At 59.8% G+C, this 57,671-nt stretch carries 42 protein-coding genes (2 of these 42 only partly in view); 18 read left to right on the top strand and 24 right to left on the bottom strand.

All coding sequences use genetic code 11. From position 1 onward, the window contains the following. On the top strand, window positions 1-107 hold the 3' portion of the coding sequence (gene phaP / locus FQ187_RS00700) for a TIGR01841 family phasin (RefSeq protein ID WP_149628018.1). 463 nt of this gene lie to the left of the window's left edge; 107 of the gene's 570 nt are visible here — the last part of the coding sequence; the start codon falls outside the window, past its left edge; it ends in the stop codon at window positions 105-107. A gap of 94 nt (window positions 108-201) precedes the next feature. On the opposite strand, the gene FQ187_RS30695 is transcribed toward phaP, so the two are convergent. The 11 genes from FQ187_RS30695 to FQ187_RS00650 form a co-directional block, all read right to left on the bottom strand. After that, entirely contained in the window at window positions 202-771 is a 570-nt protein-coding gene (locus tag FQ187_RS30695; protein ID WP_306108650.1) for a nitric oxide reductase activation protein NorD, read from the bottom strand. 271 nt (window positions 772-1,042) lie between these two features. After that, window positions 1,043-2,233 carry a hypothetical protein gene (locus FQ187_RS30690; protein ID WP_306108649.1) on the bottom strand — a complete coding sequence of 397 codons (1,191 nt, stop codon included), beginning with the start codon at window positions 2,231-2,233 and terminating at the stop codon, window positions 1,043-1,045. Beyond that, entirely contained in the window at window positions 2,234-3,049 is an 816-nt protein-coding gene (locus tag FQ187_RS00690; RefSeq protein WP_149628017.1) for a CbbQ/NirQ/NorQ/GpvN family protein, read from the bottom strand. Further along, window positions 3,049-4,419, bottom strand: a complete 1,371-nt coding sequence (locus FQ187_RS00685) for a cbb3-type cytochrome c oxidase subunit I (protein WP_149628016.1) — start codon at window positions 4,417-4,419, stop codon at window positions 3,049-3,051. The genes FQ187_RS00690 and FQ187_RS00685 overlap by 1 nt, the downstream gene beginning before the upstream one ends. A gap of 15 nt (window positions 4,420-4,434) precedes the next feature. Continuing rightward, window positions 4,435-5,295, bottom strand: coding sequence for a c-type cytochrome (locus FQ187_RS00680; RefSeq protein WP_149628015.1), 861 nt, complete (start codon window positions 5,293-5,295; stop codon window positions 4,435-4,437). 332 nt (window positions 5,296-5,627) lie between these two features. After that, complete coding sequence (gene phaR, locus FQ187_RS00675; RefSeq protein WP_149628014.1) at window positions 5,628-6,134, bottom strand: polyhydroxyalkanoate synthesis repressor PhaR; 507 nt, start codon at window positions 6,132-6,134, stop codon at window positions 5,628-5,630. 169 nt (window positions 6,135-6,303) lie between these two features. Then, a complete protein-coding gene (locus tag FQ187_RS00670) occupies window positions 6,304-7,572 on the bottom strand; it encodes an OprD family porin (RefSeq protein WP_149628013.1) in 1,269 nt (422 codons plus the stop codon). Between the two features lie 129 nt (window positions 7,573-7,701). Next, window positions 7,702-9,474 (bottom strand): acyl-CoA dehydrogenase C-terminal domain-containing protein, encoded by a 1,773-nt coding sequence (locus tag FQ187_RS00665; RefSeq protein WP_149628012.1) that lies wholly within the window; start codon window positions 9,472-9,474, stop codon window positions 7,702-7,704. Window positions 9,475-9,538: 64 nt separating this feature from the next. Next, window positions 9,539-11,209, bottom strand: coding sequence for a cation acetate symporter (locus FQ187_RS00660; RefSeq protein ID WP_149628011.1), 1,671 nt, complete (start codon window positions 11,207-11,209; stop codon window positions 9,539-9,541). Next, entirely contained in the window at window positions 11,209-11,535 is a 327-nt protein-coding gene (locus tag FQ187_RS00655; RefSeq protein WP_048393398.1) for a DUF485 domain-containing protein, read from the bottom strand. Before FQ187_RS00655 ends, FQ187_RS00660 begins: the two co-directional genes overlap by 1 nt. A 113-nt stretch (window positions 11,536-11,648) precedes the next feature. Beyond that, on the bottom strand, window positions 11,649-13,271 hold the full coding sequence (locus tag FQ187_RS00650) for an acyl-CoA synthetase (protein ID WP_149628010.1): 1,623 nt from the start codon (window positions 13,269-13,271) through the stop codon (window positions 11,649-11,651). Between the two features lie 230 nt (window positions 13,272-13,501). Between FQ187_RS00650 and FQ187_RS00645 the strand changes: the two genes are divergently transcribed. From FQ187_RS00645 to FQ187_RS00630, 4 genes are all read left to right on the top strand, one after another. After that, window positions 13,502-15,778 (top strand): PAS domain S-box protein, encoded by a 2,277-nt coding sequence (locus FQ187_RS00645; RefSeq protein WP_149628009.1) that lies wholly within the window; start codon window positions 13,502-13,504, stop codon window positions 15,776-15,778. 4 nt (window positions 15,779-15,782) lie between these two features. Continuing rightward, window positions 15,783-16,418, top strand: coding sequence for a response regulator transcription factor (locus FQ187_RS00640; RefSeq protein ID WP_046055223.1), 636 nt, complete (start codon window positions 15,783-15,785; stop codon window positions 16,416-16,418). Window positions 16,419-16,496: 78 nt separating this feature from the next. Continuing rightward, window positions 16,497-17,597, top strand: coding sequence for an AI-2E family transporter (locus FQ187_RS00635; protein WP_149628008.1), 1,101 nt, complete (start codon window positions 16,497-16,499; stop codon window positions 17,595-17,597). Between the two features lie 88 nt (window positions 17,598-17,685). After that, window positions 17,686-18,870 carry a patatin-like phospholipase family protein gene (locus FQ187_RS00630; RefSeq protein WP_149628007.1) on the top strand — a complete coding sequence of 395 codons (1,185 nt, stop codon included), beginning with the start codon at window positions 17,686-17,688 and terminating at the stop codon, window positions 18,868-18,870. A 261-nt stretch (window positions 18,871-19,131) separates the two neighbouring features. Here the strand turns inward: FQ187_RS00630 and FQ187_RS00625 are convergent, their stop codons facing one another. Next, window positions 19,132-19,779, bottom strand: a complete 648-nt coding sequence (locus tag FQ187_RS00625; protein WP_149628006.1) for an MliC family protein — start codon at window positions 19,777-19,779, stop codon at window positions 19,132-19,134. Window positions 19,780-20,020: 241 nt separating this feature from the next. Between FQ187_RS00625 and FQ187_RS29885 the strand changes: the two genes are divergently transcribed. From FQ187_RS29885 to otnI, 6 genes are all read left to right on the top strand, one after another. Then, entirely contained in the window at window positions 20,021-20,188 is a 168-nt protein-coding gene (locus tag FQ187_RS29885; RefSeq protein ID WP_178122655.1) for a hypothetical protein, read from the top strand. Continuing rightward, entirely contained in the window at window positions 20,181-21,086 is a 906-nt protein-coding gene (gene ltnD, locus FQ187_RS00620) for an L-threonate dehydrogenase (RefSeq protein ID WP_256667253.1), read from the top strand. The genes FQ187_RS29885 and ltnD overlap by 8 nt, the downstream gene beginning before the upstream one ends. Before the next feature lie 27 nt (window positions 21,087-21,113). Further along, on the top strand, window positions 21,114-22,406 hold the full coding sequence (otnK, locus tag FQ187_RS00615) for a 3-oxo-tetronate kinase (RefSeq protein ID WP_149628004.1): 1,293 nt from the start codon (window positions 21,114-21,116) through the stop codon (window positions 22,404-22,406). Continuing rightward, window positions 22,403-23,041 carry an aldolase gene (locus tag FQ187_RS00610; RefSeq protein WP_149628003.1) on the top strand — a complete coding sequence of 213 codons (639 nt, stop codon included), beginning with the start codon at window positions 22,403-22,405 and terminating at the stop codon, window positions 23,039-23,041. The genes otnK and FQ187_RS00610 overlap by 4 nt, the downstream gene beginning before the upstream one ends. Before the next feature lie 189 nt (window positions 23,042-23,230). Beyond that, on the top strand, window positions 23,231-24,691 hold the full coding sequence (locus FQ187_RS00605; protein ID WP_149628002.1) for an SLC13 family permease: 1,461 nt from the start codon (window positions 23,231-23,233) through the stop codon (window positions 24,689-24,691). Between the two features lie 21 nt (window positions 24,692-24,712). Beyond that, window positions 24,713-25,495, top strand: coding sequence for a 2-oxo-tetronate isomerase (gene otnI / locus FQ187_RS00600; RefSeq protein ID WP_149628001.1), 783 nt, complete (start codon window positions 24,713-24,715; stop codon window positions 25,493-25,495). Between the two features lie 46 nt (window positions 25,496-25,541). Here otnI and FQ187_RS00595 read toward each other — a convergent pair whose 3' ends face one another. Then, window positions 25,542-26,351 carry a DeoR/GlpR family DNA-binding transcription regulator gene (locus tag FQ187_RS00595; RefSeq protein ID WP_149628000.1) on the bottom strand — a complete coding sequence of 270 codons (810 nt, stop codon included), beginning with the start codon at window positions 26,349-26,351 and terminating at the stop codon, window positions 25,542-25,544. A gap of 214 nt (window positions 26,352-26,565) precedes the next feature. On the opposite strand from FQ187_RS00595, the gene nspC reads away from it, so the two are divergent. The 4 genes from nspC (at window position 26,566) to FQ187_RS00575 (ending at window position 32,333) form a co-directional block, all read left to right on the top strand. Continuing rightward, the gene (nspC, locus tag FQ187_RS00590) at window positions 26,566-27,663 is read left to right on the top strand and encodes a carboxynorspermidine decarboxylase (protein ID WP_149627999.1); all 1,098 of its coding nucleotides are present in this window, start codon (window positions 26,566-26,568) and stop codon (window positions 27,661-27,663) included. A 27-nt stretch (window positions 27,664-27,690) separates the two neighbouring features. Continuing rightward, complete coding sequence (locus tag FQ187_RS00585; RefSeq protein ID WP_129444117.1) at window positions 27,691-28,926, top strand: saccharopine dehydrogenase family protein; 1,236 nt, start codon at window positions 27,691-27,693, stop codon at window positions 28,924-28,926. Window positions 28,927-29,248: 322 nt separating this feature from the next. Then, complete coding sequence (locus tag FQ187_RS00580; protein ID WP_149627998.1) at window positions 29,249-30,970, top strand: type I secretion system permease/ATPase; 1,722 nt, start codon at window positions 29,249-29,251, stop codon at window positions 30,968-30,970. After that, a complete protein-coding gene (locus FQ187_RS00575) occupies window positions 30,963-32,333 on the top strand; it encodes an HlyD family type I secretion periplasmic adaptor subunit (protein WP_149627997.1) in 1,371 nt (456 codons plus the stop codon). The genes FQ187_RS00580 and FQ187_RS00575 overlap by 8 nt, the downstream gene beginning before the upstream one ends. A 359-nt stretch (window positions 32,334-32,692) precedes the next feature. On the opposite strand, the gene FQ187_RS00570 is transcribed toward FQ187_RS00575, so the two are convergent. Beyond that, window positions 32,693-38,308, bottom strand: coding sequence for a putative Ig domain-containing protein (locus FQ187_RS00570; RefSeq protein WP_149627996.1), 5,616 nt, complete (start codon window positions 38,306-38,308; stop codon window positions 32,693-32,695). Between the two features lie 359 nt (window positions 38,309-38,667). Here FQ187_RS00570 and FQ187_RS00565 point away from each other — a divergent pair, with 359 nt between their 5' ends. Further along, window positions 38,668-41,277 (top strand): EAL domain-containing protein, encoded by a 2,610-nt coding sequence (locus tag FQ187_RS00565; RefSeq protein ID WP_149627995.1) that lies wholly within the window; start codon window positions 38,668-38,670, stop codon window positions 41,275-41,277. Window positions 41,278-41,296: 19 nt separating this feature from the next. On the opposite strand, the gene FQ187_RS00560 is transcribed toward FQ187_RS00565, so the two are convergent. The 9 genes from FQ187_RS00560 to FQ187_RS30200 all read right to left on the bottom strand — a co-directional run bounded on the left by FQ187_RS00560 (window position 41,297) and on the right by FQ187_RS30200 (window position 55,321). Then, window positions 41,297-42,190 (bottom strand): hypothetical protein, encoded by an 894-nt coding sequence (locus tag FQ187_RS00560; RefSeq protein WP_149627994.1) that lies wholly within the window; start codon window positions 42,188-42,190, stop codon window positions 41,297-41,299. Then, the gene (locus FQ187_RS00555; RefSeq protein ID WP_149627993.1) at window positions 42,157-43,146 is read right to left on the bottom strand and encodes a twin-arginine translocation pathway signal; all 990 of its coding nucleotides are present in this window, start codon (window positions 43,144-43,146) and stop codon (window positions 42,157-42,159) included. The genes FQ187_RS00560 and FQ187_RS00555 overlap by 34 nt, the downstream gene beginning before the upstream one ends. After that, window positions 43,143-43,796: an alginate O-acetyltransferase AlgF gene (locus FQ187_RS00550; protein WP_149627992.1), complete on the bottom strand. Its 654-nt coding sequence runs from the start codon at window positions 43,794-43,796 to the stop codon at window positions 43,143-43,145. The genes FQ187_RS00555 and FQ187_RS00550 overlap by 4 nt, the downstream gene beginning before the upstream one ends. 8 nt (window positions 43,797-43,804) lie before the next feature. Beyond that, entirely contained in the window at window positions 43,805-46,348 is a 2,544-nt protein-coding gene (locus tag FQ187_RS00545) for a bacteriophage N4 adsorption protein A (protein ID WP_149627991.1), read from the bottom strand. Further along, complete coding sequence (locus tag FQ187_RS00540) at window positions 46,345-48,459, bottom strand: glycosyl transferase family protein (protein WP_149627990.1); 2,115 nt, start codon at window positions 48,457-48,459, stop codon at window positions 46,345-46,347. Before FQ187_RS00540 ends, FQ187_RS00545 begins: the two co-directional genes overlap by 4 nt. Before the next feature lie 12 nt (window positions 48,460-48,471). Continuing rightward, window positions 48,472-50,685 carry a hypothetical protein gene (locus FQ187_RS00535; protein WP_149627989.1) on the bottom strand — a complete coding sequence of 738 codons (2,214 nt, stop codon included), beginning with the start codon at window positions 50,683-50,685 and terminating at the stop codon, window positions 48,472-48,474. Between the two features lie 41 nt (window positions 50,686-50,726). Next, entirely contained in the window at window positions 50,727-51,938 is a 1,212-nt protein-coding gene (gene wecB, locus FQ187_RS00530; RefSeq protein WP_371925493.1) for a non-hydrolyzing UDP-N-acetylglucosamine 2-epimerase, read from the bottom strand. Between the two features lie 769 nt (window positions 51,939-52,707). Further along, a complete protein-coding gene (locus FQ187_RS00525; protein WP_149627988.1) occupies window positions 52,708-53,844 on the bottom strand; it encodes a sensor histidine kinase in 1,137 nt (378 codons plus the stop codon). Window positions 53,845-54,919: 1,075 nt separating this feature from the next. Then, on the bottom strand, window positions 54,920-55,321 hold the full coding sequence (locus tag FQ187_RS30200) for a hypothetical protein (protein WP_256667252.1): 402 nt from the start codon (window positions 55,319-55,321) through the stop codon (window positions 54,920-54,922). A 475-nt stretch (window positions 55,322-55,796) separates the two neighbouring features. Between FQ187_RS30200 and FQ187_RS00510 the strand changes: the two genes are divergently transcribed. Both FQ187_RS00510 and FQ187_RS00505 read left to right on the top strand, forming a co-directional pair. After that, window positions 55,797-56,426 carry a dTMP kinase gene (locus FQ187_RS00510; protein ID WP_149627987.1) on the top strand — a complete coding sequence of 210 codons (630 nt, stop codon included), beginning with the start codon at window positions 55,797-55,799 and terminating at the stop codon, window positions 56,424-56,426. A 33-nt stretch (window positions 56,427-56,459) separates the two neighbouring features. After that, on the top strand, window positions 56,460-56,864 hold the full coding sequence (locus FQ187_RS00505; protein WP_149627986.1) for an SDR family NAD(P)-dependent oxidoreductase: 405 nt from the start codon (window positions 56,460-56,462) through the stop codon (window positions 56,862-56,864). 72 nt (window positions 56,865-56,936) lie between these two features. On the opposite strand, the gene FQ187_RS00500 is transcribed toward FQ187_RS00505, so the two are convergent. Beyond that, on the bottom strand, window positions 56,937-57,671 hold the 3' portion of the coding sequence (locus FQ187_RS00500; protein ID WP_178122653.1) for an MFS transporter. It continues 474 nt past the right edge of the window; only the last 735 of its 1,209 coding nucleotides appear in the window; the start codon falls outside the window, past its right edge; its stop codon occupies window positions 56,937-56,939.

The raw sequence follows: 57,671 nt of genomic DNA, 5'->3' as shown, positions 1-57,671 counted from the left end.
TAAAACAGGCTTCCGATGTGGCTCAGAGCAGTTTCGACGCAGCGACTGCCGCGGCCACCAAAGCGGCTCCAGAAGCAAGCGCCAAGGCTACCAGCGGTAACAAGTAAGTCGTATTAGATCAGCGGCACCAATGGCGATGGGTTCATTCCCCCATCGCCATTTTTTTTGTGCCGCGAAAAACCTTGGCGGGGCGGCTCTGGCTCACGCTGATACCAGTCGTCTGATCCAGTCCAGCAGAACGCTGGGCAACAGTTCTGGTCTGTGCAGCAAGGCGTATTGCCTCGCTCCGAATACCGCTGGCAGGTAATTCGCCGCCTGGCGGTCGATGGTCAAACAGAAGGGATAGATGCCTTGGAGCTTGGCTTCAGTCACGGCCTGATGCAGGTCTTCCACACCATAGCGGCCTTCGTACTGGTCAACATCGTTCGGCTTGCCGTCGGAGAGCAGTAACAAGAGACGGTGCGTGGCGGCTTCGCGCATCAGCAATGTGCTGGCGTGGCGCAGGGCGGCACCGGCCCGGGTATAGCGTTCCGGTTCGAGGGCGGCAATGCGCCGACCGACTTCATCGCTGTAGCGCTCATCGAATGCTTTCAGGGTGCGGATCGTGACCCGCTGCGGCCCTTCGCCGGAAAACGCCAGCACGCTATAAGGCTCGCCCAGGCTCTCCAGCGCCAGACAGACCAGCAGCAACGCCTCGCGCTCGACATCAATGACCCGGCGATGGCAGGACAGCCAGCTGTCAGTGGAACCGCTGACGTCGATCAGCAACATGATCGCCATGTCGCGCCGGCCACGGCGCTGGGTCTGATACAGCGCCTGCGGCATGCTCAGGCCGGCGCGGGCCTCGGCGCAACCGTCGATATACGCCTCCAGATCGATATCGTCGCCCTCCCATTGTTTGCGCAGCCTGACGCGTTGGGCCCGCAGACATTCGAATTGCCGGCGGATGGCATCGAGCACCGGATGGTGAGTGTCGAGGGTTCGCTCGACCCACTGCTGCGGGCCTTCCAGGGCGGGACACAGTTGCAGCGTCGCACCCGGATCACGGTAGACCTGGCGGCGGTAATCCCATTCGGGGTAGCTGATTGCGTTGTTGGCGAGATCCTGTGCACCGTGCCGAGCGCGGGTCTGTGGCGGGTCGTCGGACAGCAGCACTTCTTTCGGGCGACTTGCCGCGATCACCAGTCGAGCTTCGTTGAGTTCGGACAATGACTCGGCAAAAATCAGCTGCCGGTGTGTCGGTATCCCGGTCGGCAGGGCGCTGCATCCCCATGGGGTCTTCGGCCTTTTCCAGCGGTTCGGCGGGTTGCACCATCCACAGGCCTTGTTCCTGATCGTCGTCCTCGTCGTCCTCGTCGGCACAGGCTTCGCGCACAGTGGGCTGACGTGTGAGGCAGGCGCTGCGGGGCAGGGTATCGGCGGTGTCGATTTCGCCGGGCAAGGGCTGCACCTTCAGACCCACCGACGGCTCGCGCAGGTCGCCGGTCCAGGCATCGAGCAGCAACAGATGAGCGCCGATACCGTGAGATTCGTCGACGGACAGGAGGCGTCTTGCGAGGGTTTCTGACTGTTGCACCGAGTCGGCCGTTTTGGCGGGTATTTCCAGCCCTTCCAGAGGCTTGCCGCATTCGCTGCGTAGCAGTAAACGAAGAAAATTTTCCAGGGGGTGTCGCGGGTTTGGAAAGGCGTGAAGCGGCGGTCGGGTGGCCAGGGCATGTTGGCGCAAGCCATGGATCGATGGCCCCAACCCCGGCAACAGTCGCACCAAATCCGTATCGGCGGCCCAGGCTTCCAGAAGCAGATAGACGCTGCGCTGCATCGGGTTGTCGAGGGCTGACAGGGCGCCGGCACTGCCTCGTCGGGCACGCATGGCCTGTTGCAAGGCCAGGGTTTTATAGCGTTGCAGCGTGAGCGGACCCTCATTGCTGCCCAAGTCCTCCGGCAGCCATATCGTCACGCCATCGGTCGCCGGGACGGCGCTTTGCCGACACGGCTTTTCATGACGCAGCAAAAGCTTTTTCAGGAACGTTGGGGGCGAGGGTGGTTGCGCGACGCGCAGCGAATAGTGGGTGTCGAACACTGCCTTGATCAATAAATCGAGGTGTTGTGCGACATCCCCGAGGGTGATGATTTTTGCAGCGTCCGAGGGTGCCCGGTGACGACGCCACAACGCCTGCGCATACACCGTAGCGTGGCGTGCGACGTCGGTGATGAGGTCCTCGGCTTCGGCCATTTAGATGAATGTCAGGTCGACGAGGTCGCGCATGGCAGCGACCAGCACCGCGTCATCGGACAGCGGCGAGATCAACGCGACCCGGCACGCGATGGGCGCAGCAATGCCGCGGGCAATCAACCGTGCCGTGGCGATCAGCAGACGGGTGCTAGGGACTTCCGCCAGGCCCCGGTCCTGCAACGCGCGTAGCCGCTGGGCGAGGGTGACCAGGGCGTGGGCGGTGGCGTAGTCGGTTCCACCCTCATGGATGACGATGGCGATTTCGCGCTCGGCGGGCGGGAAGTCGAAATCCAGCGCCACAAAACGCTGTCGGGTACTCGGTTTCAAATCCTTGAGTATTCGTTGGTAGCCGGGGTTGTACGACACCACCAGTTGAAAGTGTGGTGAGGCTTCGAGGATCTCGCCGATTTTGTCCAGCGGCAGAATCCGTCGGTGGTCGGTGAGCGGGTGCAGGACGACAATCGTGTCTTGCCGCGCTTCGACCACTTCGTCCAGGTAACAGATAGCGCCTTCGCGCACGGCTCGGGTCAGCGGGCCTTCCGTCCAATGGGTGCCCTGATGACCGATCAGGAAACGCCCGACCAGGTCGCTGGCGCTCAGATCGTCATGGCAGGAAATAGTGATCAACGGGCGTTTGAGTCGCCACGCCATGTGTTCGACAAAACGGGTCTTGCCACAACCGGTAGGTCCTTTGAGCATGACGGCCAGTTGCTGCGCATGGCATTGCTCGAAAATCGCCACCTCGTCGCCGCTGGGCTGGTAATAGGGTTCAGCTTGCAGCGACGCGGGTTCGGCGTGCATCAGCGAACGTTCCATCACAACGCCGCGCCTGAGGCTTGAGGTGTGGCCAGGACCGGATCGGCTTCATCGACATTGAAGTCCGGCGCATGGCGGAAAAACTCGAAGATGAACAGTCCGGCACCCAGGCTGAACATCGACGCCGTCGCCACCAGCATCAAGAAGTGCACCTGAATCTTCAGCTGCACGTCCAGGTAGCCGAGGCCAAGAATGCGCTCCAGGTACACCTGACCAATGCCCGCCGTGGCAAATGACAGGGTAATGCCGAACATTCCCCCCAACTGCAACCAGAACGCCCAGTAACCGATACTGCTTTCCTCCACCGGACGACGGGTCATGCCGGGCAGCGCATAGGTGATCATCGCCAAGACAATCATGGCATAGGCGCCATAGAAGGCCGCATGGCCATGCATGGCGGTAATCAGGGTGCCGTGGGTCCACTTGTTGACGTCGGGGAAGGTGTGAGCCAACCCCAGCAGACCGGCGCCGAACATGGTGAACACGGCGCTGCCCAAGGTCCAGTGCAAAGCCAGTTTGTTGGGGTGAGAGAGGCCGGAGCGGCGCATCGCGTTGTAGGCATAGATCGCCATGCCAATCAGCGCCATCGGCTCAAGTGCACTGAAAAAACCGCCCAGTGGCAGCCAGTAATGAGGAACGCCGATCCAGTAATAATGATGTGCGGTGCCCAGAATGCCGGCAATGAACACCAGGCCGACAATGACGTACAGCCACTTCTCCATCACCTCGCGGTCAGCGCCGGACAGCCGGATCAGCAGATAGGCAAGAAAGCCGCCCTGGATCATCTCCCAAACACCTTCGACCCACAGGTGAATCGTCCACCAGCGGTAATAGATCGACACCACGTAATTTTCATAATGCAGCAACGCTGGCAGAAAGAGCACGGCGGCGCTGGCCAGGCCTAGCAGCAGGACGCCCTCGGTGGCGGTGAAACGCCCGGCTTTCTTGATTGTCATGCCGATGTTGTAGAGAAACATCAGCATGCAAATCACGATCACGATCTTGTGGGGCAGCGGCTGTTCGAGCAGCTTGTTCCCGGTGCCATAACCGAACAGGTAGCCAAGAACGGCGGTGACTCCCATGGCCGTCCACAACCCGAGCTGGATGTAGGCCAGCTTGGTGCTGTGCAGCTCGCCACGGGATTCGTCCGGCACCATCCAGTACGTCGCCCCCATGAACCCGGTCAGCACCCAGACGATCAACAGATTGGTGTGAATGGACTTGGTGACATCGAATGGCAAGAGGTTCAGCAGCGGATCCGGCCCGAGGTATTTCGCCGCCGAGAGCAGGCCGAAGACCAGTTGCAGGCCAAACAACACCATGGCAACGGCGAAATACCAGTAGGCGACGGATTGAGATCTGTAGCGCATGGTCATCCCCTGCGGTTACTGGAACGACGCCAGATAGGCGACCAGTTGATCGATCTGTTCGGGCGTTAGCGATTTGGCGAAGGTGTCCGGCATGAAGGACATACCGTTGGCGGAAAACATGTCGCCCGGATGCAGGTAAACACTCGGCGTGACGATGGATTCACGGATGAAGCCTTCGGCGTCCTTGGCCTTGCCCTTGTAGTCAGGCGAGGCGATGACCTGCTTGGCCCGACTGGCCAACCCGGCCAGTGATGGCCCGGCGAGGTTGACGCCCGGCGCAATCGAGTGGCAAGCGCTGCACACCGGCGTTGCGTTCGTTCGAAACAACGCCTCGCCCAAGGCGATCGGATCTTCCTTGCCGGACACCGGGCGGGCGGCGGGAGGTGGTTGGCCGTCGCCGGTGGCATTCTGCTGTGCCACGGTGAGGTCCATGCCGGGGATCGATGCACCGGTCACCAGAATCGGGCGCGGCGGCCAGCCTTGATTGTCGACCTTGCTCACCCAATCGAGGAAGGTGATCAAATCGGCGATTTCCTCGTCGCCGAGTTTCAGGTTCGGCATCAGGCGACGATGGCGTTGCTCGTCATAGAACTTTGAAGGGTCTTTGAGGAATGCAGTGAGATAAGGGGCGCCGCGCTGCTGGGCGATTTTCGTCAGGTCCGGGGCGTAATAAGCCCCCTCGCCGAACAGGGTGTGGCAATTGATGCAATTGTATTGATGCCAGACATCCTTGCCGCGAGTGACCTGGGGCGTGATCTGTTGAGCGTTGGTCAGTGTGGGGAACTGCCGGTGACTATCAACAGTCATGCCCAGAAACACCACAGCAGCGATCGCCGTCGATATCAGTGCGAATGAGCGTGTCTGGCGTTTGTTCATTGCGAACTCCCTATACGCCGATACCGGTCCAATAGGTGATGCCGATCACTCCGGCATAGACGACCGCGCTGGCCATCAGCACGAGCACTGCATAGCTGACGAGCTTCAAGACTTTGTGCACGACTGCCTCCCAATCTGGAAGTGCAGGTGGAAAGTGCGTTAGCCCGTTGCACTGACGATTGCTTGAGGTCTGCATTCGAACAGCTGCGAACAGGCGCTGAAGATTGACGACTTCACCAGGCCTTGCGTTTAAGTGCCGTGGTTCAGTGGGGGAGGCAGGATGACTGTGAGCCTAGTAGACGTCGCGCGACTGTCAATGACTCGGGTGGACTTCATTCACCGTCTTTTTTCTTTCCACCATCAGCGTCTGGCTTGCCGCCGAACATGCCAAAAAGGTTCTGGGTGTTGAGATAAAGCGCCTTCGACTGGTCGACATATTGGCGCATCAGGTCCTGCATCACAGGGGCCTGTTGATGCATGAAGTCGCTCCAGGCCTCGGACGACTGCGCGCCGGTCTGGGACTGGATGTCGATGACTGTCTGGATGCTTTTATCCAGGTAGCTGCCGAGAACGCCCTGATAAGGGCCGTAGAACTGGATAATCCCCATCAGCATTTCGGTGGTGAAGATCGGCTCACCGCCACTTTCGGCTTCCAGAATCACTTGCAGCAGGATGCTGCGGGTCAGATCCTCGCCGCTCTTGGCATCGACCACCAGAAAGGCAATTTTGTCGACCACCAACTGGCGTATGTCCGCCAGCGTCAAATGACTGCTGGTGTGGGTGTCATACAGTCGGCGATTGGGGTACTTCTTGATCAGGCGGGGGGTGGTATCAGTCATGCGGGGCGTCTCGCGGCGGCCTGGTTTGCAGGCATCTTAACCTACAATCATCATTGGTGTTCTTGAGGCCGACTTGCTCGCGAAGAGGCCCGCTATCACAGCACAAATCCAGCAGCAAAAAGGAGACTGCGCCGTCAAGCGAGTCCCCCTTTGTGCAACCAGAACTGGCTTACCAGATCGGCAAGGTGTAGCTGACGATCAGGCGGTTCTCATCCAGGTCGCTGCCGAAGTTGGTCGAGCGAACCGTCGCGTTACGCCATTTCACCCCGACATTCTTCAACGGCCCGCACTGCACGACATAGCCGATGTCGGTATCACGTTCCCATTCCTTGCCTTCCGGGCGGTTGCCGCCCAGATCGATATTGTCGCCGGTGAGGTAGCGGGTCATGAAGGTCAGGCCCGGAACGCCGATAGCCGCAAAGTTGTAGTCGTAGCGAGCCTGCCAGGATTTTTCGTCCTTGCTGGCGAAGTCGCCGATCTGCACGAAGTTCACCAGGAAGGCATCGGTGCCGTTGACGTAGGCGTAGCCGGTGTCGCCGCTCATGCCTTGATAACCCAAGCCCAAGGCATGCCCGCCGAGGTTGTAGGTGAACATCGCGCCAATGGCATTGTTATCGACATTGCTGCCGCCATCATCCGTTGAACGGGCAAAGCGCAGATCCGTCTTCAGCGACTGCCCCGTCGTCACCGGCAACACGTAGGTCAGGTTGACCAGGTGCTGGCTGTAGAAGTTGTCGAAGTGACCGTAGCTGTAGCCGGTGGCGAGGTTGCTCGTCCATTTGTAGTTCAGGCTGGCAAAATCGAAGCTGTCGCTATCGACATGACGCGTCGTGATGCCCTTGGCGCCGGTGCGGGTGATGCCCATGTCCTCGTAATCCGAGGAGTCGCGCTGATTGACCTGTGTCAGTCGCCCGGCATCCACCGTCAGGCCTTCGATTTCCAGCGACGTCAACTGACCGCCCTTGAAGGTTTGTGGCAACAGCCGAGAATCGTTGGCCAATACCGTGGGCAGTTTCGGCAGCAGCGTGCCAAGTTTTAGTGTGCTTTTTGAAGCACGCACTTTGGCGGTCAGGCCCAGTTCGCCGTATTCGTCCTGCGCACCTTTGCTCGTGTCGCGGTGGCGTTTGAGCAGGCCGGAGCCTGCGCGATCAGGGCTGGAATCGAGCTTGACGCCGACCAGGCCAATCGCATCGAAACCCACGCCGATCAATCCTTCGGTGAATCCCGATTCATAGCGCAGCAGGAAACCCTGGGCCCATTCCTCTTGTTTGGATTGGGCGGCGTTGTCCTGGCGATAGTCACGGTTGAAATAAAAGTTGCGCAGCTCAAGGCTGGCCTTGCTGTCTTTGACGAAGTCGGCAGCGGCGGGGGCCGAGAGGCTGATGACGCCGCCGGCCAGCAACAGTCGGGTAGCGAGGGTGCGGGTATTGCGGTCCATGGTGAAGCCCCTTTTGTTTTTATTATGGAAAGACAGGTCCCACGGCCCTCGCCAGGTGGGCGAGGGCTTATCGATAAAAAACGCGAACGCCGAAAAGACAGGAGCGTGGCGCCGCGTGCGGTTCAATCGTTAGAACTGTTCGGCGCTCAGGCCAAACAAGGAGGCACTGCCTGCGCGGATGGATTGCTCCAGACTCAATATGCGCGGCAGCAAGCGGTGGATATAGAAGTCGGCGGTGGCGATTTTCGCGCCATAAAACCCTTCGTCTTCGTGCAGCTTTTGCTTGGCAACCTGTGCCATGCGTGCCCAAAGCCAGGCGTAGGCGACGTAACCGAACAGGTGCAAATACTCGACCGATGCAGCGCCGATTTCGTTGCGATTGGTCGTGGCCTGATCCTGCAGCCAGTCGCTCAAGTCCTCCAAACGCCGCACGGCATCGAACAGTTGAGCGGAGTAGGGCGCGTCAGGCTGATGGGCGAAATGACGGATCTCACCGGTGAACTGGCGCAGCGCGAAGCCCTTGTCGGCGAGCACTTTGCGTCCGAGCAGGTCCAGCGCCTGAATGCCGTTGGTGCCTTCGTAGATCTGCGCGATACGCACGTCACGGACCAATTGTTCCTGGCCCCATTCGCGGATGTAGCCATGGCCGCCGAACACTTGCTGGCCGTTGATGCAGCTTTCGAGGCCGGTGTCGGTAAAAAACGCCTTGGCCACCGGAGTGAGCAGCGCGACCAGGGTTTGCGCGCTGTCGCGCTCCTTGGCGTCATCGGAAAACTTCGCCAGGTCCAGTTGCTGCCCGACATAGCTGGCGAACGCACGGCCGCCCTCGGTCATGGCTTTCATGCTGAGCAGCATGCGGCGCACATCGGGGTGAACGATGATCGGGTCGGCCACTTTGTCCGGAGCAATAGCACCGGTCGGCGCGCGGCTCTGCACACGTTCACGGGCGTAAGCCACGGCGCTCTGATAGGACGCTTCGGCACAGCCAATGCCCTGAATGCCGATGGAAAGGCGCTCGTAGTTCATCATGGTGAACATCGCCGCCAGGCCTTTATTGGCTTCGCCGACCAACCAACCGCTGGCGCCGTCGAAGTTCATCACGCAGGTGGCCGAGGCCTTGATGCCCATCTTGTGTTCGATCGAACCGCAACTCACGGCGTTGGCATCGCCGAGGGAACCGTCGGCATTGACCAACACTTTGGGGACGACAAACAGCGAGATGCCTTTCGGCCCCGCCGGTGCATCCGGCAGTTTGGCAAGCACCAGATGGACAATGTTTTCGGTCAGGTCCTGATCGCCACCGGTGATGAAGATCTTGCTGCCGGTGATGCTGAAACTGCCGTCGGCCTGAGGTTCGGCGCGGGTGCGGATCATCCCCAGATCGGTGCCGGCGTGGGCTTCGGTCAGGCACATGGAACCGGCCCAACGGCCTTCGTACATCGGCGGCAGGTAAAGGTTTTTCAGGGTGTCGCTGGCGTGGGCATCCAGTGCCAGGCAGGCACCGGAACTCAACGCTGAATACAGGGCGAAACTGGAGTTGGCGCCGTAGAGCATTTCTTCGAACTGCACGGCGAGCATCTTCGGCATGCCCATTCCACCGAAATCAGCGTTACCGGAAAGACCCACCCAGCCGCCTTCGATGTAGGTGGCGTAAGCCTGTTTGAAACCGATCGGCGTGCTGACCTGGCCATCAACCCACTGGGCGCCTTCCTCGTCGCCGCTGCGATTCAATGGCGCAATCAGGTGCGAGGTGACTTTGGCCGCCTCCTCAAGAATGGCGTCAGCGGTGGCGGCGTCGACACTGTCGGCCAGGGCTGGCAGGCGCGCCCACAGGGCCGGGGCGTCGAACACTTCATGCAGCACAAAGCGCATGTCACGCAGCGGGGCGTTGAATTCGGGCATAACGTGAACCTCAAAAGGTTGTGCGATGGGCACGGCGCTGCTTGAGCAGGCCGTGCCCTTTCTATCAATGGCTGGAAGCGCTGGCGGCACCGAGGCCGGTCTGGGCGCGAACGAACTGGTCGGCGTAAGCGTCACGCTCCTTGTCGGCCCGCACGCTGCGGTCGAGTTTCGACACCACGACGATCACGAAGAACGCCAGCGGCATGGAGAACAGCGCCGGGTGGTCGTACGGGAAGATCGCGTGAGCATGGCCGAGCACGGTGACCCAGACGGCAGGCGAGAGGATCACCAGCACCAACGCACAGATCAGGCCGGCGAAACCACCGATGATCGCGCCTTTGGTGGTCAGGCCTTTCCAGTACATGGCCATGATCAGCACCGGGAAGTTGGTCGATGCGGCGATGCCGAAGGTCAGGCCCACCAGGAACGCGACGTTCATCTTCTCGAACAGAATGCCCAGCAGAATCGCGATGATGCCCAGGCCCACGGTGGCCATGCGGGTCACGCGCATTTCCTGTTTCTGGCTGGCTTTGCCTTTCTTGAACACCGTGGCGTAGAGATCGTGGGATATCGCCGAGGCACCGGCCAGGGCCAGCCCGGAGACCACCGCAAGAATGGTGGCGAAGGCCACGGCCGAAAGGAAACCGAAGAACAGGTTGCCACCGACCGCTTTGGCCAGGTGCATGGCGACCATGTTGCCGCCGCCAATCAAGGCGCCGCCGACTTCGCCATTGACGTAGTACTGCGGGTCAGTGCCGATGATCACCATCGCGGCAAAGCCCAGGGTGCAGACAACAAGGAAGAAGAAACCGATGAAACCGGTGGCGTAGAACACCGACTTACGCGCTTCCTTGGCGTTAGGCACGGTGAAGAAGCGCATCAGAATGTGCGGCAGACCGGCAATCCCGAACACCAGGCCCAGCGACATCGAAGCGGTGTTGATCGGGTCGGCGAGCATCGAGCCAGGGCCCATGATGTTCCAGCCGCTGGCATGCGCCTCGACGGCTTTGGTCGCCAGGGTTTCGTAGCTGAAACCGAATTGCGACATGGCCATGAACGCCAGAGTCGTGCCGCCGGCAAGCAGCAACACAGCCTTGATGATCTGCACCCAGGTGGTGGCGATCATGCCGCCGAAGATCACGTACACCAGCATCAGTGCGCCGACGATCACCACGGCTACCGGGTAGTCGAGGCCGAACAGCAACTTGATCAATTGACCCGCACCGACCATCTGCACGATCAGGTAGCAGCACACCACCGTCAACGAACCAAACGCAGCGAAGATCCGCACTTTGTTCTGGTCCAGTCGATAGGACACGATATCGGCAAAGGTGTAGCGCCCCAGGTTGCGTAAGCGCTCGGCCATCAGGAAGGTGATGATCGGCCAGCCGACGAAGAACCCGATGGTATAGATGAAGCCGTCATAACCCTTGGCGAATACCAGGCTGGACAGCCCCAGCAGCGTGGCGGCGGACATGTAGTCGCCGGCAATTGCCAGACCGTTCTGGAACCCGGTGATGCCACCGCCCGCCGTGTAGAAGTCCGACGTGGATTTGGTTTGCCGCGCGGCCCACCAAGTGATGGCCAGCGTGCCCAGCACGAAGACGAAGAACATGCCGATCGCATGCAGGTTGAGCGGTTGTTTTTCCACCGCGCCCAGCGCGGGTGCAGCCAGCACCACGGAGGCCGGCAATAGCCCGGCAGCGGCGAGGATAAGTTTACGGAGCAGAGTCATCACTTGCTCTCCTCGAGAATGGCGGCGCCCAGTGCATCGAAACGCGTGTTGGCGCTGTAGACGTACCAACCGGTCAGCAACCAGGAAAAAATGATGATCGCCGCGCCAACCGGCATGCCCAGGGTCAACATCCGATGCTCGGCGATCGGCGCATGCAGCCACTGCGGGGCAAATGCCACCACCAGCATGAACGCGTAGTAAGTGCCCAGCACCGCAGCACTGAGTGACCAGGCCAGGCGCGAACGGCTGCTCACCAATTGAAGGAATTTCGGGTTGGACCGAATGCGTTCACAGCGTTGGGTATCGGTTGAATGGATGTCGATCATGGGTGGCTCCACATTTGTTGTTATAGGCGTTTGAACGTGGCCGAATTCGGCGTGCACGAGCCCGAAGCGGCAGGTAAAACACCTGCCGCTGGGTGGTACAACGTCGGTTCGGGTTAGAGCGCTTTGGCCCTGTCGCGCAGAACGTACTTCTGGATCTTGCCGGTTGAAGTCTTCGGCAGCAGGGTGAAAATCACCGTACGCGGCACTTTGAAGCCGGCCAGGTGTTCGCGGCAGAAGCTGATGATGTCGGCCTCGCGAACATCCTGGTGATCAGCCTTCAACGTGATAAAGGCGCAGGGCGTTTCGCCCCACTTCTCATCAGGGCGGGCGACGACGGCCGCTTCCATGACGGCTGGATGGCGATAGAGCACACCTTCCAGTTCAATGGTGGAAATGTTCTCGCCGCCGGAAATGATGATGTCCTTGAGCCGGTCCTTGATCTCGACGTAACCGTTCGGATGACACACCGCCAGGTCGCCGGTGTGGAACCAGCCGCCTTCGAACGCTTCGGCCGTCGCGGTCGGGTTCTTCAGGTAGCCCTTCATCACGGTGTTGCCGCGCATGAAGATCTCACCGATGGTCTGACCATCTCGCGGGGTCGGCTCCAGCGTCTTCGAATCGCCGACCAGCACGCCTTCGAGCGTCGGGTAGCGCACGCCTTGACGGGATTTGATCTGCGCCCGTTCGTCCAGCGGCAACTCATCCCATTCGGCATGCCAGGCGCAGAGCGTCACCGGGCCATAGGTTTCGGTCAGGCCATACACGTGGGTGACCTTGATGCCCATTTCTTCCACGGCACCGATCACTTTGGCCGGTGGCGCGGCACCGGCGACCATGGCGTTGACCGGGTGATCGATCGCCGCTTTAGCCGATTCCGGCATGTTGACCAAGGCATTGAGCACAATCGGCGCAGCGCACAGATGGGTGACCTGATGCTCGCGGATCAAGGTGAGGATTTTCTGCGGATCGACACGGCGCAGGAACACATGCACACCGGCCATGGCGGTGATGATCCACGGGTAGCACCAACCGTTGCAATGGAACATCGGCAGGGTCCAGAGGTACACCGGGTGGTTGCCCATGGCCCAGGTCATCTGGTTGCCCAACGAGTTCAGGTAAGCACCGCGATGGTGGTAAACCACGCCTTTGGGGTTGCCGGTGGTGCCTGAGGTGTAGTTCAGCGAGATGGCTTGCCATTCGTTCGCCGGCCACTGCCAGGCAAAAGCCGGGTCGCCTTCAGCCAACAGCGCTTCATAGTCCAGATCGCTGACAGCCTGGCCTTCACCGTATTCCGGGTCATTGACGTCGATGACCAGCGGCGGGTGATCCAGCATGCCGATCGCCGCGTGAATCACATCATGGAACTCGCGGTCGGTAATCAGCACCTTGGCTTCGCCATGTTGCAGCATGAAGGCGATGGCTTCGGCATCCAGACGCACGTTGAGCGGGTTGAGCACCGCGCCAATCATCGGCACGCCGAAATGCACTTCAAGCATCTCGGGAATGTTGGGCAGCATTACCGCCACCGTGTCGTTCTTGCCGATGCCGCGACCGGCCAGCGCCGAAGCCAGGCGGCGGCAGCGGGTGTAAGTCTGCGCCCAGGTGCGGCGAATAGAACCATGGATGACGGCGGGGTAGTCCGGATAAACGCTGGCGGTACGCTCGATGAAGCTGAGCGGAGACAAGGCAATATGATTGACAGCCGCAGGGCCTAGCCCTTGTTCATAGATCGACATGTACGGGTACTCGGTGGCTGATTGTTAGCTCTATAGGTGACCTTGCAGCGTCGCCGCTGAGGGCACCTTTTATGTCCGGCTTGCTTTATATAACATTCAGCTACCGATATGGAAGTACAACCTACGTCATATAGGATATGTACTATATTTTATTCTGGCAGGTCTAAATGAATGCAGTGACACCGCCAAGGCCGGTATATCCTTGGCTTCCCCAACGTAGCGGACCTGTGATGACCCTGACTCCCGTTCGATTGCACAGCTGGTTGCGCCTGCAGCGCGAGGGCGTGTCGCTGGCCGCCCGGGCCGATGCGTTGTGCCGTGCGTTGCAGGATTGCCCTGAGGTGCACCGGGCGGTTTATTTGAGTTGGCAAGCCAATGCGCGGATTTACAGCCACGAGGGCGCCGCCCAGCATTTTCCACCGGGGCTGGGCGACCCTTCGCTGGCCAGCGATCGGTTGCTGTTTAATCGGCTGGTCGAAGCGGGGCGGCTGGACCTGGCGCAAGTGCGGCAACTCGATTGCTGGTTGGCCGGCCGATTGCGTCGGGCCGCTATCAGCCATGGCCAGGTGTTTGATCTGGCCTTGCAACCGGGGCAACCGGGGTTGTTGCTGGTGGAAGTGTGCGAGGGCGTGAGTCTTGATTGGCTGGGTTGGGTGCAGGACTTGCTGACGACGTTGCTGAGCAGCGTCAACGGCATGCTGCGGGGCTCGCCGCTGTTGGGTCACGATCCGCAGCCGAGTCTGTTGCTCGATGCGCAGGGCCGGCCGCTGGAATTCAATGCCGCGCTGTTGGCACTGCTCGCCGAAAAGCCGCTAACCGAGGTTCTGGGCTTTTTGCCGGTGAATCACCGGGTGCTGGTCCGTGCCTGCCTCGACCAGCAACGCGCCATCGACGGGGTCGAAGCCCAGTTCGAAGCGCAGATCCTGATCTGGACGTTTATCCCCGATCCCCAGGACAACCGTGTGCTCGCCCGTTGCCGCGATGCCACGGCACAAGTGCTGGCCGAGCGTGAAGCCGCCACGGCACGGCGGCTGTACAGGCTGATCATCGAGAACACCACTGACCTGATTTCCCGACACACACCGGACGGGCGCTTTCTGGATGCATCGCCCGCATCCTGGACATTGCTTGGCTACTGGCCGGAAGAGTTACGCGGGCAAATGGCCCAGGGCTTGTTCCATGGTCAGGACCTGGCCAGCCTGGTGCAGCGCGCGCGGGATGCTCTGGAGCAGGACGGTTATCACACAATGACCTATCGCATTCGTCATCGAGACGGGCATTACCTGTGGTTCGAAACCGCAAGCCGGGCGATTCGTGAAACCTACACCGGGACGGTGGTTGAAGTGGTCAGCGTGTCCCGGGACATTACCGCTCGGGTGCAAGCCGAGGAGAACAAGCGGCGTCTGGCGGAGGTGGTCGAGGCCAACACCGATCCAGTGTTGTTCATCGACTCCGAGGGGCAGGTCACTTATCTCAATCCTGCTGCTCGGCGCATCCTCGGGATCGACGAGCAACAGCCGATGCCGGCCCTGGCGACGTTGTTCGCCAGCGGCGACCTGGCACGTCTGCAGCGTGATGGCTGGAGCAGCGCCGAACGCGACGGTGTCTGGAGCACCGATGCGCGATTGCAGCCACCGGGTGGCGGCACTTCAGTGCCGGTATCGCTGGTGTTGCTGGCGCACCGTTCGGCCGGCGGCGAGCGCTATTACTCCTTGGTGGCGCGGGACATGACCGAGCGTGAACTGCGTGAGGTGCAACAGCGCCGCCATCAGGACGAACTGGCGCACACCGCGCGGTTGGTCACCCTGGGTGAATTGGCCTCGGGCATCGCTCACGAAATCAACCAGCCGCTGGCGGCGGTGGTCAATTACGCGAATGCCAGCCAGCGCTATTTACAGACGCTGGATTCCAATCCCCAAGCCGCCGCCCGAGTGGCGCAGGGGCTGGAGCGCATTACCCATCACGCCACGCATGCTTCAGAAGTGATCAGACGTTTGCGCGCGTTTCTGCGCAAGGGACAGCGCCGGATGCAAGCCCTGAATTTCACCGATGTCGCCCGCGAGGCCGTGCGTTTGTGTGCCTGGGAAGCGAGCAATTGCCAAGTGACAATCGAGGATCGCCTGCCGGATAATCTGCCGCCGATTTATGCCGACCGGGTGCTGCTGGAGCAGGTGCTGCTCAATCTGTTGCGCAATGCCATCGATGCCAACCGCGAACAACATCCGGGGCAGCCGTCACTGATCGTGATGGCCGCGGGGCAGGGCGGTGGTGCAACCGTGGAAATCAATGTGCAAGACCAGGGGCCAGGCGTCAGCGAGCCGGAACTGGAGCAGATATTTACCCCGTTCTATACCAGCAAGGCCGATGGCCTGGGACTTGGCTTGTCCATGAGCCGCAGCATCATCGAAGGGTTCGGTGGCGAATTGCAGGCCCGACGCCAAGCTGTCGGGCTGCTGATGTGCTGCCGCTTGCCGCTGGCCGGCCCAACAAAACAACAACAGGAATAACGTAATGGCAGGTGTGACGGAGCACGTGGTGTATGTGGTCGACGACGATCAAGGCATGCTCGATTCAACAGTCTGGTTATTGGAATCAGTAGGGCTCAAGGCCTTGCCGTTTACCAGTGGCGTGGAGTTTCTCAGTGCCTGTGATGCCACGCTCGATGCCTGCGTGCTGCTCGATGTTCGCATGCCCGGCATGGGCGGTTTGAACGTGCAGGAAGAAATGCGCACACGTGAGCTGAACTTGCCGATCATTTTCGTCAGCGGGCACGCGGATGTGCCGATCGTGGTTCGCGCCTTCAAGGCAGGCGCCCATGACTTCATCGAGAAGCCCTATAACGAGCAATTGCTGCTGGACAGCGTACAACAGGCGCTCAGTAACTGCGCAGCAAACCGCTCGGGCAATCAGGGTCATGAAGCCTTGCAGGCACGTTTGCTGACACTGACCCCACGGGAGCGCGATGTCTTGCTGCCGCTGGTGCAGGGTTACACCACCCGTGAGATCGCTGAGCAACTGGGCGTGAGCGCAAAAACCGTCGACCTGTATCGTTCGCGGGTGATGAAACGCATGCAGGCCAATACCTTGCCGGACCTGGTGGGCATGGCCATTGCCGCTGAACTGGTCGATCCGCTGAAGCTGCGGTGATTGCTCGCGTTTTCCATTGAGCGACTATGCTGGGCTAACCGATCTCATCCCTCTGCAGCGATCTGCAAGGAGGCAGCAATGGTGCCCACATCCAGCTCCGAGAAGGCGTTCACACGCAGTCTGCTCGATGTTTTGATCCGTGCAGGGCTGATTGCCGTACTGGTGCTGTTCTGCTTTGAGATCTTCAGCCCGTTCCGCGACCTCATGCTGTGGTCGCTGATCCTGGCGATCACCCTTTATCCATTGCAAGTGCGGCTCAAAGGGCCGTTGGGTCAGAAAGACGGCCGTATTGCGACGCTGATTGTGCTAATCGCTATTGTGGTTCTCATGGTGCCGATCTATCTGTTGGTCACCTCGATTGCCGATTCGGTCGCGCATGCCATGACCACCGTGAAGGACGGCAACTTCCATATTCCGCCACCCGCTGACTCAGTCGCTGACTGGCCGTTAGTGGGCAAGTCTGTCTCTGCTTTATGGCTGCAGGCCTCAACCGATCTTCCCGACCTGGCAGCGAAGTACCTGCCGCAGATAAAACATTTCAGCTTGAGTTTCCTGGGCAAACTGGCCGGCGTCGGCATGGGGTTCCTCACCTTTATCTTTGCATTGATCATCGCCGGCATTTTCATGGCCTATGGCGAGAGCGGCAGGCGCAGTGCGGTACAGATCGCTTCACGCGTCAGCGATCCGGGCAAGGGGTCGAAAATCGCCGAACTGTGTACCGCAACGATCCGTGCGGTCGCGCTGGGGGTGGTCGGCATCGCCTTCATCCAGATGCTGCTGGTGGGCATCGGATTCGTGATCAAGGGTGTCCCCGGCGCCGGTCTGCTCGCCTTGGCGGTGCTGCTGCTCGGCATCATGCAATTACCGGCGACGCTGATTACGCTACCCGTGATTGCCTTTGTGTTCGCCACCGAAGGGGCCAGCACGGCGACCATCGTCTTCGCCATCTATGTGTTCGTTGCCGGCCTGGTGGATAACGTGCTCAAGCCATTGCTGTTGGGGCGCGGTGTCGATGTGCCGATGCCGGTAGTGTTGATCGGTGCCTTGGGCGGCATGGTCACCAGCGGTATCCTCGGGCTGTTCATCGGCCCGGTGGTGCTTGCGGTCGGCTATCAGTTGTTCTGGCAATGGGTGGAGGATCAGCCGCAGAACAGACCGGACGTCCCGCGGACGTTATGACTGCCCGGGCTTGCGCTAGCATAAAAGGTGTTCAGACACTCGCCCTGACATTGGCAGACGGGATCTTGCAGGGGCCGGAGGAGGCGTTTTGAAAACATTCCTGCTCGGGCCTAGCGCCTCAACGCTGAACATGTTGCGTCAAGCGTGCCTGCAACGCCGAGATGCGGTGCCGCCAACGTTAACCGAAAAAGCGCTCATCCCTGACATTCCAGATGCTCGCTACTGGCTGGACCAGGATCTGACGCCGTTCATTCGGGATGTGAGTCAGGCCAACCTTCGAGAAGCCGAGGCGCTCGCCAGCACAGGGATGCCCAATGACACCCTGCCGCTGGCAAGCATGCTGGCCGTTTCGGGGGGCGGCGATGCCGGCACATTCGCGGGGGGCATCATTGCGGGATGGACCCTGCATGGGTCTCGTCCCGTGTTCAAAGTCGTCACCGGCATTAGCGCTGGCGCCCTGGTCGCCCCGTTTGCCTACCTGGGGCCCCAGTACGACGGTGTCATTCTGGGTATCTGCAATGCAGTCGGTCCAAAAGACATTTTTCATCCGCGCAATATGCTGACCCGTCTTGCCAGCGATGGTATGGCGCACAGCAAGCCACTGTCGCGGCTGATTGCACAGCACGTCACTGCCGAGGTTCTTGCGGCGATCGCGTCGGAATACGCCAAAGGGCGTCTTCTGATGATCGGCACCACCGACCTTGATTCTGGACGCCCGGTCACCTGGAACATGGGCGCTATTGCCTCCAGCCAGGCACCGGGCGCGCTCGACCTGTTTCGCAACATCATGATCGCGTCGATGAGCATTCCCGGCGCCGTTTCACCCGTCATGATCGATGTGGAGGTTGACGGCCAACAGTTTCAGGAAATGCACGTGGACGGAGGCGTCCTGACTCAGGTGTTCCTTTACCCACCCGGCACCGTGATGGCGCTTAACCGCTTGACCGGGGCGCGTTTGCGTGATGAACGGCATTTCTATGTCATTCGCAACGGCAAACTGGAGTTGCAGTGGTCCGGAACCAAGCGCCGCACCTTGAGCATCGGCGGTCGCGCCATCAGCGCATTGATCCAGACTCAGGGGATCAGCGATCTGGATCGCATTTACCGAATTGCACAGCAGGATGGGGCGGACTTCAATCTGGCGTACATCGGCTCCGATTTTGATATTTCTCGCAATCATAGATTTGATGGCGAGTACATGAAGCGCTTGTTCGATTACGCCTTTGAACTCAGCGCGAAAGGGTATCCGTGGCATAAATCGCCGAGTACGTGAGAGAGGGCCGACGCTCTGCCTAATGCCAGTCAGTTAAGCCGTAACGCGATCTGTAGCAGCTGCCGAGCTTGCGAGGCTGCGTTCGGCTGCGTAGCAGTCGTAAAATCAGTCATTGCAGTACATCAGGCATACCGCGTCAGCCGGACTCACGACTGCTTCGCAGCCGAACGCAGCCTCGCGGGCTCGGCAGCTGCTACAAAAGTGTCGCGGCTGAAATATTGGAATAGCGGCGCTTGATTTTCCGCACTTGCCCCAGAGAAATCAGCTGACCGGCTCGGCCGTACAACTCATTGCCCCTGAGCCTGGCGTCTGGAAAATGACCCCGTTGCCGTCTTGCCAGAAGCGATAGTTCCCCTGGGAATCCTTGCCAGTGTATTGGGTTCCCGAATCACTCGGCACCTGGCTCAGGGTGATCGAGGTGTTCGCCCATTTCAGGTACACGACACCTGGCTGCGTGTTAAAGAAGGTGGCGGCAATCAGTGCGTTAAACCCTGTACAACGAAAAGCCAGGGGGCCTTCGGTGAGCGTGTCTGGATCCTTGGTTCTCACAATGGCCGAGCCTTGGCGTAGCTGGTGCGCGCGCTCGGCATAACTTCGGATCGTGCACGCCTTGGGCTCAGGCGTGGACGCACACTGATTACGGGAGTCGATCCAGAACTGCTGGTCGATCAAGACTTTGTCTGGGCGCGGTACTGAACGTTCATCCGTGAGCGCCAGGCGATAAAGACGCGTCAATTCGATATCCATCTGTGCCAGTTGCGAATCGCGACAGATAAGCTTTTCGACGGATGCCCTTGCCGTGGCGCAATCGAAACTGGTCTTGAACGACGCAGCATTTGCGCAGGTGCTCGTCGCCGCGCAAACGCTGGCAGCGAGCAGACAGGTGAAAAGGGTCGTGACCGTTTTCATGTTGGCTTCACCCAGATCATTACGCGATCCCCGGATTGCCATGGAACCTATCGATCTGTTGGACATTCATTCGTTCGCATTGGGTGTATCGCAGTGTAAGTCAGTGCTCGAAACTTGCCACTTCTGGCGATGTTAAAATATGTTATTTCGAAAAAATACTTCACATAATCTGATCATTGGTAGATGATCTCCAGCAGCCGGTATGACAACCTGATAACACGACAAAAACAGGATTGCCTTGATGTTCGATGAGATCCCGACTCATGTGCTGAATGACAGTGCCCCTCAGCGGGTTCATCCGCTCGGCGCTGATCCTGTCTACCGCCGCCCTCTCTACAACGCGGCCAATGTCTGCGCCTTGCAGGCGCGCAAGCAGTCGCGGCTTTCCTCTGGAGTACCCCATGAATAACAAGAATGTCGGTGTTGTCGGTCTGGGCGCGATGGGCTTGGGCATTGCTCGCTCGTTGTTGCGCAGCGGTTTCAATGTGCATGCCTGTGATGTGCGGGCTGCAGTGACTGAACAGTTTGCCGGGGAGGGCGGTGTGGCTTGCTCTTCGCCGTCGCACATGGCCGCTGAGTGCGACGTGATAGTGACCGTGGTGGTCAACGCCGAGCAGACCGAAACCGTACTGTTTGGTGAGGGTGGTGCCGTGGCCGCAATGCGTCCGGGCAGTCTGGTGATCGGCTGCGCCACCGTAGCCCCGACTTACGCGGTGGATCTGGGCCAGCGCCTGGCTGCGCTGGGCCTGCTGTATCTGGATGCACCGATTTCAGGCGGTGCCGCCAAGGCGGCCGCTGGCGAGATGACCATGATGACCTCGGGGCCGGCCGACGCCTATACCAAGGCTGAGTCAATCCTGGCGGGCATGGCCGGCAAGGTTTATCGCCTGGGTGACGTTCATGGCCTGGGGTCGAAGGTCAAAATCATCAATCAGCTCCTCGCCGGGGTGCATATCGCCGCCTCTGCCGAAGCCATGGCGCTGGGCCTGCGTGAAGGGGTCGATCCCGATGCACTCTATGAGGTGATCACCCATAGCGCCGGTAATTCCTGGATGTTCGAAAACCGCGTACCGCACATTCTCAAGGCTGACTACACGCCGTTGTCCGCGGTGGATATTTTCGTCAAGGACCTGGGCCTGGTACTGGATACCGCCCGGGCCAGCAAATTTCCGCTGCCGCTGTCGGCCACCGCTCACCAGATGTTCATGCAGGCGTCCAGTGCCGGCTTCGGCCGTGAGGACGATTCGGCGGTGATCAAGATTTTCCCGGGCATCGAATTGCCGACTGCCAAGCCCCAGTCCGTTTGAAGCCCGAGCCCGTTTGAGGAACACCCCATGACTACCTCCACCGCACGCCCGCTGCTGGGCTGCATCGCCGACGATTTCACCGGTGCCACGGACCTGGCCAACATGCTGGTGCGCGGCGGAATGCGTACTGTGCAAAGCATCGGTATCCCGAGCGCAGACGTTGCCGCCGGGCTTGATGCCGATGCGATCGTCATCGCCCTGAAATCCCGTACCACGCCGGTCGCCGACGCGGTCGAACAGTCCCTCGCCGCACTGGCCTGGCTGCGCGAACAAGGCTGCGAGCAGATCTTCTTCAAATACTGCTCGACGTTCGACTCCACTGCGGCCGGCAATATCGGCCAGGTCAGCGAAGCGCTGCTGGCCGCACTGGGTAGCGACTTCACCCTGGCCTGCCCGGCGTTCCCGGAGAATGGCCGGACGATCTTTCGCGGCCACTTGTTTGTGCAGGATCAACTGCTCAGCGAGTCGGGCATGCAGCATCACCCGCTGACGCCGATGACCGATGCCAACCTGGTTCGGGTCCTGCAATCGCAGACTGGCCTGAATGTCGGCCTGTTGCGTTACGACACCATTGCCCGCGGCACTGAGCAGGTGCGTGCGCGAATCGCGGAGCTGAGGGCTCAAGGTGTCGGCATGGCCATCGCTGATGCCTTGTCGGACAGCGATCTGTACACCCTCGGTACCGCCTGTGCCGATCTGCCGTTGTTAACGGGTGGTTCGGGGCTGGCCCTGGGTTTGCCGGAAAATTTCCGTCGCGCTGGTAAGCTGCGTGACCTCGATGCCTCGAAGCTTCCGGCGGTGTTCGGCGGGGAAGTGGTGTTGGCCGGCAGTGCTTCGATCGCCACCAATGGACAAGTGGCGGCCTGGCTCGAAGCCGGTCGGCCGGCCTTGCGGATTGATCCGTTGGCCTTGGCGGCGGGTGAACCGGTGGTGGCGCAAGCCTTGTCCTTCGCCCGTAATAACGAACAAACCGTATTGATCTACGCCACCAGCTCACCGGATGAGGTCAAGTCGGTGCAACAGCAACTGGGTGTCGAGCAGGCTGGCAGTCTGGTAGAAAACGCCTTTGGCGAAATTGCCCAAGGTCTGCGCCAGAGCGGCGTGCGCCGCTTCGTGATCGCCGGCGGAGAAACCTCGGGCGCTGTGGTTCAGGCGTTGGGCGTACAGCTGCTGCAGATCGGCGCGCAGATCGATCCGGGTGTGCCGGCGACTGTCAGCAATACTGACGAACCTTTGGCGCTGGCACTCAAATCGGGCAACTTCGGTGGTCGCGACTTCTTCAGCAAAGCCTTGAGCCAACTCGCGGGAGGTGCTCAGTGAGTAACGAAAACGCCCTGCGCGAGGAAATCTGTGAGGTTGGCCATAGCCTTTACCAGCGCGGTTACACCGTCGGCAGCGCCGGCAATATCAGCGCGCGCCTGGACGACGGTTGGTTGATCACACCGACCGATGTCTGCCTCGGGCGCCTCGATCCCGCGACCATCGCCAAGGTCAATCTGGCTGGCGAATGGCTGTCCGGTGACAGGCCTTCAAAGACCCTGGCGCTGCACCGTCAGGTCTACGACCGCAACCCGAGTGTCGGCGGCGTGGTGCATACCCATTCCACTCATCTGGTGGCGTTGACGCTGGCCGGTGTCTGGCAGGCAGACGACATCCTGCCGCCGCTGACGCCGTATCAGGTCATGAAAGTTGGGCATATCCCATTGATTGGCTACCAGCGACCCGGTTCGCCGAAGGTTGCCGAGCAAGTCGCGCAGCTGGCCAATAGTGTTCGCGGCGTGATGCTCGAACGGCTTGGCCCGGTGGTCTGGGAGAGTTCGGTGTCCAGGGCCAGTTACGCCCTGGAGGAGCTTGAGGAAACTGCACGGCTCTGGCTGATGAGCGATCCCAAACCGGAACCTCTCGACCAGGCGGCTTTGGACGAGTTACGAGAGACCTTCGGCGCGTCCTGGTAGACCGCAGGTTTAACACCCCCGGATCGATATTGCAGGCTTTGCACGTGAGACGCACAGCGACTCTCGATGACAACGGCTTGCCTGAAAAACAATAACAACAGGAAACCCCAGCATGACTGACCTTCACGGCGGTACTTTCAGTTTCAGTTGCAGAACCCTCGCGCCCATCCAGCGGGGAGGACTTGTGAAATGAGCCCGTTAATCCTGATGGTGACTGCGGGGGTGGGCATCGCGCTGTTGTTGTTCCTGGTGCTCAAGTACAAGTTCCAGCCCTTCGTGGCCTTGATGCTGGTGAGCATTCTGGTGGCGCTGGTGGCCGGGGTGAAACCGGCCGATCTGGTGGCGACCATCGAAGGCGGCATGGGCAAGACCCTGGGCCATATCGCGATCATCATTGCCTTGGGCGCGATGATCGGGCGAATCATCGAACTCTCCGGCGGTGCCGAGGCGCTGGCCAAGACCCTGATTACTCGTTTCGGCAACCGGCGCACACCGCTGGCGCTGACGATTGCCGGTTTCATGGTCGGGGTGCCGGTGTTCTTCGAGGTCGGCGTGATCATCCTGATGCCGCTGGCCTATGGCATTGCGCGCAGTGCACGTAAGCCGTTGTTAGTCTTCGCACTGCCGATGTGCGCGGCCTTGTTGACCGTACACGCCTTTCTGCCGCCACACCCGGGCGCTGTGGCCGCTGCCAGTCAATTGGGCGCGGACCTGGGCCGCGTGCTGATGTTCGGTCTGCCGCTCACCGCGTTCCTTTGCTATGTCGGCTACCGCGTGGCCGGGCGCATGACCCGTCGGGTGTACCCGATGACCGACGATATTCGTGCCGAGGTCTATGGCCCGCATGTCACCAACGAGGATCTGGCCGCCTGGTCCAATGGCAACGACAAGAGCGCTGAGCGAGCGGCTGTGGCCGTGTCGCACATGGGCCTGGAAGAGTCCACCAGCAGCATCGTTTCCAAGTTGCCGCCGGCACCTCCACCAGGGTTTGGTTTGATCGTCAGCCTGATCCTGCTGCCCATCATTCTGATTCTGCTGGGAACGCTGTCCACCTCGTTGCTGCCTGCCGAATCGACCCTGCGCGGCATCATGACTGTGCTCGGCGCGCCGCTGGTGGCGCTGCTGATCGACACGTTGCTGTGTGCCTGGTTGCTGGGTTCGCGTCGGGGCTGGAGCCGTACTCAGGTGTCTGATGTGATCGGTTCGGCCTTGCCCGGTGTGGCCATGGTGATCCTGATTGCCGGTGCCGGCGGGGTGTTTGGCAAGGTGCTGGTGGATACCGGTATCGGCGCGGTGGTCTCCGATATGCTGCGCACCACCGGTCTGCCGGTGCTGGCGCTGGGCTTTCTGCTGACCATGCTGTTGCGCGCGGTGCAGGGCTCGACGACGGTGGCGCTGGTGACCACTGCCGGCATCATCAGCCCGCTGATTGTGACCCTCAATCTCACCCCGAATCACATGGCGCTGCTGTGCCTGGCCATGGGCGGTGGCGGGTTGGCCATGTCCCATATCAATGACGCCGGTTACTGGATCTTCACCAAGCTGTCCGGGCTGAACGTGGCCGACGGCTTGCGCACCTGGACGGTGTTGACCACCTTGCTCGGCACCTTGGGTTTCTGTATTACCCTGCTGATCTGGCCGTTTGTCTAACTCTTAATTTCAGGAGCTACCATGCCTCGTTTTGCTGCCAACCTCAGCATGCTCTACCCGGAACATGCGTTTCTGGATCGCTTCGCCGCCGCGGCTGCCGATGGTTTCGAAGCGGTGGAGTATCTGTTTCCCTACGACTACAGCGCTGAAGAGCTCCAGCAACGCTTGAGCGATAACGGCCTGGTGCAGGCGCTGTTCAACGCTCCGCCTGGTGATTGGGCGGCGGGCGAGCGGGGCACGGTGTCGTTGCCTCGCCGGGAGAGTGAATTTCGTAGCGGTTTTGATCGCGCCCTGGAATACGCCGGCGTGTTGGGCAATTCACGTATCCATGTGATGGCTGGGCTGTTGCCCTCGGAAAGCGATCGCCCACGGCATCACGGCGTGTACCTGGAGAACCTCGCCTATGCCACCGCCCGGGCGGCCAAGGTCGGTATCACGGTGCTGCTGGAACCGATCAATACACGAGACATGCCGGGCTTTTTCCTCAACCGGCAGGACCAGGCCCAGGCCATCTGCAAGGAAGTAGGCGCCAGTAACCTGAAGGTTCAGTTCGACTGTTATCACTGCCAAATCGTTGAAGGCGACCTGGCCACCAAACTGCGTCGGGACTTCGATGGGATCGGCCATATCCAGATCGCTGGCGTGCCGGACCGGCATGAACCGGACCTGGGAGAAGTCAACTATCCCTATCTGTTCGAGTTGATCGACCAGTTGGGTTATGACGGCTGGGTAGGGTGCGAATATCGGCCGCGTGGCAATACTTCGGCCGGCTTGCAATGGCTACGGGACTGGAAGGCGCGCTAAGCGGAACAGAGGAGGGGGGCGACGGGCGCTGCCGGAGCCCGTCGTTTCAGTCAGACGGCAACAACAGTTCGACACCTTGCTTGCGGATGCCATCGGCCGCGGCCGGGGTCAACGCGTCATCGCTGAGGATAATGTCGAACTGCTCTAGCCCGGCAATCTTGTACATGCTGAATGTGCCGTATTTCGAACTGCTGGCCACCAGCACCACTTGCGAGGCCGATTGCATCGCGGCCTGTTTCACCTCCACCTTCAGCGCCGACGGCGTGGTGAGGCCGCGACGCAAATCCCAGGAGCTGGTCGATATGAACGCGATATCGGTGACGACCTGACGCAACGTGGCAACCGCCAGGCCGCCGACGCAGGATTGATTGGAGTGATCCAGCTGCCCACCGGTATGAATCACCGTGACATGGGGCGCATCGATCAGTGACTGGACGATGCCGAAATCGTTAGTCACCACAGTCATGCCGGACAGCGCCTTGATGTACGGGACGATTTCCAGCGTGCTGGTTCCCGCATCCAGGTAAATCGTCATATCGGCATGCAGTAGCCGGGCGGCGAGCTTGGCCATGGCCTGCTTCTGTGGCAACTCGACCACCGCCTTGAGCTGATGGCTTGGCTCACTATGGAGCTGGCTGGCGATCCGCACCCCACCCGTTACCGAGTAAGCACGACCCTCCTGCTCCAAAAGCGCGATATCGCGACGTATGGTCATGTGCGAACAGTCGAACATTTCCATCAACTGATGAACACTCAGCACCTGATGCTTGCGCAACTGTCGCAGCATCAATTCACGGCGCTGTTCAGGAATCATCGGTGCGCCGCTTTCGGCGGCGATGTCCTTTTGAGTAGGCATTCGGGCTCCAGATTGAGGAAAGCTGACGGTAAAGCTAACGGTCAAACATAGTAGCGAATCTGTGGCGGGATCAGTAGCGCTGCGATGTGACGGGTCCTGGGACTTAAATTGAGCCACGATTCGCGTGGACAGTGCTTCCTGCTCTTTCGATATGTAGCGAGTGAAGGCACAATGCGCATCCTTTTTTGGCTGGCCTTGCCGGAGGCGCCTCGAAATGATCAAAACGCCGTACTACCTCATCGATAAACAAAAGCTGCTGGCGAACATGCAGAAGATCGCCTATGTGCGCGAACAATCCGGGGCCAAGGCGCTCCTGGCACTCAAGTGCTTCGCCACCTGGTCGGTGTTCGACCTGATGCAGCAATACATGGACGGCACCACGTCGTCGTCGCTCTACGAGCTCAAGCTCGGTCGACAGAAGTTCGCTGGCGAGACCCATGCCTACAGCGTGGCCTGGGCCGACGACGAGATCGAGGAGATGCTCGACAACTGCGACAAGATCATCTTCAACTCCATCGGTCAGTTGCAGCGCTACACCGAGGCTTCGGCCGGCAAGGTGCGCGGCCTGCGAGTCAATCCGCAGGTGAGCAGCTCGGATTATCTGCTGGCCGACCCTGCGCGGCCGTTCAGCCGTCTGGGCGAGTGGGACCCGGAGAAGATCGAGCAGGTCATCGAGCAGATCTCTGGCTTCATGTTCCACAACAACTGCGAGAACGGTGATTTCGGCCTGTTCGACCAGATGCTGTGCACTATCGAAGAACGCTTCGGCAACTTGTTGCACAAGGTCGAGTGGGTCAGCCTCGGTGGCGGCATCCACTTCACTGGCGAAGGCTACGCGCTGGACGAGTTCTGCGCGCGCCTCAAGAGCTTCTCGCAAAAATACGGCGTGCAGGTCTACCTGGAGCCGGGCGAAGCGGCCATCACGCAGAGCGCGTCGCTGGAAGTCACCGTGCTCGACACCCTCTACAACGGCAAGCACCTGGCAGTTGTGGACAGCTCCATCGAAGCGCATATGCTCGATCTACTGATCTATCGCCTGAATGCGAAGCTGGCGCCCAGCGAGGGTGAGCACACGTACATGGTGTGCGGCAAATCCTGCCTGGCCGGGGATATTTTCGGTGAATATCAATTTGATCGTCCGCTGGCTATCGGGGATCGGCTGTCGTTCATCGACGCAGCGGGTTACACCATGGTCAAGAAGAACTGGTTCAACGGCCTGAAAATGCCGTCTATCGTGGTGAAACAACTCGACGGTACTGTCGAGGTGGTTCGTGAGTTTGGTTACAACGACTACATGTCCAGCCTTTCGTAAGCTGGCAGAGAAGGAGAGAGAGAAAAATTGAAGAAGAACGTGCTTATCATTGGTGCAGGAGGTGTCGCCAAGGTGGTGGCCCACAAGTGCGCGCAGCACAACGATGAACTCGGTCGTATTGCTATCGCGTCGCGCAACATCTCCAAGTGCCAGGCCATCATCGACAGCGTCAAGGCCAAGGGCAGCCTCAAAGTGCCCGCCGATATCCAGGCCTTCTCGCTGAATGCTATGGACGTCGAAGCGACCAAGGCGCTGATCCGCGAAACCGGATCGCAGATCGTCATCAACGTCGGTTCCGCCTTCCTCAACATGTCGGTGCTGCGCGCCTGCATCGATACCGGCGTGGCCTATCTGGACACCGCCATTCACGAAGAACCGGGCAAAATCTGCGAGACGCCGCCCTGGTATGGCAACTACGAGTGGAACCACCTCGAAGAGTGCAAAGAGAAGAACATTACCGCCATTCTCGGCGTGGGCTTCGACCCGGGTGTGGTCAACGCCTATGCAGCACTGGCGCAACAACAGTATTTCGACCGCATTGATTCGATCGACATTCTCGACGTCAACGCCGGTTCCCATGGCAAGTATTTCGCCACCAATTTCGACCCGGAAATCAACTTCCGCGAATTCACCGGACAAGTGTGGAGCTGGCAGAACAGTCAGTGGACCAGCAACACGATGTTCGAAGTCAAACGCACCGACGATCTGCCGGTCGTAGGCGCGCAGAACCTGTACCTGACCGGCCACGATGAAGTGCACTCGCTGTCGAAAAACCTCGACGTGCCCAACGTGCGTTTCTGGATGAGCTTCGGCGAGCACTACATCAATGTGTTCACCGTGCTCAGGAACCTCGGCCTGCTCTCCGAGCAACCGGTCAAGACCGCCGAGGGCCTGGAAGTCGTACCGCTGAAAGTGGTCAAGGCCGTGCTCCCTGATCCGAGCTCGCTGGCGCCCGGCTACACCGGCAAGACCTGCATCGGTGATCTGGTCAAGGGCACCAAGGATGGCCAGCCGCGCGAAGTGTTCATCTACAACGTGGCTGATCATGAAGACGCTTACGCGGAAACTGACAGCCAGGGCATTTCCTATACCGCAGGCGTGCCGCCCGTGGCAGCAGCCCTGCTGGTCGCCCGCGGAGAGTGGGACGTGCAGCGCATGGCCAACGTCGAGGAGCTTCCAGCTGAGCCGTTCCTCAAGGCGCTGGATGTGATGGGCCTGCCGACCCGCATCAAGGACGAGAATGGAGATCGTCCCTGGAGCTGAAACGCTTGAGGCTCGCAACCTGCAGGTGAACCTCGTTTCCCGCTCCATACGCAAAAACGCCGCTCTTTGAGCGGCGTTTTGGTTTGTGCGTAATGTGTTGGGCTTGTTGAGGACGAGATCAAGAACTCTGCCTCGAGCATTCCCGCCCGTCACCCACATTGAAACCCAGCCCGTCGAACCGGCACTAACCCGTGGTTGCGTGGTCAGTAATTGGCGCTTGTAGTGGCGAGAGTCGTCTCTGATAGCGGCACGTCAGGCTACGTTTAAACGTTCGCGATGGATTGCGTCCTGGACCGACTAATCCTTTTGCGGGCGATACTCTATGGGTTTGCTTCTCGATCCGCGTCATGACATTGATGCCGCTTTATTAAGCTATCGCCGGGTGTTCTGGTCGCTGGCGCTGTTCAGTGGGGTGATCAACCTGCTGGTGCTGGTGCCGTCGCTCTACATGATGCAGGTGTACGACCGGGTCCTCACCAGCCGCAACGAAACCACCTTGTTCATGCTCACCTTGATCGCCCTGGGACTGTTCATGTTCAGCGCCCTGATCGAGTGGGCACGCGGCGAGGTGATGATTCGCATGAGTGCGGGGCTGGACGATGCCTTGGGCGAGCGGATTTTCGACGCCGCCTTCGCCCGCAGCCTGCGCGAGCACAACGCCAACCCGGCGCAGGTGCTCATCGATCTGGCGACGCTGCGGCAGTTGATCACCGGCCAGGGCCTGATCGCCTTGCTCGATGCGCCGTGGTTGCCAATCTTCCTGCTGGTGGCGTTCATCTTTCATCCATGGTTCGGCGTACTGACGCTGGTTCTGGCGCTGGTGCTGATCGGCCTGGCGCTGTGGGGCGAATTGTCGACTCGCACACGCTTGGGCGAAGCCAATCGCCTGGGCGTGCAGTCGTCGATCTATGTAAACAGCACGTTTCACAATGCCGAAGTCATCCAGGCCCTGGGCATGCTCGGGCCGTTGCGCCAGCGTTGGAGCCTGCTGCAGCAACGCATCATTGCCGCCCAGGCCCATGCCAGCGACCGCGGCGCGCGTATCACTTCGATGACCCGTTTCGTGCGCATCTCCGGACAGTCTTTGGCCCTGGGGTTGGGGGCGTTGCTGGTGCTTGAAGGCCAATTGTCGGCGGGCATGATGATTGCGATGTCGCTGCTGCTGGGGCGTGCCCTGGCGCCCGTGGAAATCGCCATTGGCTCGTGGAAGCAATTCAACTCCGGCCGCCAGAGCTACCAGCGCCTGAGCCAACTGCTTGCCCAGCATCCGCGCGAGCGCCTGCGCATGCCATTGCCACCGCCCACCGGCGCAGTGCGCCTGGAGCAGTTGTATGTCGGCCCGCCCGGCGCCTCGCAACCGATCCTGCGAGGCATCAATTTCAGCCTGGCCAAAGGTGATGTGCTCGCCGTCGTCGGCCCCAGCGCCAGTGGTAAATCAACGCTGGCCAGGGCGCTGGTCGGGGTATGGCCGGCGATGGGCGGGTCGGTGCGCCTGGACGACGCCGAGATCAGTCAATGGTCCCACGACGCCCTGGGCCCGCACCTTGGATACCTGCCGCAGGACATCGAGCTGTTCGACGGCAGTGTGGCCGACAACATTGCCCGCTTCGGCGAGCAGGACGCCGACAAGATCATCGCCGCCGGGCGTCACGCCGGCATTCACGAGATGATCCTGAGGTTCCCCAAGGGTTACGACACGCCGCTGGGCCCCGGCGGGCTTGGCTTGTCCGGTGGACAAAAGCAACGTCTCGGCCTGGCTCGCGCGCTCTATGGGCGCCCGTCGCTGATTGTGCTCGATGAGCCCAACTCCAACCTCGATGAAGCCGGGGAGCAGGCGCTGGTGCAGGCCATCCGTGCGCTCAAGGCTGCTGGCAGCACCGTGGTGCTGATTACCCACCGGCCTAATGTGCTGGCGGTGGTCGATCACATCCTGGTGCTCAAGGACGGCACTCAACAAGCATTCGGTCCACGGGACCGGGTGCTCAAAGCATTGATGCCGGGGCCAAGACCGGCCGCGGTCAGGGAGGCTGGCAAAGATGCGTGATCTGACCCCCGGAACACAAACGTACAGCGAGCAACGGCCGAGCGTGCGCGGCGCCACAACGCTGCCCTGCGCCAATACCGACGCCGGGGGGGCAGCACGCTATGGTGTGGGTTTCCTGGTCCTGACGCTGGGCGGCTTCCTGCTTTGGGCCTGCCTCGCGCCACTCGACCAGGGTGTCGTGGGCAGTGGCACCGTGGTGGTGGCGGGCGAACGCAAGGCTGTGCAGTCATTGGTCGGCGGGGTAGTGGAAAAGCTGCTGGTCAGCGATGGCGACCGCGTCACCCAGGGGCAGTTGCTGGTGCAGCTCAATACGGTGCAGGCGCAGTCGCAACGGGACGTGACGTTGGGCAAGTTGCTCAACGATCGCAGCGTCGAGGCGCGGTTGATTGCCGAGCGCCTGGGCTCAGCCGAGATCCAATGGCCCGCTGAACTGCTGGAACATGCCGCCGAGCCGCGGGTCAAGGCCGCCATGGCCTTGCAGAGCCAGTTGTTTCTGACCCGCCGCGCAGAACTGGGCAGCCGCTTGCAGATCATCGAACACGAAGCCGCGGCATTGCAGCAGCAGTTGCAAGGCTACGAAGGCCTCAAGCGCAACTACGACACGCAGATGCGCTTCCAGCAGCAAGAGCTGGAAGGCCTGCGTGGATTGGCCAGTGAAGGCTACATTCCGCGCAACAAACTCTTCGAGGCCGAACGCAACGCAGCCCAATTGGCCGGGCAGATTTCCTCCGGGGTGGGCGATGTTGGCAGGACCCGCCAGGCGATCAATGAAAGCCGGCTCAAGGCCTTGCAGGCGCAGCAGGAATTTCGCCGCGATGCCGAAACCCAGCTCAGCGAGGTCTCTGCCGAGGCGGCAGGTTATGCCGATCAGATTCGTGCCTTGCAGTTTGAAGTCGACAACGGTGCGATCCGTGCGCCGGTGTCCGGGCAGGTCATGGACGTGAACATTCATACGGTCGGGGGCGTTGCGCAGGCCGGCCAAACCCTGATGCAAGTGGTGCCGCTGGATGCGCCGATGGCGATCACCGCGCGTTTCGAGCCGCTGATGGCCAATAAGTTGCGCCCGGGTCTGCCGGTGCATGTGCATTTCACCGCGCTGCAACGGGTGGATACGCCGACGGTCACCGGCACGGTGACTACGGTGTCGGCGGACCAGTTGATCAATGAACAGACGCACCAGCCGTACTTTTCCGCCAAGGTCGAAATTCCCGCCGACACCGTCGCCTCGCTGCAGGCCGCCGGCCTGCTGGTGCGCCCCGGCATGCTCGCCGATGTCACGGTGGTGACGGGGGAACGCACCTTTATGAATTACCTGATGAAACCTTTGCGTGAACGCCTGCTTGCGGCGTTCAAAGAGGAATGAGCATGACCGCTGCATTCGACGCCTCACGCCTCAATGACCCGACCGTGTAATCCGCACACGGTCGTTTGTGATTGGGTCTGTGGTTAATGCCAGTCAGTCAAGCCGCAACACGATCCTTGTAGCAGCTGGCGAAGCCTGCGTTCGGCTGCGCAGCAGTCGTGAAACCAGTCACCGCGGTGTGTCAGTTAAACCGTGGGTTCAGGATTTACGACTGCTTCGCAGCCGAACGCAGGCTTCGCCAGCTGCTACAAGGATCGGGGTGCGGCTTAACTGACTGACATTAGGGTCTGTGGTGGTCTTTGGTTTTTCGGGCACTGCAAATCCCTTATGGGAGCGAGCAAGCTCGCTCCCATAAGACGTCAGGCTGTAAAGTCGCTGGCGTGCAGCTCCTTGACGCCCACCATTTGGACTTCGAACTCGGGGGTGGCGTCGGCGTTGACACTGCCGTAGAGAATGCCATCGGCAAAGCGCAGTTGGCCGGTGGCGTTGGCGGGGTCAAAGGCGTTGCTGCCGATGAAGGTGAAGGCGTCCATGTTGGCGGTCAGCGGGTTGGCGTCCAGGCCGGTAAGGTCCAGATGATCACCCTCGGTGGTCTTGAAACCGCTGATCACGTCACGCAAAGCCCCGACGCCCATGTCCGACAGCGCACCAAACGCGTAGGTATCCGCGCCAGTGCCACCGGTGAGCGTGTCGGTGCCTGCGCCGCCGATCAACCGGTCATCGCCCGAACCGCCCACCAGCGTGTCGTTGCCCGCACCACCGCTCAGAACGTTCGCCGCGCTGTTGCCCGACAGACTGTCGGCGTAGGCGCTTCCCGTCAGGTTTTCGACGAATTTCAAGGTGTCGAGCCCGGAACCCCCGGTGTTTTGTTGTGCAGACGTCGAGAGGTTGACGGTAACGCCGGACAGGGCGCGTTCAAAGGACACCGTGTCATTGCCATCGCGCCCGTCCAGCACGTTGTTGCCGGCACCGGCGAACAGCGTGTTGTCCAGCGCGTTGCCCGTGCCATTGGCGGCGCCAGTGCTATCGATATAAAGACGCTCGACGTTGTTGCCGAGGGTATAGGCCGCCAGTCTGCTGTGCACGCTGTCGATCCCTCCAGGCACCGCATTGCTGTTGGTCTCGATCACGGTGTCATCGGCGTTGTCGACATAGTAGGTGTCGTTGCCATCGCCACCACTCATGCTGTCGGCCCCTGCGGCACCATTAAGCACGTTGGCGGCGGCATTGCCGGTGATGAAGTTGCGCAGCTCATTACCGGTGCCGTCGATGTCCGACACGCCGGTCAGCACCAGATTCTCGAGGTTGGCGCCCAGGGTCCAGCTGACCGAGGCCTGCACCGTATCGATCTGCGAGGGCGAGGTGTTGGTTTCCACCACGCTGTCGGACGCGTTATCGACCACATAGATGTCATTGCCATCGCCACCGGTCATGGAGTCGGCGCCCAGGTCGCCATCCAGTGTGTCGTTGCCCGAGCTGCCCACCAGGGTATCTGCCTGGTCGGTGCCGGAAATCATCCCGCCCTGGTTTTGAGCGTTGTCGAAAATCGCCTGCGCGCTGTTGTTGTCGCTGGGGTTGCCTTGAAAGCCAAGGTCATCGGCGATGTAGTCGGCCAGGCGCTGGCCGACGATTTCCGCCGATTCCTCGTGCAGGTGCCAGACGTCGTCGGGATACACCAGCGGATCGACTTCGTAGCGCAAGGGCAGGTCGGTGTAGTCCACCGCCAGCTTGACGTCAGCACGCTCGGCGGCGATTGATTCCTGGACGGCGCGGACATAGCCAACGCCCTCGACGATGGAGGCAATCTTCTCTGGCGAATAACCACGGGCGCGCGCCGCATCCTCCTGGTAGTGACCGGTTTCCATCATGTACACGCTGAAGCTGCCGAACTGGGTATGCAGGTAATCAAACACCTTTAGGGTCGCGTCCTTGTAGGCAGCGGCCGCCGCTGTTTTGTCCGTGGCACGGCCGATCTCCTGGGCGGCTTCCTCGCCCTGGCCCCAAATGATGCCCATGGTGACGTTATCGATCGATTGCAGTTCGGTACGCTGGTCCCCCAGCAACGCGACGGCACGCAACAGCGCAGCCCCGGGCTGATTGGTGTCGGTCAACCACCAGCACAACTTGAGTTCCTCGGCGCTCATGGTCGACAGGCCGTTGACCGTGCTGCCGCCCACCGCGATGTCGATGCCGTTGCCATCGGCGTCGGTGAACTGGCTGCGCACGTCATAGGGGGTGTAGCGGTCCAGGTCTTCGACCAGCTTCGAGGTGCCGGACTGATTGTCGTCCTCCGTCATGCGCAGCAGGCGCGCATTGGATTGGCCGAGTGTGGGCAGGTAGAGGATGTCCTGCTGGGCGCGCTCGCCGAACACGAAATCACTGGCGGTCAGCGTGTTGAGGTAGTTGCCATTGAGGGCGATTTCGAAGCGATTGCCATCGGCGTCGGACTCGGCGGATTTGATGTAGGTCTTGTCGCCGGCCGCGTTGAGGGTCATGTACAACGTGCCATTGCTGCCATCGCCGAGGCCGAGAAACCCCAGGCCTGACACATCAATCTTGTCGACACCCGCGGTGAAGTCATAAATCGTGTCGGTGGCCGTGACGCCACCGGTGTCGTAGTCGCGGTAGCTGTCGAGCACGTTGGTGTAGCGGAAGGTGTCGGCCCCGTCGCCGCCGTACAGCGAGTCGCGTCCGGCGCCACCGTCGACGATGTCCGCGCCGGTGCCGGCCTTGATTGTGTCATTGCCACCGAGGCCGAGGATCAGGTCCGCGCCCGCCGTGCCGTTGAGGGCTTCGGCATTGTTGGTGCCGGCGATGGTATTGGCGGGCGCATCGGCCACCGCCAGGGCGAAGCTGTCACTGACCGACGCTCCTGAAGGATCGGTGGCCTTGACCAGTACGTTGTAATTGCCCGACGCCGTGCTGATCGGCGTACCGGTGAACGTCAGGCTGGCCGCGTTGAAACTCAGCCACGCGGGCAGGGCGCTACCGTCAGCGAGGGTCGCGGTGTAGGTCAACGCATCCTGGTCGGCGTCGGTGAAGCTGTCATGGGTGACGGTGTAATTGAACGGCGTGTTTTCGGTGGCGTTCTGGTCGAGGAGGGGAATGGCCACCACCGGCGCTACATTGCTGGGTGCGTTCTGGCCGGCGAACACAAAATGACTCGCCGTCAGGCTGCTCACCAGGTTGCCCGCCATCGACAATTCGAAGCGGTTGCCGTTCGCGTCGACGGTGAGATCCTTGAGGTAGGTGCGGTTGCTCGAAGCACTGTAGGTCACTTGCAGCGTGCCGTTCAGGCCATTGCCCAGGGCCGTGTAGCCGAGCGCCGAGACATCGATCTTGTCGGCGGCCACGTCGAAATCGAGGATCTGGTCACTGACGCTGGTGGAACTGGTGCGGTAGCTGTCGAGTGTCGAGGTGTAGCGGAACACATCGGAACCCGCGCCACCGGTGAGTTTGTCCACCCCGGCGCCACCGACCAGGATGTCGTTGCCCGCGCCGCCATTCAGCGTGTCGTTACCGGCGCCACCGAAGAGTTGTTCGTTGGCAGCGGTGCCGGTCAGCGTGTCGTTGTTCGGCGTGCCATTGATCACAGTGGGTGAGGCGGGCACGTCCTGCACGGCGAGGGTAAAGCTGTCGCTGACGGTGGCGTTGCTGCCATCAGTCGCGGTGACTTGTATGGAGTAAGTGCCCGATGCGGTATCGCTGGGTGTGCCGCTGAACGTACGAGTCGCTGCATCGAATGTCAGCCAGCTGGGCAGGGCGCTGCCATTCGCCAGTTTGGCGATGTAGCTGAGGCTGTCGTTATCCGGATCGGTGAAGCTGGTGGCCGGCACCACGTAGCTGAACGGGGTGTTTTCGGTCGCGTTTTGATCCAGCAACGCCGTTGCTACCACCGGCGCATGGTTGACCGTTGGCGAAGTGGCGAAGACGAAATTGGCGCTGGTCAGCTTGTCGACGTAGTTGCCGTTCAGCGTCACTTCAAAGCGGTTGCCATCGGCGTCGGCGGCCAGGGACTTGATGTAAGTCTTGGTGCCGGCACTGTTGAGCACCAGGGACACAGTGTTGTTCTTGCCATCACCCAAGCCGGTGAAACCTAAGGCCGAGAGGTCGATCTTGTCGGCGCTGATATCGAAATCGGTGATCACGTCGCTAAGGTTGGCACCGCCGGTGTTGTAGTTGCGGTAGCTGTCCATGCGATTGGAGAACACAAAGGTGTCCGCTCCGGCACCACCGGTGAGGGTGTCCATGCCGGCGCCGCCGTCGAGCTTGTCGTCGCCCGCGCCGCCACCAAGGCTGTCGTTACCCGCGAGGCCGAGCAGGGTGTCCGCCGAATCGGTACCCAGCAGCGAGTCGCTGCCGCTGGTGCCGGTGACCACGTGATTGAAGATGAAATTGCTGGCGGTCAGGGTGCTGGCGAGGTTGCCCGAGAGAATCAACTCGAAGCGATTGCCGCTGGCGTCGGCATCGTAGTCCTTGATGTAGGTGCGGTCGTTGCTGGCGCTGTAGCTGACCTGCAGGGTGCCGCCACGACCATTGCCCAAACCCGTGAAACCGAGGCCGGCGAGGTCGATCTTGTCCTGGGTGACGTCGAAGTCGGTAATGGTGTCATCGAAGCTTGCGGTTGCGTTGCGGTAACTGTCGGACTGAGCGACGAAACGGAACGTATCGGCGCCGGTACCGCCGGTGAGTTTGTCGGTGCCTGCACCGCCCACCAGAATGTCGCCACCGGCCCCGCCATTGATGGTGTCGTTGCCGGCTGCGCCGTAGAAAATCTCGCTGGCGGCACTGCCCAGCAGGGTGTCGTTGCCAGCCGTGCCTTGCACGGTGGTCATCGGCACCGTGGCACTGACGTAGCTGCCGTCGCCATAGACCAGCGTGGCGCCCTTGCTGGTGTGGCTGATGGTGTTGCCAATAATGGCGTTGCGGTCGGTGCCGTCTTCATTGCGCTCCGCAACACCGTAGGTCGACAGGTTGCTGCCGCTGATGATGTTGCCCTGGATCGTGTTGTCGCTGCCGTTGAAGTACTTGCCGGACACGCCCAGGGTGTCGTCGTAGGACTGGATGATGATTTCCGGTACCGGGTTGCCCAGGGAATTGTTGTTGAGCGTGTTGTCGATGATCTCGACGTGGTTGCTGCCGTAGATGCGGATCCCGGCGCTGGCGTTGTCGTGAATGTCGACGTCGCTGACGGTCACCTCGCTGGACAGCTTGATCAGCACCCCTTCGGCGCCGTTGCCGTACACCTCGCCACCGGTGATGGTGATGTTGCTGGGGGAGGGGATGTTCTCGCTGCCGCGCTGCACCACGATGCCATTGCCGCCATTGTTGTAGGCAACGTTGTTGGTGAGGGTGAAGTCGTGGGTACTGGTGACGACGTTGAAACCGTGGCGGTCATTGTCGTAGGCAACGTTGTTTTCGAAGGTGCTGTCGCTGAGGAAGTCAGCAACGAAGCCGTCCAGGCCATTGCCGTGGGACACGCTGTTCTTGATGACCATGTTGACGGTCTGCTCGTGGGGGTCGAAACCGTACCCGGAGCAATCCTTGATCTCGACGCTGTCGAGGGTGACGTTGGAGTCGTGGCCTGCTTGGCCGGGAATGTAGCCGTTGAACCAACCGTCGATCTTGCCGGTGGTGTGGTCGCGGTTACCGTCGATGGTGAGGTTGCTGACGCCAAAGTCGTGGGTTTCCTCGCCGTAGGCCGAGCGGATGACCCCCGTGATCTTGGTGTCGGAGCCGTCAGCCACCTTGACGGTGGTTTCGCCCATGCCGTCGCCGTACAGGTAGACGTTGCTCTTGAGCATCAGGCAGCCGTCGGAGGGTTCCTCACCTCCCGAAACGATATAAGTTCCGGTCGGCATATACACCTGCCCCCCGCCTGCGGTGGCCGCTGCATCAATCGCACTTTGTATCGCCGCCGTGTCGTCAGTGATGCCATCTCCTTTGGCGCCAAAATTTTGTACATTGAAAATCATGAGCTTATCTCCGTATCAGGCTAAAACCTCGGAAGATGCCAATATTCCATCGACAGCCACCGTGTTATGACCCAGCGGAGCGCAAAAGTTGTGACCACATATCGGGGAAGTGTCAAAAAACGAACTAACTGATCAGTGGTTGTGAGGTTTTTCGAAAAAATAACGTTCTGTTGACGCTCGTTCCTTTCAGCCCAATCCAAAACAGAGTCAGAAAAATTGAGCAGGATTGGCTTGTCTCGCAAGCTCGACCGTTGAGCGGTTGAGGGCGATAGCGGGTCAAGGCATCGATATTCGGGCCGATAAGATCAACAAGTACATTACGGACTTGTCCTGCCAACAGTCCGCCGCCTGGAAGCCCCATGAAAAGAAAGCCTCTCGACCCTCTGCCGCAGATGCAAACCTCCAATCTTTCCCTGACCCGCATGTCTTTGATGGGCTTCTCTTGTCTGTTGTTGTCGATCTTCCTGTTGGCCAGCACCTTGATTGTTTACATCGCCTTCGAGCAAAACCAGGACGCCGAGCGCCGCAGTCGCTTTTATACGGAAAAGGCCGTGCAGTCCCTGGAGAAGTCGGTTCTTTTGACGATCAAGGATTACGCATTCTGGGGCGATGCCTATGAGCACTTGCACAGGAAGGTGGATACCTACTGGGCATTTGTCCGCCAGAATGCCGGCTCGTCGCTGTTTGAGGATTTCGGGTTTGAGGGCGTGTTTGTGATCGATCCGACCGATCGTACGGTGTACTCGGTCATCAATGGACAGCTGGAATCGGTCACCGCTGAAGACTGGTTGAAACAACCCATCACCGCGCTCATCGAACGTGCACGCATCGATGTCGAAAGCGAAACACCCATCAAGGCGTTTCTCGATGTCGACGGCACCCCGGTGTTGGTCGCTGCCGCGCCCCTGACGCCTGGCACCAACCCCCAGGTCGAAACGGATGACAGGCCAGCCTCAATACTGTTGTTCGTCTCCAGGCTCGATGCTGCCCGATTGAGTAGCATGGCCAGTGATTTCGGGATTGCTCAATTGCGCGTGGCCTCAGGTGATAGCGCAGCGCTCGGCACATCGTTTTTGCGTCTGGGGGAAACCGGTACGGCGGGCACCCTGCAGTGGACAGCGGCGCAGCCGGGGTATCGGTTGATGACCGTGGTGTTGCCTCTGGTCGGTATAGCGGGGCTGATTATCGGACTGATGACCTGGCTTTTTCAGCGGCGTACCACGGCGGCTGCGCAAGTGATGGATGCCAGTTACACCTCCTTGCAGGTCAGTCGCACGGCATTGGCGGCCAGTGAGGCGCGGTTTCGTGATGTCGCCGAAGCGTCCTCCGACTGGATTTGGGAAATCGATACCGGGTTGCGCTTCACCTACCTGTCAGAGCGCTTCGAAACCGTGACGGGACTGCGCAGGGCCGAGTGTCTTGGTCGTCCTATCGATGACTTGCTGGTGTCTGATCAGGGCCCGCTTTCCCAGTGGTTGAAAAACCACTCGCGACGGGCCAACGCCATCTTGCAATGCAGCTATCTGTCAGGGGACGGGCAAGCCAGGATTTTCCGTCTTTCCGTGCGGGAGATGGAGGGGCTGGGCTATCGCGGCACGGCCAGCGATATCACCGAAGAAGTGGCGGCCCGCCGACGGATCGAATACCTGTCGCAACACGATGCGCTGACGGGCCTGGCGAATCGCGCCCGTATGCAGGAATTCCTCGATGGCAAACTCAAGGCTGCGCCGACCCTGAGTGATCCGTTGGTCATGCTCAGCGTCGACCTGGATCGCTTCAAACCGGTGAATGATTTGCTCGGGCATGCCGCAGGCGATCAAGTGCTCAACGAGGTCTCCAAAAGGCTGGGGCAGTGCTTGCGCTCCGATGACCTGGTCGCGCGAATCGGTGGCGATGAGTTTGTGCTGGTGGTAGCGAATATGGTTTCTGAGGATGAGGTTGAGCACCTGTGCCAGCGCTTGATCGACTGCATCGAACAGCCGTTCCAGATTAATGAGCAAGAGGTGTTTATCAGTGCCAGCATCGGCATTGCCATGGCACCGGCCGACGCCACCCTGGCCGATGAGTTACTGCGCTATGCCGACATTGCGTTGTATGAAGCCAAGGATGCAGGACGCAATACCTGGCGTTTTTACGCGGGCGACATGAATGCTCGAATCCTCGATCGTCGTCAGTTGGAAAGCGATCTGCGTCACGCGATCAAACATGATGAATTGCGTCTGCACTTTCAGCCTCGCTATCAGATTGCAGGCAGGGTCATGGCCGGTGCCGAAGCGCTGGTACGTTGGGAGCACCCGGTGAGAGGGCTGTTGGCGCCCGACGTTTTCATTCCCATTGCGGAAGAAACCGGGTTGATTCTGCCGCTGAGCAACTGGGTGCTGCACACCGCTTGCAGGGTCGCGTCGACCTGGCCCGAAGAGCTCTTTGTCTCGGTGAACCTGTCGCCGACAGAGTTTCAGCGCGGGCAGCTGGTGTCCAGGGTTCAGGCGGTGTTAACGCAGACCGGTTTGAATCCGGCCCGGCTGGAATTGGAATTGACCGAGAATGTCATGCTGGACGACGCCAAGGGCGCACTGCAGATCATGCATGACTTGAAAGCCTTGGGTGTTCGCCTGGCAATGGACGATTTCGGCACTGGGTACTCGTCATTGAGCTACCTGCGTTCATTTCCTTTCGATGGGTTGAAGATCGATCGCAGCTTTATTTCCGGGCTGGCCGCCAGCGGTGATGATCAGTCGATCATCGAGGCCATCGTCGGGCTGGGCAGGGCCCTGTCGCTGACAGTCACGGCGGAGGGGGTGGAAACGATCGAGCAACTTCAGGCGTTGCAGGATGCGCGGTGCGATGAGGTGCAAGGGTATTTCTTGAGCCGGCCCATGGATGCCCAGGCGATTGGACACTTGATTGGCGTCCACGCGAAGCATTCAGGGCTGCGAGCTCTGGCTGAAAGCGCTCACGCTGAAAGTTAACACGTCAGCTGCGCACGGTTTACTGCACCAGTTGCTCGACCAACTCTGGCGTCACGTAGTGCGGTCCGTCGAACAGGTAGAGCGGATATCCGTCATAGGCCGCCAGTTGCGGTTTGAGCTCGGCAGCGGTCGCGGAGCGGAAGCCGCCACCAAAGTTGGGGCGGAAGGCTTCGACGATGATCCGCACACGGTCATTGCCCAGACGCTGGCGCAGGGCGTCGGCGTAGGTTCGCGCAACCGGTGCAGTGCGGGCGTAGACGCCAACACCGTCCTGGAAGAACACGCCGATGTCATCCGGCAGCCATTGCTTGAGCCATTCGGCGGTGGCGACGGGGCCGATATTGGCACCGTCATAAACGCTGATCCACAACGGTCGCGGCAGCTTGGCCAGCAGGGCAGGCAGGTCTTTGGCGCGGGTCCAGCTGGGGTCGACTTCGGCCGGGAAATACCATCCGGTCACGTGTAACGGCGTAGGCAATTTGGCGATCCGTTCCGAGACCGTGGCCAGTTCTTCGATGTTGTCCCGAGAGCGGTTCTCGCTGAAATAACCTGCCAGCCCAAGGATGACATCCTGCGCCCAGGGTGCCTTGGCGATGCGCGCCCAATCGGGCAGGACCGGTACGGCGGGCAGGCCGGTACCGGGAACGAATGCCTGATCGTCCACGACTGTCCATTGGACCAGCAGCTCACGCGCTCCCAGTTTTTCCCAGTGTCCGCTGATTCCGACGGTCTTGTTATCCGGCTGCCAGACGATGCCGACAATCCCCGGGTCCAGGGCCTTGGTCTTCGTCACGTAGAGCATGCCCGTGCCTGCGCCGACGGTGACGGCAAGCAACAGAGCAGCAACGGTCGTGCGACTGGCGGTGTAGCCGAAGATTTTCACGGCAATGCCTTTTTGATGCGTTGATGCCATTGGCTCAGCGAGGTGACGCCTTTGGCGTTCCAGTTGGCTGCCGCATCAGGGCCAAGGTGGAACTGGCCCTCGTTGAATTGCCAGACGATCACTTGCGGCTTGTGTTCGGCAAAATCCGCCGACTCCAGGTATTGCAGCAGCGTAGCCCACGGACCGACGTCGCCGGGGTTCCAGGTCAGTGCGACGGGACGGTCCAGAGCATTTGAAAGCTTCTGCGTAAAACCCAGGTAAGGCTGGACAAAGCTGTTGCCGATCACCTGAACCGGCGCCGGTGCGTCATCGATCAGCAAGTCTTTCTCTGCCTGATGGCGAACGGTGTAGATGTCGCGACCAATCGCCTTGCGCTTGATCGCTGGCAGAAAATTACTGGCCAGGTCGCCGAACGCGCGTCTGTCGAACCATTGGCCCAGCACCGCGCCACCACCGGGGTCACCGTGCAGGCGGTAGCGCGCGGTAATGAGTTGCGCCGTGGAGTCGGCGGTGTTTTCGGCGCTGCAGGCTGTCCAGTGGTAGTCGGCGCGGTAAAACGCGGTCTGTTTGCCTTGCTCGGTCCGATGCAGGATTGGCTTGATGTTCAGCGTGGTCAGACCTGCTTGGGCCAAGTCGTTTTGCAGGTGGTCATAACGCTGCATCACGGCGACGTTCAAGGGTTGATCGGCGGGCAGCCGCTGGGCATAAAACGGCGCTTTCATCGGCACCACCAGCACTACCAGCCCGATATGTTCGCGTTCAAGTTGCTGCTTGAGTTCTTTGACCAGTGCAATGCTGCGGGCAGTGCCGGTGTTGTCGACTTTGCTCAGGCTTTCCCAGGCCGGGAATAACCAGCCGCCGTTGCCGGTGATCACCGCCGACGCCGCTTGAACGCCGGTGCCTGACAGGCTCGACAGCAGGCCAGCGATCATGGCGGACATCGACAACCGACGGGTAAAACGATCGGGTTTGGATTGAAGGTTCATGGGGCGGTCTGGTCGACAAGGCCAATCAGGCGAGGGGCCTGGCGGGAGCCGATCAGGAACAGGCTATAACGATCGCCGGCCTTGAAGGGCGCCAGCTTCAACGGCAGGCTGGCGTTGTCATTGCAGCTGGCAACCAACGTCGCCTGCACCGGGTTGATCGTGCGCTGGGCTTGTCCGTTGAACGGCAGCTGGGTGAATACCGGGGCGCCATTGGCCAGTTTGACTTCAGCCTTTTCGCAACCGCTGCTCAGGTTATAAACGCTGAGCTCGGCGCGCAGGTCTTTACCGCGCAGCGGCGGGTCGATGACCAGGCGTGGCGCCCGTGCCGGATCGCTGTCGAGAATCAGCGTGACCCACGCACTTTTCGGTGCGCTCAGGCCTGTTATCTCGCGACCATTGACGGTCAGCTTGAGCGGCTGCCGCGAGTCCACGACCTGGAAGGGACTGGCCACCGTGCTCTGGGCGGAAAGGGCAAAGGTCGCGCCTTGCTCAATACGAACCTGCATGGCGGTATCGCCGGGATTGACCACCCGCACATACGCCGAGCCTTCGGGCAATTTTGGCGCGTACAGCTGGGCGATTTCCGAGGCAGCTTGTGCGCCTGTCGAGAGCAGGCCAAGACCTAGCCACAAACACATTCGAACGTTCATGCAAGTCCTCAATAGGAATAGGTCAGGCGAGCGAACACGCCTTGAGCGCGGTCATCGCCCAGCACCTTCACGCGGTACTGCAGAGAAAAGTCCACATACGAGCGGGGGGCGTTGTACGCATCTTCACGGAACCAGTACCGGACGTTGTTACCGATACCAACGCCGCCGGCCTTGCCAGATGATGAGTCCGTGCTGCCGTCGGTGTCCGTCTTGCTGTTCATCTTGGAGTCGTAGTCGAACGCGGCCACGACATGGGGGAAACTCACCCAGCGCGAGCCCGCGCCACCGATGGCGTAGCTGCGGCCCACTTGCCATTCGCTGTTGAAATAGTCGCGCGAATCATTGACGTAATGACCGGCTTCAGCGAACAACTGCGAGGTCCACCAGCTAGAGGCATCGACCCGCAGGTCGGTGCCAACGCTTGAGCCGTAGCCCAATCGCAGCAACCAGTCACCGTCAACGTCCGACGATCCCAAGGGGAAAGTGCGCTCGACGGCGGCCATCACGTTCAGCGATGTGAAGGGTTTGACCCGTACGCCCACGGCGCCTTGCAGCGCATCGAAACCGGTATCCGAATCGCTGTTCTTGCTCCACAGCGTGTCGGTGACGCGTCCGTAGAGTTCGACAAAACGTGCGTTGCGATAGCCCAAAGGACGCCAGGAAAGCTCGGTGCTGTTCTGCAGGCTGTCATTGCTGTTGCTGCCGCTACTCGGCGCTGAGCTCAGGCCACTGCTTGAACTGTTGCCGCGATAACTGGTAGTGCTGGTCAAGCCCCAGGTGCGCGATACATCGGCCACCGCGCGCCGGGTGTCGAACAGCTGCTGCGCGGGCATGTCCAGTTCACCGGAATTTTGTGCGTCGATGACTCGCTTGAAGTAGGTAACGGCTTGCTCGTCGTCATTGACCCGCATCGCGTTGTAAGCGGCGTCCTGGGTCGCCGTCGGCGTGAGTCGGGTGTCGGCATCGGCCTTGCGGAACGACGCGGAGGCCCCGTCATCATCGCCGGCCTGGACCGACAAATAAGCGATCTGCAGGTCACTCATCGATTCCAGCTCGCCCGTGTCCCGCGCTTGTTGCAGCCGTTCGCGTGCGGTTCGACGCTGGCCGAGTGCGGCATACAGACTGGCTTCTTCGTAAGCGGGCAGGCTGCCGAGGGCCAGGGCTTGAGTAAAATCCTTGCGCGCCCCGGCATCGTCACCCGATTGCTGACGCAAACGACCGCGCTGGGCGAGCAGGCGGGCATCATCGCTATTGATCTTGAGACCGTCACTGGCCGCCGCGATGGCTTCGGGCACACGTTTCTGATCACTCAGGGCGCTGACCAGCAGTCGGTGGTACGCCGGATTCTGTGGCGCGCGGGCAATGGCTTCGTTCACCAGGGCAACCGCTGTCGCGGGGTCTTTGCGGGCCAACGCCGCGTAGGCCTGGGCGGCCATGTCGGTTCCGCCGTCGCGCTGATTACCGGGCCAGATATCACAGACCAGGCCGAAGGCGCTTTCCTGACAGTTCAAGGCCGGTGCCGGAAAGTGGGCGACAGCGTTCAAGCCGTTGTTTTTCTGCCGCAGCGCCATTCGGGCAGCGGTACGTCGGCGGGCCACTTCGCCGCCTTCATCGTCGACCAGTGGCTGCAGATGATCGAGCGCCTGCTGAGGGTCACCATGGGCCAGTGCGGCGTCCGCGGCGAAGAAACGAATGTCACGAATTTCCGCTTCCAGCAGGCCATCGATGGCCAGGGCGTGATTCAGGTCAGCCTGGGCGGCCTGAGTTTTGCCCTGACGATCAAGGGCGTAGCTGCGCAGAATCCACGGAGCGATTTCCCCATCGTCTTGTGCCAAAGCGCCTGACGCGGCCTGTTCGGCCCCACGGTAATCCCTGGCAGCAAGCAGGGCACTGATCAGCAATTGCTGATTGGCGCCGAGTTCCGGGGACAGGGCGACGGCTTTTCGGGCCTGGTCAACGGCGAGGGTCGCATTGCCTTGGTCCAAGGCGCGATAGCCCTGAACCGCCAGCGGCGCCGCCAGTTGACGACGAATCGCTTCGCGACGCATCAATAACGTATCGTCGTCCGGGAACACCGCGAGGGCCTGGGTGGTGGCTTGATCCGCTTCCTGTAGATGTTGTTGGCGTTGCAACGACTCGATCAGCAGCAGTCGATAATCCATGCGTTTGGGCGCTTGGGCGATGGCTTTGCGTGCCGCTTGGGCAGCCACGCCGAAGTCATCGCGATCATAGGCTTTGAACGCCTGGGCCGCGGGGCCGAAGCCTGGGGCCTGACGTGATTGCGGGTAGCGCTTGGGATGGTCTCGCTGTTCCTTGTCGCGTTGTGCCAGTGCAATCAAGGTGTTCAAGCGAGTGATATCAGCCCGCTGACGCAACGCTTCGCGGGCCTTGGCGATGGCCAGGTCGTAATCTTTACGCTCGTACGCGCTGTACGCCTCGTTGGCCGTTTCATAGGCCGGGCCGGTCAACGGCAGGGGAAGCGTCTCGGCATGAACAAACCCAGGTAACAGGCTTAGGCCCGTGGCCATGAGGGTCAGGAAGGGGCGGTTCATGCCGGAAGCTCCGCAGGGTAGTGACTGTGCTGACGCGCCACGGCCTTTTCGATGGTGGAGCGGGGCAGCACGCCGCTGTCGACCAGATAGTCGCCAATGCGTCCGTGATGCTGCGGGCGGTACTGCAACATGGAGCGGCTGAACACGTCGCGATCCAGCAACCCCATTTCGATCAACAGGTCGCCCAGTAGCGGCGCACGGGCATCCGGCACGGATTGGCCTTCACGCACGTTTAGTTGACGCAATTGCGCGACGATTTCGCTTTCCCGGGCAATCAGTTGCACCGGTTCGCTGCCCAGTTCATCGCTGATCTGTTGCAGACCTTCGGCCGGCAGAGGGCTGGCGACGGCGACTTGCGCGCGGCCATCGGCATTCAAGCCAAGCGGCACCACGCGCCAGCGCAGGGCGAACTCATCGTCCAGCGTCAGGATCGAGTCCCGTGCCTTGGCGGCCACATCGAATACCCGTGGCAGATCGTTCTGGAAGGCGATGGCTTCAGCCAGCGTCTCGTCGTCCAGCCAACCGTTGCTGAGCAAAATCCGCCCCAAGGGCATGTGCCGGTTTTTCTGTTCGGCGAGGGCGCTTTGCAGGTCAGCATCGTTGATCGCCTGCCAGGACAGCAACACGCTGCCCAGCTTGCGCGGTGCGGCAGCCACCAGGTCGGTGGACGGGAAGTCGTGCATGGTCTTGTCCCACACCAGTTTGCGGTTCAGCGCCTTGCCGACCAGGAACATGCGCCAGGCGCGTGATGCGGCCATGAAGTTGACGAAGTTGCCCACCACCATGCGCGGGATGGACAGCAAACCATGCTGCCAGCCGTACAGTACGGTGGTGAAATAGCAGCGGTGCGCGATCCGCCAGGCCAGCGCGATACCGTTGGCCAGTAGCAGGTATTGGATAAAGCCATTGGTTTCAAAGGGTGTCGGGAAACTCACGTCCCACAGGCCACTCTGGCGCAGGATGATCAGGCCCAGCAGCTGCACCAGAATCACGTAGGCGATGATGCTGACGAACGCCGTCACCACGCCCTTGCGATCACGAAACAGCAGATAACGGTTGGCCAGCGAGCCGTTCCAGCCCATTTGCTCCCACCCTTGCAGGCCAATGCCCAGCGTCCAGCGGGCTTTCTGGCGGAACGCGGTACGGAAGGTATCGGGAAAGAATTCCCGCACGCACAGCGGCATCTTCAGGGTCGATTCGTAAGGTTTGCGAAACCATGATTTACGCAACACGCGAAACTGCACCGGGAAGCGCACGAAGATTGCGTTCATGCCGACCTTGGCCAGGCGTGCGCCGACGTCGTAGTCCTCGGTGAGGCTGTCAGTGTTAAACGGCTGGTTCTGGGTTTCCCCGGCCAGTACGCGCAAGGCACGATGGGAGAAACAGGTGCCGACCCCGGCAGACGGCACCGTGTCGGTCATGCTTTCACGTACCACCAAATCCTTGCCATGCCATTCGGCGAATTCGTCCATGTAGGTGCCGGCCACCCATTCGTACCAGTTGCGCTCCAGTGAAACTACGGGTAACTGGATCATGTCCTTGCGCGGCAGCAAGTAGTTGAACAGGCGTAACTCCATCGGGTGCAGTACGTCTTCGCTGTCGTGCAGCACCACGCCGGCGAAGGTCATGCCGTGGGTTTTCTCGTGCAGAAAGATCGCCTGGATCACCCAGTTCAGGCAGTCGGCCTTGCAGGTCGGCCCGGCATGCGGGACTTCCACGCGATGCAGCTGCTTGTAGCGCCGACGCATGCGTTCCACTTCATCGATGGTGCGTTGGTCATTGATGTAGGTGCCGACGAAGACCACATAGTTCTGGTAATCCAGAGTCGACACCATGTTCTCGATCATCGGTGCGATGACGTCATATTCCAGCCAGGCCGGGACCATGATCGCCAACGGCTGTTCATCCCGGGCCATCAACTGCTCGGCGGTCAGTGGCCGGTATTTGCGATCCACGGTGAACTTGCGAAAAAGGCGGCGAGACCAGTACCACAGGTCAATGAACAGATCGTCCAGGCTGGAGATCAGGATCAGCACCGCGACCACGATGGTCGAGATCTCCAGGAAGCTGTAGTAGTGGGCCAGCCAGTAGGGCCAATAAAGCGACGTCATCGAAAGTTTCCGTTACTGGCGATTGCGACGGGCGCTACGGCCAGCCAGCAACAGGATGAGGACCAACAGGATGCCACCCGGAATCAGCCACAACAGCGACGGCTTGCGCCAGGCGTCGAGGCCCTTGGGTTCTTCGTTGTCGATCAATTGGCTGCCACTTGGATCCTGGGTGTCGAAAGTGGTCAGTGCACCGTTGTCACCGAGGATGGCCACGTCGCCGCGGGTCAGCAGAATCTGTTTGGCGAAGCGTGGCGCGTCATTGCCCAGGGCGCGATAGACCAGACCATGCTGGCCGCCGGCATCCACCACTTGCAACGAGGCCAGGTGGTTGAGGGGATGGATGTCCAACAACATCTGATCCTTGTGATTGATGCGCAAGCGACCCTGATCATCGACCTGCACCGATTCCTTGCTGTCCTTGACCGGCAGCTCGAAGGCGAGAAAGGCTTTGTCCGGCGTGACCGAAACCTTTGGGTCGGCGCTGACGTTCAGTTGCGCCCGCAGCGGCGAAACACCGGCGGCGTCTGCCACCGAAATCACCTGCGGCAAGCTGCTCGCCGGATGATCGAGGTAGGCCTGTGGTACGAGAATTTGCGTGTCCATGGCAAAGCGCGCGGCCATGCCGGAGAAGTCATCAGCCAGCGCGGTTTTTTCCAGCACGATGTGGCTGCTTGGCAGCACCGAGACCGGGAAGGCCTGTGGTGTTTCCAAGCAACGATCGCTGACCGGCTGACGCTGGAACGACACGCGCAAAACGTTCTTTGAACCCAAGGCGTAACGCGGGATACGTGCTTCGATGCGTTGCTGTTCACCGTTGGCCACGAGCTGTTGCGCGCCAATCAGGTAATCGTTGAGAAACAGCGAGGCCACCGGCGCGGTGTCAGAGGCACCGGGGGCGGCAGACACATCGACCACCGCCTTCACCGGCAGGCGACCGTCGTAGGCCACGCTGCCCAGAGGGAACGAAGTGCTCCAGTCGGACTTGGCCAGCACGTCGATGGCGCCGGGGTTGCCGCCCAGGCGCGACAAGGCCACACGGCCGTCGGCGCTCAATGGCATCTGTGCTTCGCTGACCGTCAATTGGCGGCTGCGTGCGAGTGTGTTCCAGGCCGAGCTGAACAGGGCCAATGCCTTGTCGGTCGCTTGCGGCGCGATCATCAACACAGGACGCGTGCCCAGCAATGCCAGGCGTACGTTGTCGGTACCGGTGGCGGCCAGACCTGCATTGATATGCCGCTCACGCCATTGCGCGAAGGCGCTGGCGGCTGTGGCGTCGAGGCCTTGAATCTGGCTCTGCAGCGCGTCCAGCGATTCATTGACGGCTTTGAGCAGTTGCGGGTCGTTGATTGCCAGATCCGCCTGTACGTTCGGCGTCTGCCCCAACATCAACAGCGCACCGATTTGCGCCGGGTTCGCCAGAACGTGCGAGCCTTTGCCGTTAAGGCTGGCGAACGCTGGAATAGTCTGCAGTTCGGCCGGGATGCGCAGGCCGGTCAGGTCGACAGTGTCTTGTTCGGCGGGGAAGGGCAGAACGCGGCTGTGTTTGCCAATCCGCTCCAGTGCCACACCGAGGCGCCAGGCCGCATCGTAGCTTTCGGCGGATAAGGTGCCCGGCGCGACCATGATCCCCGGTTTGCCAGGCAATGCCCTCCAGGCAGCCCCGACGTCCTGTAACTGGCTGGCGTCGTAGCTGTAATTGAGGCGAGTGTCCGGTTCGATACGCAATACATTGCCGATGGCGCGCTCGTCTTCGCACAACACACGGGACACGATGGACGACCAGGCAATGCCCAGACGCAGCGAGCCGTTGTCACGCGCTTGCTTGTCCACGCCCAGTGTGGCGCTTGCATTGCCCTGTGGTTCGCTGAGCCCTTCGGCGCGCACGGGATAGCCGTCCAGCGACAGCAGTAATGTGTTGCGACCGCCTTCACCATTCAGGTAGCTGGCGTCGAAATTCAGTGTGGCATCCGTCAACGGCACGCCCGCCGGCACTGGCAAATACAATTCACGGCGGGCATCGGTGGAGCCGAGGATGATCGGTGCATCGATCCCCAGATCGCTCAAGCGGATCTCACGCTCTTGTCGGGTGTCGGCGTTGAGTCGGTTGATCGCCTGGGTGAGCGGGCTGTCCGCGGCCAAGGCAAAGGTCGGCATGAGCGCGAGCAGGCTCACGCCACAGGCAAGGGCGCTGAGCGCACCCGTATGGATGGCAACGGAAGACTTCATTCAGGTAGATCTCGAGCTGATAAGGGGAGGAGCGGTTTGGTTTATAGAGAGGTGAAAGCCGGGTGACTTTTTTCGGGCACAGGCCCCCCTGACGGGTAGTGCAGGAACTTGGGCAATTGCATCCGAGCCACGACGAAATCATCGACCGGGCGCCCCATCAGGGCGTCGACGATGCGCGCACTGGCCTTGCCATCGCCGTAAGGGTTGGCAGCCTGGGAGCATCGGCGCCACAGAAGGTCGTCATCGAACAATGCGTTGACGCCAGCGATGATCGAGTCCGGCGAGGTGCCAACCAGGCGTACAGTGCCCGCCGCGACAGCTTCGGGGCGCTCGGTAACGTCACGCATGACGAGCACGGGTTTGCCCAGGGACGGTGCTTCTTCCTGCACACCACCGGAATCGGTCAGGATCACGTGGGCCCGTTGCATCAGGCGCACGAAGGCCAGGTAGTCCAGCGGATTGATCAGGTGCACGTTGGGCAGATCGCCCAACTGCTCGGTGACCGGGCCCAGGACGTTGGGGTTCAAATGCACCGGATAGACGATCTGGATATCAGCGCGTCGGGCCAGGTGGCTCAAGGCCTTGCAGATATCGAGGAATCCTTCGCCGAAGTTTTCCCGGCGATGCCCGGTGACCAGCAGCACCTTGCGGCCGGTTTGCAGGAACGAGAACTGCCTGTCCAGGCTTGCACGCAGGTCTGCGTCCTGCTCGATACGTCGCGCTGTCATCTGCAACGCGTCGATCACCGTATTGCCGGTCACGAAGGTGCGACCCTGCAGGCGTTCGTCGAGCAGGTTCTGGCGCGACTCGTGGGTCGGCGCAAACAGCATGTCCGCACCCAAGTCGATGCAGCGCCGATTCATTTCTTCCGGCCACGGACTGTAGATATCACCGGTTCGCAGCCCGGCTTCCACATGGCCGACCGGGATGCGTCGATGGAACGCAGCCATCGCGGCCACCATGGCCGAGGTGGTGTCGCCATGTACCAGCACCCGGTCCGGGTAGGTCATTTCCAGCACCGGGTCAATCGCCCCGTAAAGCGCCGCCGTCAGAGAGTTGAGCGTTTGGTGCGGCGTCATCACGTCGAGGGTGTAATCGGCCTTGAGGTCGAACAGATCCAGCACCTGTTTCAGCATGCTTTGATGTTGGCCGGTGATGCATATCTGCGAATGAATGCCGGGTTCCGCAGCGAGGGCTTTGACTAGCGGCGCCATCTTGATGGCTTCTGGACGAGTTCCGAAGATCGAAAGAATTTTAATCTTTGAATGATGGCGAACGATGATGTCTTCCTTGCGCAGTTTTAGTGCGCAGCACAATAGCTGGCCCAAGTTTTATTGAAACTCGAGCAAGCAAGCGTTGTTTGAATTTAGTAAAGGCCGGGTAATCAGTGTGAGATCTAATGTTCACTTCATGTGAGGTATGTGTCGCCTGGGGAAACCGGAACTGGCCGGATTATTAGCATCGAAGGCGAATATTTTAAAGTGTTATATGTGTTTTTTAATAAAAAAATCAAACTTGGAACTTTTATATTTGTGGTCGGTCTTTTCTGGTTTCTTGTAATTTGTGGGCGGTTTTTTTAGATTATTATTTAACGTCCAACTTGTTGTTTTTTCTTGTTATTTTATATTTTTAGTCCGTTCGTCAGTGTGATTGAATTACTCATTGGTGGTAATGGTCGCGGTCTACGTAGTAGATCGACACGTCCTCGGGGTAATAGTTGTGGCGGTCACTAAAATGACGCCTGAATATTGTCGTCTTGAAGTAAGACTTGTGTGGGGCAGTAGCTTTTTTACGCATGCCATACTGCGCATTAGTAGCGTTAGGGATATTCAATTTGGAAAAAACTTCGCCGACATATTGGATCCGTGATGCACGGCAGCTTTTGGCCGACAAATGCCGGTGCGTAGATTGTGCTCTCCGTATTTATTTTCGTCCTCACCAAATAGCGTAGACCGATACTGACACGTACAGCAGAGCAATCGAAGTATCCCAATTGCTACCGAGTTGTTGTGGTTTCCCTGCTTACGTTGTTAATCCCTCTATAGGCATTTTTACGAGAAAAGTGGTTCCGCGCGCTCTGTCGGAAGCCACATCTATAGTCCCCAAGTGCGCAGCCACGATCTCGGAAGCGATGTACAGACCTAGGCCAAGGCCAGTGCTAGGCCCTAGATCAAGAGACGCGTGCTGAGAGAAACGTCCCATGGGGTTAAAGATGAAGGGCAGAATGTCCTCCGGGATAGGCTCGCCGAGATTATGGACGACGAACACGACGCTGCTCTCAGATACTTCCAGTGAAACCTTAATCGGGAAACGCAGATCACCATGCTGCACGGCATTGCTGAGCAGATTGGAAAACACCTGTTCCATGCGGGCTCCATCGAATTCACCGCGAGCCGACGCCCCCACTTTGAAGACAAGATCCGCGTTTGGATGAAAAGTGCGGATCTCTTCAACTATGCGTATGCATAGTGGCGTTAGGTCGATGTCTTCCTTTTTGATGGGAATCCCAGGGCCCATTTGGCAGCGGGTTAGATCCAGCAAGTCGCCAACGATCCGGCTAGCTCGTCTTACGCTGGTGTATATCCCCGATGCAATTTTAGTCTCCCGCGCCCCCAGCTCATCCGAGCGCCGCAAAACATCGGCACCCAGCAAAATAGCCCCCAGTGGCGTGCGCAAATCATGGCCAAGGATGCCTAAAAAAACGTTGCGTGAGGCCTCCACTACACGCGAGTAGCTAGCAATAGACTCAGCGAGCGCCTGGTCTATGGCTTCGTTGAAGCGAATCATATCGTCCACTTCCAAAACTGTCCCTGCCTTCATCTGCCCCAGCCATTGACTGAGTACGCTTGTCCTCAGCGCTCGATATTCAGATACCATCTGATCCAGCGTGAACCCCGCCATTAAACGCTTTACTGCATGGGTTTCCGCAGGAGTTTCCAATTCCTCCATAGGAGCATTACCTTGGGCCTTGGCGATTTGCTCTTGCGTAGACTGGTAGGTGCACAGGTCTATCGCTATTGCATGCAGCATCTGTTCGGCGTGATCCCGTAGAGCCTTGGGGTCCAGTGCTTCGCCGGGGACCTCAATGGTTCTTGCGAAGTCTTCCCAAGCTTGGAGAATTGGCTCAAGGTTGTTGATGATGAAGTCAGATAGGCGCATGCCAGTGATCCTGTTATGGAGTCGTAATCGAGGTCGAAAACGGGAACGAAACAGCACAAGCTGAATTAGAGCATCGATTCGGCCGCCTGGCATGGTTTGCCTACATCGAGAGCCTGCGCTACCAACGCAAAATCTCAGCCTAGTCGGTGATTCTCCGTCGGATTCTATTCTAGTAGGACGTATCAGCTCAGGTGTGGGGGCTTGGAGGAGGCATGTTGGATTTCATCAGGCTCGTCCTGGGGACGTGGCCTTGCACGCACTCTCGGACATGTGGGGTTGCGGGGGAAATCGTTTCCTCTATCCAGTTCAGCCTGCGTTGCTTTGCATGACCAGTTGGCTCTCGGATCGAACTGGGCTGCGCGCGTCCATGCTCCTGGTGTACGGCTGCGTGGTACTGGCGGATTTGATCTTTGTTTTCTACCGCTGGGATACTGGCCCTTGATCGCCGGCATGCTTTTTTCCTTGGCTTTTTATCCCATCTTCAGGCTCATTCCAGCTTACGTTTCCAAGATGGCGACCTCTTCGGAAACTACAGCGCAGGGTTGATAGCCAGCCATAGCGGGTCGTTTGTGGGCGTATATGGCGCAATCGGTGTGGTGGGGATGATTCTGGTGGTATAGACGTGCAGGATGCCTGAAGCACGACACCGTCGTACCATGTCCACACACTCAACCGGGTATCGACGTAGCGTGGCTGGTCATTGGTGCGTGTTCGAATGGCAACTTGAGCCGGGCCCTGAAACCCATAAGCGGTCAAAGAGGAGGCGGGTGAAGGGTGACCTTGACCAGCAGATTTAGACACAGCAAACCTCCTTGATTTTCACGCCGGCTCCAGGCTGCCGACGTCCGCTCTGCGTTATGGCGATTGGCCGACTCGGCTAGATAACGACTTGCATAACGTCGTGGCATCGTCGAGGCGTCGGACCAGCCACTGACCCGCCGAAGTTCATCCGTAGTCCGCTCCAAATCATAACCGTCAATCATTAGCCAATTGCGCAACTGCAATCGTTCCGGAAACGGATTCTCCGCAGCGCCCGGGACAATCAGTGTGCGAATGATCTGGAGTTGCGTATCTGTCAGGCTGCGGTAACGAGTGCGGTCGGGACGAACATTGATGATATGGCTCTCAAAGCGTCGTTCAATGACGTCAGCGACATCTGCAAATACCACCTCAATGTTAGCCAGGATGGTCGAGTTCTGACGGGCGCGCGGGATGTACGGGTGACACACCAGGACAGATAATGCTTCAGCAACCGCAGGTACTGGTCACGGGTACGCGGATCGATCTGCGGAAAAGGTGCCGTTGCAGCTGTGCCGATTCGGCCGATCAGATTATCGGCTTGAGGGCCGCTTTGGAGCCAGAGGGAGTAACCGTCCAGTAAAGCCAGAATCGCCTCAAAGTGGCAGGCCAAGATAGCCTCATCGATATCCAGATCTCGGCTTTTGGCATAGGTGTAGAAAGCCTGGATCGCGCGCATATGCGCCGCAGCAGTATTGTAAGCCCGGTGCCTGAGTTTGAGTTGGACGTAGATGAACGGAACGAGTTGGGCAACGCCGCCGTATTACCAGCGTGCACGAGTAGCGGCACACGCTGACCTGAAGAGAAACGGCACTGAATCAGCTTCATCGGTAGCGACCTCATTCAATGACTAGCCATGAACATGAAGTACATGGCCCGTTGAGAGAGAGGACGTCAGAAGCGGGTTTGTCGAATCAGTACCTTACGAGGCTCATGAACATCTCTAACATGGCACATCGTTTAACTTATGGGCGATGACCGATGTTCATAAGCGGCGGTAACAATGGATTTTGAGACCCGCTAGCCAGGAATCAGGTTAGAGTGTTCATCAATGTCTGTTCATAAGGGCCCTCCACTCGATTCACGTAGTCGCGCCAAGCGGTTGCAGCGAATGAACCGGGCAAAAAAACCGTATATCAATCGTTATTTAAAGAATGAATCGTCCGCTATTTGTTTCTCTAGATGGGCCCAAGGGGACCGGCAAAACCACACTGTTGGAGGCCGTTACGAAAGTACTGAGGGCAGACAACAAAAAGGTTATCCGACTTTGCGAGAAAAAAAGCGATCCCTATAGGGGTGAAACAATGGCCCTCGTTAACAAGCTCGTCCGAAATCCCACCCGGGATTTGGAGTTGGGGGTTTGTGAGCGCTTTGCTGATAGCCGTACTTGGATTTCCCAGCATGTGCTGGCGAAACAACCACCAGGCAGCATCATCTTGATCGATCGCTGGTACCCATCTGATGCCGCGTTTCGCCGGATAATCCCGTTTGCAGAGATTCTACAGTTAAACATTGATCGAAACGTGCGAGTGCCAGACCTGCATGTCGGGGTTGTCACCGCCCCTGATATTTCATGGGCGAGGGCAGCGGCACGACGGCGTGGGCTGAGCAGTACCGTGATCCATAAGCTGGAAGAACATGTCGCTTGTACCCAGGCGTTTGAGCAATCGATTGCAGATCATGGCTGGGTTTTATGCCGTAATGAAGGAACGATCGAAGACGCAACGATGCAGGTGATTTCTGAGATCTATAGAGTCCTTCGATCCGGGGTGCATGTTACGTAATCAGACGGATCGAGAGTCGATTGCTGGATATGTATGCCAAGAGGAAAGTGGAGTGGAGGGGAGGGAACGGACAGGATCGCTAAACTTTTTGCAGCGCAAGGCGCGATGGTGGCAGTCGTTTCACGCACGGCTGAAAATGTCGATCAGGTGGTTATCCATATCCAGGCCGCGGGCGGCATCGCCCTCGGAATTGTCTGCGATATCGCTGATTCTGATCAAATCACTGCCACCGTTGATAAGGTGAATGTCATGCCGGTCGCAGACACTTGGGGTACTGCGGCCGATGTGCCTGCGCCCACTAACGTACTTGGCCGTTATGGATCGCCCGAAGAGGACATTGCGCCGGTGGTGGTGTATTTCGCCAGCAAGGATGGGCAATTTTTGACGGGGTATAGCCTGTCACCTGACGGTGGCCAAATCATCGAAAGCGCACGCTGATTTTACCGTCCAGTCTGCAAGCGATTGCTCCACTGGGACCACAAGACTCGCCTTGGTGTGTTTTGTGGTTATTCAAGCGCTATTCATCGATGCAACAGACTCCCGCGAGGTTGCGCGTGCAACCAGGAAGGCAAGAACTGCCGCCACGCCTAGCAACGTGGCGCTCAACTCGAAAGTCGCTCGATAGCCGTTCGAGTCAAATACCAGTCCGCCAACGGTTGCGCCGGATGCAATGGCCAGTTGTATGATCGCCACCATTAAGCCGCCTCCCACTTCCGCATCCTCTGGCAATGTTCTGGCCAGCCATGTCCACCATCCCACCGGCGCCGCGGTCGCAACCAGTCCCCAGAGACCCAGCAAGATGGTGGTGGAAGCCACCGAGCTCCCGAATGAGACGAGTGCCAGTGCGATCACCGCCATCAATATCGGGATGAAGATAAGTGTGCGATGCAGACCATTTTTCAAGAATGCTTCAATCAGGAAGGTTCCCGCCAGGCCTGCCAGACCGAGGACGAGCAACATAAGCGACAGCATGGAAACACTGACGTGCGTGACCGTTTCAAGGAACGGGCGCAGGTAGGTAAATAGCATGAACTGGCCCATGAAAAAGACACTGACTGCCGCCATGCCTAGTGCGATAGGTGTGCTTTTCATCAACCTGAAAACATTTCCAGTGCCTGAACCGCTTTGCGACTTCATCGCAGGAAGGCTGAGCAAAAGCCAGATACTGGCGACTACCGCGACCGGGATGACGCACAAAAATGCACCGCGCCATCCTATCAAGGAGCCAAGAAAACTGCCCAGAGG

It is taken from the genome of Pseudomonas sp. ANT_J28 (assembly GCF_008370005.1).
In the GTDB taxonomy this organism is placed as follows: Bacteria; Pseudomonadota; Gammaproteobacteria; order Pseudomonadales; family Pseudomonadaceae; genus Aquipseudomonas; species Aquipseudomonas frigoris.
The sequence above is the reverse complement of the archived record's forward strand: the minus strand, read 5'-3'. Positions and strand labels throughout refer to the sequence as shown.

Bases quoted from the DNA above. Each gene is read 5' to 3' on its own strand.
- FQ187_RS00570 (WP_149627996.1), bottom strand. From the start codon at position 38,308: ATGATTTTCAATGTACAAAATTTTGGCGCCAAAGGAGATGGCATCACT.
- FQ187_RS00670 (WP_149628013.1), bottom strand. From the start codon at position 7,572: ATGGACCGCAATACCCGCACCCTCGCTACCCGACTGTTGCTGGCCGGC.
- FQ187_RS00595 (WP_149628000.1), bottom strand. From the start codon at position 26,351: ATGCCTACTCAAAAGGACATCGCCGCCGAAAGCGGCGCACCGATGATT.
- FQ187_RS00535 (WP_149627989.1), bottom strand. From the start codon at position 50,685: ATGAAGTCTTCCGTTGCCATCCATACGGGTGCGCTCAGCGCCCTTGCC.
- FQ187_RS00560 (WP_149627994.1), bottom strand. From the start codon at position 42,190: ATGGCATCAACGCATCAAAAAGGCATTGCCGTGAAAATCTTCGGCTAC.
- FQ187_RS00580 (WP_149627998.1), top strand. From the start codon at position 29,249: ATGGGTTTGCTTCTCGATCCGCGTCATGACATTGATGCCGCTTTATTA.
- FQ187_RS00545 (WP_149627991.1), bottom strand. From the start codon at position 46,348: ATGAACCGCCCCTTCCTGACCCTCATGGCCACGGGCCTAAGCCTGTTA.
- FQ187_RS30200 (WP_256667252.1), bottom strand. From the start codon at position 55,321: ATGCGCGCGATCCAGGCTTTCTACACCTATGCCAAAAGCCGAGATCTG.
- FQ187_RS00680 (WP_149628015.1), bottom strand. From the start codon at position 5,295: ATGAACAAACGCCAGACACGCTCATTCGCACTGATATCGACGGCGATC.
- nspC (WP_149627999.1), top strand. From the start codon at position 26,566: ATGATCAAAACGCCGTACTACCTCATCGATAAACAAAAGCTGCTGGCG.
- FQ187_RS00625 (WP_149628006.1), bottom strand. From the start codon at position 19,779: ATGAAAACGGTCACGACCCTTTTCACCTGTCTGCTCGCTGCCAGCGTT.
- ltnD (WP_256667253.1), top strand. From the start codon at position 20,181: ATGAATAACAAGAATGTCGGTGTTGTCGGTCTGGGCGCGATGGGCTTG.
- FQ187_RS30695 (WP_306108650.1), bottom strand. From the start codon at position 771: ATGTTGCTGATCGACGTCAGCGGTTCCACTGACAGCTGGCTGTCCTGC.
- FQ187_RS00605 (WP_149628002.1), top strand. From the start codon at position 23,231: ATGAGCCCGTTAATCCTGATGGTGACTGCGGGGGTGGGCATCGCGCTG.
- FQ187_RS00505 (WP_149627986.1), top strand. From the start codon at position 56,460: ATGCCAAGAGGAAAGTGGAGTGGAGGGGAGGGAACGGACAGGATCGCT.
- FQ187_RS00575 (WP_149627997.1), top strand. From the start codon at position 30,963: ATGCGTGATCTGACCCCCGGAACACAAACGTACAGCGAGCAACGGCCG.
- FQ187_RS00645 (WP_149628009.1), top strand. From the start codon at position 13,502: ATGACCCTGACTCCCGTTCGATTGCACAGCTGGTTGCGCCTGCAGCGC.
- FQ187_RS00635 (WP_149628008.1), top strand. From the start codon at position 16,497: ATGGTGCCCACATCCAGCTCCGAGAAGGCGTTCACACGCAGTCTGCTC.
- FQ187_RS29885 (WP_178122655.1), top strand. From the start codon at position 20,021: ATGTTCGATGAGATCCCGACTCATGTGCTGAATGACAGTGCCCCTCAG.
- FQ187_RS00510 (WP_149627987.1), top strand. From the start codon at position 55,797: ATGAATCGTCCGCTATTTGTTTCTCTAGATGGGCCCAAGGGGACCGGC.
- phaR (WP_149628014.1), bottom strand. From the start codon at position 6,134: ATGACTGATACCACCCCCCGCCTGATCAAGAAGTACCCCAATCGCCGA.
- FQ187_RS00690 (WP_149628017.1), bottom strand. From the start codon at position 3,049: ATGGAACGTTCGCTGATGCACGCCGAACCCGCGTCGCTGCAAGCTGAA.
- otnI (WP_149628001.1), top strand. From the start codon at position 24,713: ATGCCTCGTTTTGCTGCCAACCTCAGCATGCTCTACCCGGAACATGCG.
- FQ187_RS00540 (WP_149627990.1), bottom strand. From the start codon at position 48,459: ATGACGTCGCTTTATTGGCCCTACTGGCTGGCCCACTACTACAGCTTC.
- FQ187_RS00685 (WP_149628016.1), bottom strand. From the start codon at position 4,419: ATGCGCTACAGATCTCAATCCGTCGCCTACTGGTATTTCGCCGTTGCC.
- FQ187_RS00650 (WP_149628010.1), bottom strand. From the start codon at position 13,271: ATGTCGATCTATGAACAAGGGCTAGGCCCTGCGGCTGTCAATCATATT.
- otnK (WP_149628004.1), top strand. From the start codon at position 21,114: ATGACTACCTCCACCGCACGCCCGCTGCTGGGCTGCATCGCCGACGAT.
- FQ187_RS00665 (WP_149628012.1), bottom strand. From the start codon at position 9,474: ATGCCCGAATTCAACGCCCCGCTGCGTGACATGCGCTTTGTGCTGCAT.
- FQ187_RS00565 (WP_149627995.1), top strand. From the start codon at position 38,668: ATGAAAAGAAAGCCTCTCGACCCTCTGCCGCAGATGCAAACCTCCAAT.
- FQ187_RS00525 (WP_149627988.1), bottom strand. From the start codon at position 53,844: ATGCGCCTATCTGACTTCATCATCAACAACCTTGAGCCAATTCTCCAA.
- FQ187_RS00655 (WP_048393398.1), bottom strand. From the start codon at position 11,535: ATGATCGACATCCATTCAACCGATACCCAACGCTGTGAACGCATTCGG.
- FQ187_RS00555 (WP_149627993.1), bottom strand. From the start codon at position 43,146: ATGAACCTTCAATCCAAACCCGATCGTTTTACCCGTCGGTTGTCGATG.
- FQ187_RS00550 (WP_149627992.1), bottom strand. From the start codon at position 43,796: ATGAACGTTCGAATGTGTTTGTGGCTAGGTCTTGGCCTGCTCTCGACA.
- FQ187_RS00640 (WP_046055223.1), top strand. From the start codon at position 15,783: ATGGCAGGTGTGACGGAGCACGTGGTGTATGTGGTCGACGACGATCAA.
- FQ187_RS00660 (WP_149628011.1), bottom strand. From the start codon at position 11,209: ATGACTCTGCTCCGTAAACTTATCCTCGCCGCTGCCGGGCTATTGCCG.
- FQ187_RS30690 (WP_306108649.1), bottom strand. From the start codon at position 2,233: ATGGCCGAAGCCGAGGACCTCATCACCGACGTCGCACGCCACGCTACG.